This window comes from Pseudomonas sp. Ant30-3, assembly GCF_000690905.1.
Classification (GTDB): domain Bacteria; phylum Pseudomonadota; class Gammaproteobacteria; order Pseudomonadales; family Pseudomonadaceae; genus Aquipseudomonas.
In genome coordinates this window covers 1-57,071 of the sequence record NZ_JMCL01000011.1, presented here as the reverse complement: position 1 = coordinate 57,071, position 57,071 = coordinate 1, and the positions used below count along the sequence as shown (strand labels likewise).

General features: G+C 57.8%; 57 protein-coding genes (1 of these 57 running past the window's edge). 39 read left to right on the top strand and 18 right to left on the bottom strand.

Translation table 11 applies throughout. The features are described 5' to 3' along the window. The 4 genes from DU29_RS0102950 to DU29_RS01000000129420 all read right to left on the bottom strand — a co-directional run. Window positions 1-288, bottom strand: the 5' end (the start) of a protein-coding gene (locus DU29_RS0102950; protein WP_028620360.1) for a Na/Pi cotransporter family protein. Its footprint begins 1,371 nt before the window's first position; only the first 288 of its 1,659 coding nucleotides appear in the window; it begins with the start codon at window positions 286-288; the stop codon falls past the left edge of the window. A gap of 297 nt (window positions 289-585) precedes the next feature. Then, window positions 586-1,353, bottom strand: a complete 768-nt coding sequence (locus tag DU29_RS0102945) for a TerC family protein (RefSeq protein WP_028620359.1) — start codon at window positions 1,351-1,353, stop codon at window positions 586-588. An 86-nt stretch (window positions 1,354-1,439) separates the two neighbouring features. Beyond that, a complete protein-coding gene (locus DU29_RS0102940) occupies window positions 1,440-2,747 on the bottom strand; it encodes a CitMHS family transporter (protein ID WP_028620358.1) in 1,308 nt (435 codons plus the stop codon). Between the two features lie 225 nt (window positions 2,748-2,972). Beyond that, window positions 2,973-3,374, bottom strand: coding sequence for a DOPA 4,5-dioxygenase family protein (locus tag DU29_RS01000000129420; RefSeq protein ID WP_081832424.1), 402 nt, complete (start codon window positions 3,372-3,374; stop codon window positions 2,973-2,975). Between the two features lie 83 nt (window positions 3,375-3,457). On the opposite strand from DU29_RS01000000129420, the gene DU29_RS0102930 reads away from it, so the two are divergent. Next, window positions 3,458-4,117 carry an NAD(P)-dependent oxidoreductase gene (locus DU29_RS0102930; RefSeq protein ID WP_028620357.1) on the top strand — a complete coding sequence of 220 codons (660 nt, stop codon included), beginning with the start codon at window positions 3,458-3,460 and terminating at the stop codon, window positions 4,115-4,117. A 1-nt stretch (window position 4,118) separates the two neighbouring features. On the opposite strand, the gene DU29_RS0102925 is transcribed toward DU29_RS0102930, so the two are convergent. Beyond that, a complete protein-coding gene (locus tag DU29_RS0102925; RefSeq protein ID WP_028620356.1) occupies window positions 4,119-5,069 on the bottom strand; it encodes a choline sulfate utilization transcriptional regulator in 951 nt (316 codons plus the stop codon). A gap of 114 nt (window positions 5,070-5,183) precedes the next feature. Here DU29_RS0102925 and betC point away from each other — a divergent pair, with 114 nt between their 5' ends. The 3 genes from betC to DU29_RS0102910 all read left to right on the top strand — a co-directional run bounded on the left by betC (window position 5,184) and on the right by DU29_RS0102910 (window position 9,380). Beyond that, complete coding sequence (gene betC / locus DU29_RS0102920; protein ID WP_028620355.1) at window positions 5,184-6,698, top strand: choline-sulfatase; 1,515 nt, start codon at window positions 5,184-5,186, stop codon at window positions 6,696-6,698. A gap of 16 nt (window positions 6,699-6,714) precedes the next feature. Beyond that, window positions 6,715-7,635: a choline ABC transporter substrate-binding protein gene (gene choX / locus DU29_RS0102915; protein ID WP_028620354.1), complete on the top strand. Its 921-nt coding sequence runs from the start codon at window positions 6,715-6,717 to the stop codon at window positions 7,633-7,635. 176 nt (window positions 7,636-7,811) lie between these two features. After that, window positions 7,812-9,380, top strand: coding sequence for a SulP family inorganic anion transporter (locus tag DU29_RS0102910; protein WP_028620353.1), 1,569 nt, complete (start codon window positions 7,812-7,814; stop codon window positions 9,378-9,380). A 142-nt stretch (window positions 9,381-9,522) separates the two neighbouring features. Here DU29_RS0102910 and aroE read toward each other — a convergent pair whose 3' ends face one another. Together aroE and hemF are read right to left on the bottom strand one after the other, a co-directional pair. After that, a complete protein-coding gene (aroE, locus tag DU29_RS0102905) occupies window positions 9,523-10,344 on the bottom strand; it encodes a shikimate dehydrogenase (protein WP_028620352.1) in 822 nt (273 codons plus the stop codon). A gap of 13 nt (window positions 10,345-10,357) precedes the next feature. Continuing rightward, on the bottom strand, window positions 10,358-11,272 hold the full coding sequence (hemF, locus tag DU29_RS0102900; protein WP_028620351.1) for an oxygen-dependent coproporphyrinogen oxidase: 915 nt from the start codon (window positions 11,270-11,272) through the stop codon (window positions 10,358-10,360). Window positions 11,273-11,426: 154 nt separating this feature from the next. Between hemF and DU29_RS0102895 the strand changes: the two genes are divergently transcribed. Then, entirely contained in the window at window positions 11,427-12,404 is a 978-nt protein-coding gene (locus DU29_RS0102895; protein WP_028620350.1) for an NADPH:quinone reductase, read from the top strand. A gap of 134 nt (window positions 12,405-12,538) precedes the next feature. Here DU29_RS0102895 and DU29_RS0102890 read toward each other — a convergent pair whose 3' ends face one another. The 3 genes from DU29_RS0102890 to DU29_RS0102880 form a co-directional block, all read right to left on the bottom strand. Continuing rightward, window positions 12,539-13,096: an L-threonylcarbamoyladenylate synthase gene (locus DU29_RS0102890; protein WP_028620349.1), complete on the bottom strand. Its 558-nt coding sequence runs from the start codon at window positions 13,094-13,096 to the stop codon at window positions 12,539-12,541. Between the two features lie 54 nt (window positions 13,097-13,150). After that, the gene (gene dprA / locus DU29_RS0102885) at window positions 13,151-14,251 is read right to left on the bottom strand and encodes a DNA-processing protein DprA (protein WP_028620348.1); all 1,101 of its coding nucleotides are present in this window, start codon (window positions 14,249-14,251) and stop codon (window positions 13,151-13,153) included. Window positions 14,252-14,330: 79 nt separating this feature from the next. Continuing rightward, a complete protein-coding gene (locus DU29_RS0102880; protein WP_028620347.1) occupies window positions 14,331-15,356 on the bottom strand; it encodes a LysM peptidoglycan-binding domain-containing protein in 1,026 nt (341 codons plus the stop codon). A gap of 198 nt (window positions 15,357-15,554) precedes the next feature. On the opposite strand from DU29_RS0102880, the gene def reads away from it, so the two are divergent. From def to DU29_RS0102855, 5 genes are all read left to right on the top strand, one after another. Beyond that, window positions 15,555-16,061 (top strand): peptide deformylase, encoded by a 507-nt coding sequence (gene def / locus DU29_RS0102875; RefSeq protein ID WP_028620346.1) that lies wholly within the window; start codon window positions 15,555-15,557, stop codon window positions 16,059-16,061. 71 nt (window positions 16,062-16,132) lie between these two features. Continuing rightward, window positions 16,133-17,092, top strand: a complete 960-nt coding sequence (fmt, locus tag DU29_RS0102870) for a methionyl-tRNA formyltransferase (protein WP_028620345.1) — start codon at window positions 16,133-16,135, stop codon at window positions 17,090-17,092. Next, on the top strand, window positions 17,089-18,399 hold the full coding sequence (rsmB, locus tag DU29_RS0102865) for a 16S rRNA (cytosine(967)-C(5))-methyltransferase RsmB (RefSeq protein WP_028620344.1): 1,311 nt from the start codon (window positions 17,089-17,091) through the stop codon (window positions 18,397-18,399). The genes fmt and rsmB overlap by 4 nt, the downstream gene beginning before the upstream one ends. 21 nt (window positions 18,400-18,420) lie before the next feature. Further along, the gene (trkA, locus tag DU29_RS0102860; protein ID WP_028620343.1) at window positions 18,421-19,794 is read left to right on the top strand and encodes a Trk system potassium transporter TrkA; all 1,374 of its coding nucleotides are present in this window, start codon (window positions 18,421-18,423) and stop codon (window positions 19,792-19,794) included. A 64-nt stretch (window positions 19,795-19,858) separates the two neighbouring features. After that, on the top strand, window positions 19,859-20,167 hold the full coding sequence (locus DU29_RS0102855; RefSeq protein ID WP_028620342.1) for a tetratricopeptide repeat protein: 309 nt from the start codon (window positions 19,859-19,861) through the stop codon (window positions 20,165-20,167). A 104-nt stretch (window positions 20,168-20,271) separates the two neighbouring features. Here the strand turns inward: DU29_RS0102855 and DU29_RS0102850 are convergent, their stop codons facing one another. Together DU29_RS0102850 and tag are read right to left on the bottom strand one after the other, a co-directional pair. After that, window positions 20,272-21,159 (bottom strand): lysophospholipid acyltransferase, encoded by an 888-nt coding sequence (locus DU29_RS0102850; protein WP_028620341.1) that lies wholly within the window; start codon window positions 21,157-21,159, stop codon window positions 20,272-20,274. A gap of 38 nt (window positions 21,160-21,197) precedes the next feature. Beyond that, a complete protein-coding gene (gene tag, locus DU29_RS0102845; protein ID WP_028620340.1) occupies window positions 21,198-21,755 on the bottom strand; it encodes a DNA-3-methyladenine glycosylase I in 558 nt (185 codons plus the stop codon). A gap of 81 nt (window positions 21,756-21,836) precedes the next feature. On the opposite strand from tag, the gene glyQ reads away from it, so the two are divergent. The 4 genes from glyQ (at window position 21,837) to DU29_RS0102825 (ending at window position 26,244) form a co-directional block, all read left to right on the top strand. After that, a complete protein-coding gene (glyQ, locus tag DU29_RS0102840; protein ID WP_008155694.1) occupies window positions 21,837-22,790 on the top strand; it encodes a glycine--tRNA ligase subunit alpha in 954 nt (317 codons plus the stop codon). After that, a complete protein-coding gene (gene glyS / locus DU29_RS0102835; RefSeq protein WP_028620339.1) occupies window positions 22,787-24,841 on the top strand; it encodes a glycine--tRNA ligase subunit beta in 2,055 nt (684 codons plus the stop codon). The genes glyQ and glyS overlap by 4 nt, the downstream gene beginning before the upstream one ends. A gap of 6 nt (window positions 24,842-24,847) precedes the next feature. Next, on the top strand, window positions 24,848-25,381 hold the full coding sequence (gene gmhB, locus DU29_RS0102830; RefSeq protein ID WP_028620338.1) for a D-glycero-beta-D-manno-heptose 1,7-bisphosphate 7-phosphatase: 534 nt from the start codon (window positions 24,848-24,850) through the stop codon (window positions 25,379-25,381). Between the two features lie 83 nt (window positions 25,382-25,464). Beyond that, window positions 25,465-26,244 (top strand): lysophospholipid acyltransferase family protein, encoded by a 780-nt coding sequence (locus DU29_RS0102825; RefSeq protein WP_028620337.1) that lies wholly within the window; start codon window positions 25,465-25,467, stop codon window positions 26,242-26,244. Between the two features lie 182 nt (window positions 26,245-26,426). Here the strand turns inward: DU29_RS0102825 and DU29_RS0102820 are convergent, their stop codons facing one another. The 5 genes from DU29_RS0102820 to dnaA form a co-directional block, all read right to left on the bottom strand. Next, window positions 26,427-26,945, bottom strand: a complete 519-nt coding sequence (locus DU29_RS0102820; RefSeq protein WP_028620336.1) for an Hcp family type VI secretion system effector — start codon at window positions 26,943-26,945, stop codon at window positions 26,427-26,429. A gap of 247 nt (window positions 26,946-27,192) precedes the next feature. Further along, window positions 27,193-29,610, bottom strand: a complete 2,418-nt coding sequence (gene gyrB / locus DU29_RS0102815; protein WP_028620335.1) for a DNA topoisomerase (ATP-hydrolyzing) subunit B — start codon at window positions 29,608-29,610, stop codon at window positions 27,193-27,195. A gap of 5 nt (window positions 29,611-29,615) precedes the next feature. Then, the gene (recF, locus tag DU29_RS0102810; protein ID WP_028620334.1) at window positions 29,616-30,719 is read right to left on the bottom strand and encodes a DNA replication/repair protein RecF; all 1,104 of its coding nucleotides are present in this window, start codon (window positions 30,717-30,719) and stop codon (window positions 29,616-29,618) included. 20 nt (window positions 30,720-30,739) lie between these two features. Next, window positions 30,740-31,843 (bottom strand): DNA polymerase III subunit beta, encoded by a 1,104-nt coding sequence (gene dnaN / locus DU29_RS0102805; protein ID WP_028620333.1) that lies wholly within the window; start codon window positions 31,841-31,843, stop codon window positions 30,740-30,742. Window positions 31,844-31,882: 39 nt separating this feature from the next. Beyond that, window positions 31,883-33,403: a chromosomal replication initiator protein DnaA gene (gene dnaA, locus DU29_RS0102800; RefSeq protein ID WP_028620332.1), complete on the bottom strand. Its 1,521-nt coding sequence runs from the start codon at window positions 33,401-33,403 to the stop codon at window positions 31,883-31,885. A gap of 566 nt (window positions 33,404-33,969) precedes the next feature. On the opposite strand from dnaA, the gene rpmH reads away from it, so the two are divergent. From rpmH to DU29_RS0102720, 18 genes are all read left to right on the top strand, one after another. Next, window positions 33,970-34,104, top strand: coding sequence for a 50S ribosomal protein L34 (rpmH, locus tag DU29_RS1000000131095; RefSeq protein ID WP_003213577.1), 135 nt, complete (start codon window positions 33,970-33,972; stop codon window positions 34,102-34,104). A gap of 16 nt (window positions 34,105-34,120) precedes the next feature. Beyond that, entirely contained in the window at window positions 34,121-34,522 is a 402-nt protein-coding gene (rnpA, locus tag DU29_RS0102795) for a ribonuclease P protein component (RefSeq protein WP_028620331.1), read from the top strand. Then, window positions 34,515-34,760 (top strand): membrane protein insertion efficiency factor YidD, encoded by a 246-nt coding sequence (gene yidD / locus DU29_RS1000000131090; RefSeq protein WP_081832423.1) that lies wholly within the window; start codon window positions 34,515-34,517, stop codon window positions 34,758-34,760. The genes rnpA and yidD overlap by 8 nt, the downstream gene beginning before the upstream one ends. A 2-nt stretch (window positions 34,761-34,762) precedes the next feature. Next, complete coding sequence (yidC, locus tag DU29_RS0102790) at window positions 34,763-36,451, top strand: membrane protein insertase YidC (protein WP_028620330.1); 1,689 nt, start codon at window positions 34,763-34,765, stop codon at window positions 36,449-36,451. Between the two features lie 80 nt (window positions 36,452-36,531). Continuing rightward, window positions 36,532-37,902 carry a tRNA uridine-5-carboxymethylaminomethyl(34) synthesis GTPase MnmE gene (gene mnmE, locus DU29_RS0102785; protein ID WP_028620329.1) on the top strand — a complete coding sequence of 457 codons (1,371 nt, stop codon included), beginning with the start codon at window positions 36,532-36,534 and terminating at the stop codon, window positions 37,900-37,902. Window positions 37,903-38,455: 553 nt separating this feature from the next. Next, entirely contained in the window at window positions 38,456-40,354 is a 1,899-nt protein-coding gene (mnmG, locus tag DU29_RS0102780; RefSeq protein ID WP_028620328.1) for a tRNA uridine-5-carboxymethylaminomethyl(34) synthesis enzyme MnmG, read from the top strand. Next, complete coding sequence (rsmG, locus tag DU29_RS0102775; protein WP_028620327.1) at window positions 40,351-40,995, top strand: 16S rRNA (guanine(527)-N(7))-methyltransferase RsmG; 645 nt, start codon at window positions 40,351-40,353, stop codon at window positions 40,993-40,995. The genes mnmG and rsmG overlap by 4 nt, the downstream gene beginning before the upstream one ends. Window positions 40,996-41,013: 18 nt before the next feature. Beyond that, window positions 41,014-41,811, top strand: coding sequence for a ParA family protein (locus DU29_RS0102770; RefSeq protein ID WP_028620326.1), 798 nt, complete (start codon window positions 41,014-41,016; stop codon window positions 41,809-41,811). Between the two features lie 9 nt (window positions 41,812-41,820). Further along, window positions 41,821-42,693, top strand: a complete 873-nt coding sequence (locus DU29_RS0102765; RefSeq protein WP_028620325.1) for a ParB/RepB/Spo0J family partition protein — start codon at window positions 41,821-41,823, stop codon at window positions 42,691-42,693. Between the two features lie 148 nt (window positions 42,694-42,841). Continuing rightward, complete coding sequence (locus DU29_RS0102760; RefSeq protein ID WP_028620324.1) at window positions 42,842-43,249, top strand: F0F1 ATP synthase subunit I; 408 nt, start codon at window positions 42,842-42,844, stop codon at window positions 43,247-43,249. A gap of 16 nt (window positions 43,250-43,265) precedes the next feature. Beyond that, on the top strand, window positions 43,266-44,135 hold the full coding sequence (gene atpB, locus DU29_RS0102755; RefSeq protein ID WP_028620323.1) for a F0F1 ATP synthase subunit A: 870 nt from the start codon (window positions 43,266-43,268) through the stop codon (window positions 44,133-44,135). 131 nt (window positions 44,136-44,266) lie between these two features. Next, window positions 44,267-44,524: a F0F1 ATP synthase subunit C gene (gene atpE, locus DU29_RS0102750; RefSeq protein WP_002555987.1), complete on the top strand. Its 258-nt coding sequence runs from the start codon at window positions 44,267-44,269 to the stop codon at window positions 44,522-44,524. 56 nt (window positions 44,525-44,580) lie between these two features. Then, complete coding sequence (locus DU29_RS0102745; protein WP_008027535.1) at window positions 44,581-45,051, top strand: F0F1 ATP synthase subunit B; 471 nt, start codon at window positions 44,581-44,583, stop codon at window positions 45,049-45,051. Between the two features lie 12 nt (window positions 45,052-45,063). Next, window positions 45,064-45,600, top strand: coding sequence for a F0F1 ATP synthase subunit delta (locus tag DU29_RS0102740; RefSeq protein ID WP_008155712.1), 537 nt, complete (start codon window positions 45,064-45,066; stop codon window positions 45,598-45,600). 21 nt (window positions 45,601-45,621) lie between these two features. Then, the gene (gene atpA / locus DU29_RS0102735; protein ID WP_028620322.1) at window positions 45,622-47,166 is read left to right on the top strand and encodes a F0F1 ATP synthase subunit alpha; all 1,545 of its coding nucleotides are present in this window, start codon (window positions 45,622-45,624) and stop codon (window positions 47,164-47,166) included. A 50-nt stretch (window positions 47,167-47,216) separates the two neighbouring features. After that, the gene (gene atpG, locus DU29_RS0102730) at window positions 47,217-48,077 is read left to right on the top strand and encodes a F0F1 ATP synthase subunit gamma (protein WP_028620321.1); all 861 of its coding nucleotides are present in this window, start codon (window positions 47,217-47,219) and stop codon (window positions 48,075-48,077) included. Between the two features lie 27 nt (window positions 48,078-48,104). After that, a complete protein-coding gene (atpD, locus tag DU29_RS0102725) occupies window positions 48,105-49,484 on the top strand; it encodes a F0F1 ATP synthase subunit beta (protein ID WP_028620320.1) in 1,380 nt (459 codons plus the stop codon). A 45-nt stretch (window positions 49,485-49,529) separates the two neighbouring features. Further along, complete coding sequence (locus DU29_RS0102720) at window positions 49,530-49,955, top strand: F0F1 ATP synthase subunit epsilon (protein ID WP_028620319.1); 426 nt, start codon at window positions 49,530-49,532, stop codon at window positions 49,953-49,955. 7 nt (window positions 49,956-49,962) lie between these two features. Here the strand turns inward: DU29_RS0102720 and DU29_RS1000000132960 are convergent, their stop codons facing one another. Then, entirely contained in the window at window positions 49,963-50,103 is a 141-nt protein-coding gene (locus tag DU29_RS1000000132960) for a hypothetical protein (RefSeq protein WP_177326934.1), read from the bottom strand. Here DU29_RS1000000132960 and glmU point away from each other — a divergent pair. From glmU to DU29_RS0102680, 7 genes are all read left to right on the top strand, one after another. Beyond that, a complete protein-coding gene (glmU, locus tag DU29_RS0102710) occupies window positions 50,102-51,469 on the top strand; it encodes a bifunctional UDP-N-acetylglucosamine diphosphorylase/glucosamine-1-phosphate N-acetyltransferase GlmU (RefSeq protein ID WP_028620318.1) in 1,368 nt (455 codons plus the stop codon). The two genes, DU29_RS1000000132960 and glmU, sit on opposite strands and share 2 nt — an antisense overlap. A gap of 188 nt (window positions 51,470-51,657) precedes the next feature. Next, on the top strand, window positions 51,658-52,431 hold the full coding sequence (locus tag DU29_RS0102705; protein ID WP_028620317.1) for a DeoR/GlpR family DNA-binding transcription regulator: 774 nt from the start codon (window positions 51,658-51,660) through the stop codon (window positions 52,429-52,431). A 1-nt stretch (window position 52,432) separates the two neighbouring features. Beyond that, window positions 52,433-54,265, top strand: coding sequence for a glutamine--fructose-6-phosphate transaminase (isomerizing) (gene glmS, locus DU29_RS0102700; RefSeq protein WP_028620316.1), 1,833 nt, complete (start codon window positions 52,433-52,435; stop codon window positions 54,263-54,265). A 189-nt stretch (window positions 54,266-54,454) separates the two neighbouring features. Further along, the gene (locus DU29_RS0102695) at window positions 54,455-54,856 is read left to right on the top strand and encodes an NUDIX hydrolase (RefSeq protein WP_028620315.1); all 402 of its coding nucleotides are present in this window, start codon (window positions 54,455-54,457) and stop codon (window positions 54,854-54,856) included. 47 nt (window positions 54,857-54,903) lie between these two features. After that, window positions 54,904-55,806, top strand: a complete 903-nt coding sequence (locus DU29_RS0102690; protein WP_028620314.1) for a LysR family transcriptional regulator — start codon at window positions 54,904-54,906, stop codon at window positions 55,804-55,806. A gap of 128 nt (window positions 55,807-55,934) precedes the next feature. Next, a complete protein-coding gene (locus tag DU29_RS0102685) occupies window positions 55,935-56,561 on the top strand; it encodes a glutathione S-transferase family protein (RefSeq protein WP_028620313.1) in 627 nt (208 codons plus the stop codon). Window positions 56,562-56,621: 60 nt separating this feature from the next. After that, window positions 56,622-57,071: pyridoxamine 5'-phosphate oxidase family protein (locus DU29_RS0102680; RefSeq protein ID WP_028620312.1), on the top strand; the 450-nt coding region annotated here is incomplete at its 3' end.

Genomic DNA, 57,071 nt, shown 5'->3' with positions numbered 1-57,071 from the left:
CATCAGCGCGGTACCCACGTCGGCCCCCAGCATGGTCGCCAGCGCCGGAGTCAGCGCCATCAGGCCTTGACCGACGAAGGACGTAACGAGCATGGCGGTAGCGTTGCTGCTCTGCACCATCGCGGTCACGATGATTCCGGCAATAAACGCCCAGCCGCGTTTGGACATATTCTGGCCAATCACATGGCGCAAATTGGAACCATAAACCCGCAGGATGCCGGTTCGGACGATGTGCGTGCCCCAGATCAACAGAGCCACGGCAGATAACAGATTGAGCAGGGTGAGCATAAAGGCCCCCTGGGGTGGCAGCGTCCCATAGGGACAAGTTGACGGTGCCGCGCGACGATCTACGTTGGTTTACTTAAGCTGTAGTTGGCTAACGGTCTGCGCGCCAGCATCGCATAGCTAAAGAAGTGATTGAAACAAAAGTGTCATGGAGGCCAAAGCTTTGCGGCGGCACAAAACAATGTGGGAGCGAGCCTGCTCGCGATAGCGACCTGTCAGTCAGCAACAATGCTGAATGTGAAGGCCCTATCGCGAGCAGGCTCGCTCCCACAGATTTTGCGTTACCCGACAGACATCCAGTTACTGCCCAGGAACATCCTTACGCAGTTTCACCGGATCCTGCTGTTTGCGCTTCTTGGCCATTGCGGTGCGCATTTTGATGTTGATGGCTTCCACCGCCAGCGAGAACGCCATGGCGAAATACACGTAGCCTTTTGGCAAGTGAACTTCGAAGGACTCGGCGATCAACACGGTGCCCACCAGCAACAGGAACGACAGTGCCAGCATCTTCAGCGACGGGTGCTTGTCGATGAATGCGCTGATAGTGCCAGCCGCAAGCATCATCACCAGTACCGCGACAACAATCGCAGCGACCATGACCGGTACATGCGACACCATGCCGACAGCGGTAATGACCGAGTCCAGCGAGAACACGATGTCGATGATCGCGATCTGGATGATGGTGTAGAGGAAGTTGCCGCCCTTGACGCTCGGCTCATCGTGAGTCTCATCCTCACCTTCCAGCGCGTGGTACATCTCCTGCGAACTTTTCCAGAGCAGGAACAGGCCACCGAAGAACAGGATCAGGTCTCGCCCGGAAATGCCCTGGCCGAACATTTCGAACAGGTCGGCGGTAAGGCGCATGACCCAGGTGATCGACAGCAGCAACAGAATCCGCGTGATCATGGCCAGGGCCAGGCCAAAAATCCTGGTGCGCTGCTGCATGTGCTTGGGCATGCGGCTGACCAGGATCGAAATCATGATGATGTTATCGATACCCAGGACGATTTCCAGGGCGGTCAGTGTCAAGAAGGCAACCCAGATCTCAGGGTTGGTCAGCCATTCCATGTGTATTCCTTTGAGCGATTGTTAAAACCACGAAGGGTCCCGACTTCAAACCACAAAGCCTGGACCCGACGTGATGAGTCTTGGGCTTATAGAGTGCTGAACAGCGGAAAAATCCCCATCAGCAATGCGGCGACCAGTATGCACAGGCAAACCAGCACTGCCCACTTCAGCGTGAAGCGCTGATGATCGCCGAAGTCGATCCCGGCCAGCGCCACCAACAGATAAGTCGATGGTACCAGCGGGCTCAACAAGTGGACGGGTTGACCGACGATCGAGGCACGTGCCATTTCCACCGCGGTTATACCGTAATGACTGGCTGCTTCGGCAAGCACCGGTAACACGCCGTAATAAAATGCGTCATTCGACATGAAAAACGTGAAGGGCATGCTCACCAGTGCGGTGATCACGGCCAGGTATGGCCCGAGGAAGTCCGGGATCACCGCCAGCAGGCTCTTCGACATCGCGTCGACCATGCCGGTGCCAGAGAGGATACCGGTGAAAATCCCTGCTGCGAAGATCAACCCGACCACTGCCAGCACGCTGCCGGAGTGAGCGGCAATGCGGTCCTTCTGCATCTGCAGGCACGGGTAGTTGACGATCATTGCGATACTGAAGGCCACCATGAACAGCACCGGCAGTGGCAACAGACCGGCAACCAGGGTGCACATCAACACCAACGTGAGGGCGGCGTTGAACCAGATCAGCTTCGGACGGCGGGCATCCGGAAACTGCGAAACGCTGATTTCGCTGTGATCGATCTCATCGCCCACCAGGTGCAGCTCACCCAGACGCGCACGTTCACGCATGCCGTAGAAGTAAGCGATCGCCAGAATGGCAACGACGCCTGCCAGCATGGCCGGCACCATCGGCACGAAAATGTCCGAGGGGTCCACGTGCAGCGCACTGGCGGCACGTGCGGTCGGGCCGCCCCAGGGTGTCATGTTCATCACGCCGCCGGCGAGGATGATCAGGCCGGCCATGATCCGCGGGCTCATGCCGATGCGGCTGTACAGCGGCAGCATGGCGGCGACGCAGATCATATAGGTGGTCGCGCCGTCACCGTCGAGGGAGACAACCAGCGCCAGCACGGCGGTGCCGATCGACACTTTCAGCGGGTCGCCCTTGACCAGTTTGAGGATCTTGCGCACCGCCGGGTCGAACAGGCCGGAATCGATCATCAAGGCAAAGTAGAGGATGGCAAACATCAGCATCACGCCGGTCGGCGCCAGCTTGGTAATGCCTTCGAGCATCATCGGACCGATCTTCGGCGCAAAACCACCGAACAGCGCAAACACAATCGGGATGATGATCAGAGCGATCAGCGCGGACAGGCGCTTGGTCATGATCAGGAACATGAACGTGATGACCATGGCGAAGCCAAGGAAAGTCAGCATGGGAATACTCCAGGCGTAGCGCGGCTAGGGAATGAGCGAACCGGGCGAGGTCAGCGCAGAACGGGAAGCACGAAACGTACGGACGGAGTGAAAGCGAAGCGGCGGGTTGCGAAGGACATCAGGATCACCATTGTTGTTGTTAAATGGGCCGTGCGAGTCAGAAAAACCTGGCATTGGCCACCGGTCTGTTGCCGGCAGTGAGGGCGATCCTAATCGCGCAAGCTTTCACCGACCTTTCGCCGATGAAAGCATTGACCGGAAGTACAACCGGTCGTCGGACGGGCACGTCGGAGTTTGTTGATCAAAAATAGACAGATTCAGCGGGCGCATGGCGCCCATCCAGATCGCATGCTCGGTGTGGTCGAGCAAATCGTTGCCGGTGTCTGGGTGCAGAAATATCACCAGGCCTTTGCGATTGAGCGCCAGCCACGGCAGCACGTCGCCGATTGCATTCGGTTCGAAAGCCAATTGACAGCTCCAGTCGGGATGCGGCCCAACCGGGCGCTCATGCACTCGCCCCATTTTCACCGGGAACAACTGCACCGCCTGCTCACACAAGGCGCGCGCCTGATCGATAGTGCCGGCGTTGAAATAGACGTGAGCGTGATAGCCCTTGATCGCTTGCATCGGGTAACCCTCCAAATCTTCGAACCCTCAACGATGCGCGCAGGTCACACGCCATATACGCATAACAAGAGGGGACCTCAGCCATGAAAAATGCAGAAACCCAGGTGGTGAAAGTGGTGCTCTATGGTGCCATGAGTAGCCTGGGCAGTGCGCTGATGGCTGAAATGCTGCGACGTCAGCATGAAGTGATCGCGATTCTCGATGACCTGACCGCACTCGCGCCGCGTCCCGGCTTGCGCGCCAAGACTGGGGATCTGTTTGACGCCGAGCGGGTCAAGCAAAGCGTCGCGGGTTGCTCGGCAGTGGTGTGCCTGCTGGACGCTCCGGGGCTGCCGTTCAATAGCGAGCATGTGGAGAAAGTCGTTCCAGGCCCGGTAGAGCAAGTCTTGGCCGTGGATGCATTGATCGATGGCATGCAGGCTGCCGGCATCGCCAGATTGTTTGTAGTAGGGGATTTCGAGCTGCTGGACGACCCCGAGATCGAGGACCGGCTGCAGCGTCACGCCGCCGAAGAAATCCGTGAAGCCCTGGAAAGCAGTGGCCTGCAGTGGACCTTGGTGAATGCGCCGCGCGGAGTTGCCGGGCTGACGATTGAGCATTTCAGCCACGTCAGCAGCAGCCTGGAGCCTGGTTTGAAAGAACCGCTCGAGCGCTTGAACCGTGTAGCGGTGGGGATTGCCGATGAGCTGCACCTCAATCTGCATGTAGGTGAGCATGTGAATTTTGTGGCTGCCTCGTCTTGATTCAAACCGCAACCGACGGCAGCGGCAGGCCATTCAACGACTGCGCGCTGCTTGCCTGCTCGGCCATCAACCAATCCAGGAATGTCTGAATTAATTCCCCGCGCCGCTTACGCTGCGGCAGCACCACGTAATAACCCAATCGCGAAATGACCGCGTCAGTAACCGGTCGACACAACAGACCTTGGGCCAATAAGTTATCCACAAGGTGCCGCCAACCGATTGCCACGCCCTGACCGCCGATCGCGGCTTGAATCAGCAAGGTGTAATTGTCGAACCGTAATTGCCCGGGCGCTGGCGCTGAAGTGATGCCCAACTCACGAAACACGCCGCTCCAATCGAACCAGTTGCTGCTGTTTTCCCCGCGCAAGTGCAGCAGCGGCAAATCCAGCAAAGCTTTGGCAGGCAAGGGCAGAGGGCGGTCTTTCACCAGCAGTGGGCTGCACACCGGGAACACTTCCTCGCTGAACAGCCAATGACTCTCGCCCTGCTTGAAGCGCCCATCACCAAACAGCACCGCCACGTCGATATCGGTGCGCAACATGTTATGGCTGCGCTCACTGGTCACCAGGCTGACGTCCACCTGCGGATGTGCGGCATGGAAACGGTGCAAACGAGGCATCAGCCAATAGGCGGCGAAGGCGAAATCGGTGGCGACTTGCAGGACTTCATGCTGTTGCTGCGCGCTGATCGCATTTAAACCTGCGTCGATGTTCTGCAATCCGAGCTGAACCTGCTCGAAAAGGATCGTTCCCGCTTCGGTCAGCTCAATGCCTCGATAGATCCGATCAAACAATCGCGCCCCGAGTTGGTCCTCCAGCCGCTTGATCTGCTGGCTGATCGCCGGTTGCGTAGTGCCAAGCTCGACCGCCGCCGCCGTAAAGCTGCGCTGCCGGGCCGCTGCCTCAAAGGCGCGGAGCAAATCCAGCGACAAATCTCCCAACGCTTCATACATAAGCTGTGCTTATCCTAGTCATTGCCTGACATGGGCTTTACCACAAAGTATATGGACTCCATGCTCGGTCGCAGCACTCTCGCATAAATATTCACTATGGAATGCCGCGATCACATGAAGCGCAAAAATATTCTTTTCATCATGGCCGATCAAATGGCCGCGCCAATGTTGCCGTTCTACGGCCCTTCGCCTATCAAACTGCCTAATCTCAGCCGCCTCGCCGCCGAAGGTGTGGTGTTCGACGCCGCTTATTGCAACAGCCCATTGTGCGCGCCTTCGCGCTTTACCTTGGTCAGCGGCCAGCTGCCGAGCAAAATTGGCGCCTACGACAACGCCGCCGACTTTCCCGCCGACGTGCCGACGTATGCACATTACCTGCGGCGCCTCGGTTACCGCACCGCGCTGTCGGGCAAGATGCACTTCTGCGGTCCGGACCAATTGCACGGTTATGAAGAGCGCCTGACCAGCGATATCTACCCGGCCGACTATGGCTGGTCGGTGAATTGGGACGAGCCCGATGTGCGCCCGACCTGGTTTCACAACATGTCGTCGGTGTTGCAGGCCGGTCCCTGCGTGCGTACCAATCAGCTGGATTTCGATGAAGAAGTGGTGTTCAAGGCCCAGCAATATCTGTTCGACCATATTCGCGAAGACGGCGATCAGCCGTTTTGCCTCACGGTATCGATGACTCACCCGCACGATCCGTACACGATTCCCAAGCCTTTCTGGGATATGTACGACGACGCCGACATTCCGATGCCTGAAACGCCGGCCCAGGCCGACCTCGATCCACACTCGCAGCGTCTGCTCAAAGTTTACGACTTGTGGGACAAGTCGCTGCCTGTGGATAAGATTCGCGATGCGCGCCGCGCCTACTTCGGCGCGTGCAGCTATATCGACAGCAACGTCGGCAAACTCCTGCAAACGCTCGAGGATACCGGTTTAATCGATGACACCATCATCGTCTTCTCTGGTGATCATGGCGATATGCTCGGCGAGCGTGGGCTCTGGTACAAAATGCATTGGTTCGAGATGGCCGCACGGGTGCCGCTGCTTATCAGTGCGCCGGGACAATTTGGCGCCGGCCGAGTGAGTGCTGCCGTCTCGACCGCGGATCTGTTGCCAACGTTCGTCGAACTGGCCGGCGGTTCGCTGGAGCCCGGTCTGCCGCTGGATGGCCGATCGCTGGTCTCGCATCTGCAAGGGCAGGGCGGCCACGATGAGGTGTTTGGCGAGTACATGGCCGAAGGCACCATCAGCCCGCTGATGATGATTCGCCGTGGCGCTTACAAATTCATCTACAGCGAAGACGACCCTTGCCTACTCTTTGATGTGCACAACGACCCGCGCGAACAGGAAGAACTGAGTCAGTCGCCGCAGCATCGGCTGTTGTTCGAAGCGTTTCTGGCCGAAGCACGGGCCAAATGGGATATCCCGACAATTCATCAACAGGTGCTCGCCAGCCAGCGTCGCCGGCGTTTCGTCGCCGAGGCACTGACGGTCGGCAAGCTGAAGAGCTGGGATCACCAGCCGCTGGTGGACGCCAGTCAGCAATACATGCGCAACCACATCGATCTGGATGATCTGGAGCGCAAAGCACGTTATCCACAACCCTGCCAAAACCAATAATGTTAAGGGGAAGTCCATGCAAAAGTTATCCACAGTACTGACGGTCGGGCTACTGGCGCTCGGCAGCGCATCGGCGTTTGCCGAGCAAAGCTGCGAGACGGTGAAGATGGCGGATCCTGGCTGGAGTGACATTGCCGCGACCAACGCCATCACCGGGTTTCTGCTGGACGGCATGGGCTACAAGGCCAAAGTCGACACGCTCGCCGTGCCGATTACCTTTGGCGGGCTCAAGGATGGTCAGGTGGATGTGTTCCTGGGTAACTGGATGCCGGCGCAGCAAGGCTTCTACGACAAGTTTGTCGCCACCGGCGATGTCACGCAGCTGGCGAAGAATCTGGACGGCACCGAATTCACCTTGGCGGTGCCGGATTATGTCTGGGACGCGGGTGTGCATAACTTTGCCGACCTGAACAAATTCGCTGACAAGTTCGACAAGAAGATCTACGGCATCGGCTCTGGCGCACCGGCGAATATCTCGCTGCAGGACATCATCAAGAAGAATGACTTCGACATGGGTCAGTGGAAGCTGGTCGAGTCCAGCGAGCAAGCCATGCTGGCTGAAGTCTCACGTGCAGTGAAGAAGCAGAAATTCGTGACCTTCCTCGGCTGGACGCCGCACCCGATGAACGTGCAGTTGAAAATGCATTATCTGAAGGGCGGGGAGAAGTATTTCGGTGACACCGGCAGCGTCCACACTTTAACCCGCAAAGGTTATGCAGAGGCCTGCCCGAACGTCGGCAAACTGCTCACCAACCTGAGTTTCACTCAGGACATGGAGAACAGCATCATGGCTGAGGTGGTGAACAAGAAAGTCACCAATGCCCAGGCCGCCAAGGCGTGGATCAAGGCGAATCCGGCGGTGCTGGACAAGTGGCTGGATGGCGTGAAGACCATTGACGGGAAAGAGGCTTTGGCGGCGGTGAAAGCCAAACTCTGATTCACCTGAGAATCACCCTGTGATTCCTGTGGGAGCGAGCCTGCTCGCGATGGGCGTTAACGATAACGCCGGAAGCCTGGTGCCCTAAGGCGCCATCAGGTTTTTCGCAAGCAAGCTCGCACCTGCCATTATCTGCTCCTGCTACCCTTGCGCAAAACTCCAGCCTGAGAGGACCCATGGCCTTACCCAGCCGCCATTCACTGTTTCCATTCCTCAGGTGGATGCCACGGCAGACTCGCGCCAGTGTCGGTCGAGACCTGATCGTCGGCCTTAGCGGCGCGATCCTCGCGTTACCGCAATCCATTGCCTACGCCCTGATTGCCGGTCTTCCACCGGAATACGGCCTGTACGCAGCGATTGTTCCGGTATTGATCGCCTGCCTTTGGGGCTCTTCGTGGCATCTGATTTGCGGTCCGACGGCAGCCATTTCGATTGTCCTGTACGCCAGCGTCAGCCCGTTGGCCGTGCCCGCCTCGCAGGACTACGTCACCTTGATACTGCTGCTGACCCTCCTGGCGGGCATTTTCCAGTGGCTACTCGGCCTGTTGCGTTTCGGCGCTCTGGTGAATTTCGTCTCACATTCGGTGGTGCTGGGCTTCACCCTCGGGGCGGCCGTGGTGATAGCTATCGGGCAAATGCCGAATCTGCTGGGGCTGGACGTGCCGAACCAGGCCACCGCGCTGGACAGTTTCATGATGCTCTTTCATCACCTCGGTGAAGCAGACCAGCCCTCGCTGCTACTGGGCGTGGCAACGGTGGTGGTTGGCATGACGTTGAAAATGCTGCTGCCTCGCTGGCCGACCTTGTTGATAACGTTGGTTTTAAGCGGGCTGTTGGTGTGGCTGTGGCCTTCGATGTTCGGCCATGTGCACCTGGTCAGCGCCTTTGTCGGGCGCCTGCCGCCGTTCAGTCCGCTGCCGCTGGACCTTGACCTGATCCTGCGCCTGCTGCCCAGTGCCGTGGCCGTCGGCATGCTCGGGCTGGTGACCAGTCTGTCGATTGCCCGCTCGCTGTCCGCTCGTTCGCAACAGATGCTCGATGCGAATCAGGAAGTCCGCGCGCAGGGTTTATCGAACATCGTCGGCGCATTTTTTTCCGGCTCATTGTCCGCCGGCTCCTTCACGCGTTCGGGGCTGAGCTACGAAGCAGGGGCCTGTTCGCCGTTGGCCGGGGTTTTTTCCGCGTTGTGGGTCGCCCTGTTTGCGATATTCGGGGCGAAGCTGATCGCGCACATTGCGATCCCGGCCATGGCGGGCAGCATTCTGTTGATCGCTTGGGGATTGATTGATCATCGCGGCATCCGCGCCTTATGGCGGGTCAGTCGCGCCGAATTCGTGGTCATGGCACTGACCTGTATAGCCACGCTGCTGCTGGAATTGCAGACAGCGATCTACGCGGGTGTGCTGGCGTCGTTGTTTTTCTATCTGAAACGCACCTCGCAACCCCGGGTACAGCATTGGCGCAATGGTGATGAAGATGTCCTGCGCGTCGGCGGCTCGATCTTCTTCGGCGCCAGCCATTATCTGCAGGTGCGCCTGCAACGGATGCACGCCGAGCGCGTGGTGATCGAGGCGCAGCAGATCAACTTCATCGATTATTCGGGTGTGGAAATGCTGCATCAGGAAGCACGGCGATTGCGCAAGCAGGGTCGCAGCCTGACCTTGCGCGGCGCGCGGCCGCCGGTAATCGAGGAATTAAGAAAGCTGGAAGGCGCGGAGAAATGCCCGATCCGGTTTGAGGATTGAGAGCGACTTTGTAGGAGCCGGCTTGCCGGCGATCAGCGCCAACTCGGTCTGTCTGAATCACCGCGGCGTTTTCATCGCCAGCAAGCCGGCTCCTACGGAACTCATGCAGTTCTTATCGCCAGCAAGCCGGCTCCTACAGGATTTATGCGGCGAGCTGGCGGCGCAGTTCGGCCAGCACCGGCGCCGTGTCCGGGCGCACACCGCGCCACAGGAAGAAGGCTTCTGCCGCTTGCTCAGCGAGCATCCCCAAGCCATCCATCGCCACGGCGGCGCCATGCTGTGCCGCCCAACGGCAGAACGAAGTCGGCTCTTTGCCGTACATCATGTCGTAGCACACCGTCTCACCTGCCTGGATCAGGCTGCTGGCTATCGGCGGCACGTCACCGGTCAGGCTGGCAGAGGTTGCGTTGATGATCAGGTCGACCGGCTCCTGCAACCAATCGAAACCGCTGGCCGACACCGGCCCAAGGTCGGCGAACAACTCGGCCAGCAACTCGGCTTTTTCTACCGTGCGATTAGCGATGATTACCGAGGCAGGGCGCTCGGCCAGTAAAGATTCCAGCGCACCACGCACTGCGCCACCGGCACCCAGCAGCAGAATGCGTTTGCCGGTTAGGCTGAAACCGGCGTTGACCGTAAGGTCGCGCACCAGTCCGGCGCCGTCGGTGTTGTCACCCAGCAATGAGCCATCAGCGAGTTTGCTCAGGGTGTTCACTGCGCCGGCGCGTTGCGCCCGAGCGGTCAGGCTGTGCGCCAGACGATATGCCTGTTCCTTGAACGGCACCGTCACGTTTGCGCCACGACCTTCGCGGAAAAATGCCAAAGCGAAGTCGGAAAAGTCATCGAGAGGCGCCAGGGAGGTGGTGTAATCCAGTTTCTCCCCGGTTTGCTCGGCGAACAAACGGTGGATCAATGGCGACTTGCTGTGGCCAATCGGGTTGCCGAAAACAACGTAACGGTCCATCGGTATTCCTCGTTCAGGCTTCGGCCAACCAGTCGCGGTCTTGCAGGAAATACTCGGTCAGGCGCGCTTCTTCGCTGCCGGGCTCGGCTTTCCAGTCGTAACCCCAGCGAACCTGCGGCGGCAGCGACATCAGGATCGACTCGGTACGCCCGCCCGATTGCAGGCCGAACAACGTGCCGCGGTCATAAACCAGGTTGAATTCGACGTAGCGGCCGCGGCGAAACTCTTGAAACTCGCGCTGTTTGGCGGTGAACGCGTCGTTCTTGCGGCGCTGCACGATCGGCAGATAAGCGTCGATGAAAGCGTCACCGATGGCGCGCATGAAGGCGAAACTGGTGTCGAAGTTCCATTCATTCAGGTCATCGAAAAACAGACCGCCGATGCCGCGCGGTTCGTGGCGATGCTTGATGTGGAAATAGCTGTCGCACCAGGCTTTGTAGCGCGAATACACATCCGGGCCGAACGGCGCGCAGGCCTGCTCGGCGACGCGGTGCCAGTGCACGCAATCTTCTTCAACGCCGTAATAAGGCGTCAGGTCGAAGCCGCCGCCGAACCACCAGACCGGTTCTTCACCCTCTTTCTCGGCGATGAAAAAGCGCACATTCGCGTGGGACGTAGGCACATGCGGGTTGTGCGGATGAATCACCAACGAAACGCCCAGCGCTTCAAAGCCGCGCCCGGCCAGTTCGGGTCGATGGGCGCTGGCGGACGGTGGGAGACCGCTGCCAAACACGTGGGAAAAGTTGACGCCGCCCTTTTCGATCAGCGCGCCGTTTTCCAGCACACGGGTGCGACCGCCACCGCCAGCCGGTCGGGTCCAGGCGTCTTCAACGAACTGCGTGCCGCCGTCTTCGGCTTCCAGCGCAGCGCAAATGCGATCTTGCAGGTCGAGCAGGTAGGCTTTCACGGCCTCGGTGCGGGTCGTCATGTCATCACCTTGAATCGGGCAAAGCTGCGCGACACTACTGCCGGCGGCAAATTGCTGCAGAGGATAACACTGCAGCCTGTTTCACCGCAGTTGACGAAGATCAAGCTTAGGAGTCCGATAGAGCACTTCGCAAAACCACCCAGGGAGAGTGTTGATGGCAAAGCGTATCCAGTTCCGCGCACACGGCGGCCCCGAAGTGCTCGAGTATGTCGATTACCAACCCGCCGAGCCCGGCCCGCAGCAGGTCCGCGTGAGTAACAAGGCCGTTGGCCTGAACTTCATCGACACGTATTACCGCAGCGGTCTCTATCCGCCGCCGGCGCTGCCGTCGGGACTGGGCGCGGAAGGCGCGGGCGTGGTGGACGCAGTGGGCAGCGAAGTGACCCGCTTCAAGGCCGGTGATCGCGTCGCTTATGGGAGCGGTCCGTTGGGCGCCTACAGCGATGTTCACGTTCTGCCGGAAGCCAATCTGGTGCACCTGCCAGACGCGATCAGCTTCGAGCAGGCCGCCGGGGTGATGCTCAAGGGCCTGACCGTGCAGTACCTGCTGCGTCAGACTTATGAACTCAAGGGTGGCGAAACGGTTCTGTTCCACGCCGCCGCTGGGGGTGTCGGTTCGCTGGCGTGCCAATGGGCCAAAGCCTTGGGGGTAAACCTGATCGGTACGGTCAGCTCGGCGGAAAAAGCTGCACTGGCCAAAGCCAACGGTGCCTGGGCGACCATTGATTACAGCCATGAAAACGTTGCACAACGCGTGCTGGAATTGACTGACGGCAAGAAAGTGCCGGTGGTGTACGACGGCGTCGGCAAAGACACCTGGCTGACGTCGCTCGACAGTGTTGCACCGCGTGGTCTGCTGGTGAGTTTCGGCAATGCGTCTGGCGCCGTTGACGGTGTGAACCTGGGGATTCTGGCAGCGAAAGGCTCGCTGTACGTCACTCGGCCGACCTTGGCGACTTACGCCAACAATGCCGAGAATTTGCAGCGCATGGCCGATGAGCTGTTCGAGATGATCAGCAGCGGCAAGTTGAAGGTGGATATCAGCCAGCGATACTCACTGGCGGAAGCGGCGAAGGCGCAGACCGAGTTGTCGGCGCGGCGCACGACGGGCTCGACCATCTTGTTGCCTTGAGATTTGGAGTGTCTACAAGGGCCTCTTCGCGAGCAAGCCCGCTCCCACCCTCGATTATTGTTGAACACAGAATCTGTGCTCACAGAAGATCTACTGTGGGAGCGGGCTTGCTCGCGAATGGGGCCACCTCGGTCTCAATCCGGGCGAATAACGTTCCCTGTCGCCAGATCGCGGATCACACTCGGGTTCTTGCGACCGCCCAGATTGCCGCCGAGCACCAAATCGATCTGCCCACGGAAATACTGCTCCACGCGAATTCGCGTGCGCGCCGCCGGCCGGCCTTGTGGATTTGCCGAGGTCGACACCAACGGCCCAACCACCGCGCACAAATCCCGCACCAACGGATGATCGCTGACCCGTAACGCCACCGTTTCATGCACCCCGGTGATCCACTGCGGCAGCATATTCTGATGCGGCACCAGCCAGGTATTCGGCCCCGGCCAAGTGCTGGCCATGCGGTCCATCCACAACTCAGGGAAGTCGTCGAACAGGAAGTCGAACTGGCGAATGTTGTCGGCCACCAGAATCAGGCCTTTATCCACGGCCCGGCCCTTGATCAGCAACAGACGTTCCACCGCTTCTTCATCCCATGGGTCGCAACCCAGGCCCCACACCGCTTCGGTTGGATAGGCAATCACCGCCCCTGCGCGAATGGCTTGCGCGGCTTGTTGCACACGCCAACTGTTGACCATGAAAAACTCTCCGGAATTAGGCTTTGCGCAGTTTACCGATCTTCCTCGTAAAACCTAGCTCACCCGCGCAAACCAGCGCCCGTTTTCACAGACGGCGCGGCCATCCATCTCCAGCTCGGTCAACGCCGCCAACACTTTTGGCAACGACCAACTGCTGCTGTCTGCCAACGCCTGACTCGTATGGGGTGCGGCATGCAACAGCTCAAGCAAAGGATGGCTGACTGTCGGCGCGTCAAGGCACAGCGGCAACTGCTGCCAGCCGCGCAAGGCCTCGAGGATATGCTCGATGGTTTCGACCAGCACCGCACCGTCGCGAATCAACTGGTGACACCCGCGAGCACCGGGATGATGGATCGATCCCGGAATCGCATACACCTCACGACCCTGTTCCGCCGCCAGCCTCGCCGTGATCAACGAGCCGCTGGCCACACTGGCCTCGACCACCAGTACACCCAGGGACAAACCGCTGATGATGCGGTTGCGCCGGGGAAAGTTGCTGGCGCTCGGCCCGGCGTCCAGAGGGAACTCGGAAAGCACTGCACTACCGGACGCGATCATCGCGTCCGCCAAGCGCCGATTGCGCTGTGGATAAAACTTTTCAAGTCCCGTGCCAAGTACCCCTACCGTTTGCCCGCCAACGTCCAGAGCAGCCTGGTGCGCGGCGGCATCGATCCCCAGCGCGAGGCCGCTGGTAATGACAAAACCGGCGCTGGCAAGGCTGCGCGAAAAAGCCGCCGCCGTGTCCATGCCGGGACGCGAGGCACTGCGGCTGCCTACCATTGCCAGTTGTGGTTTTTCCAGAATTCCGGGGTCACCGGCTACGAATACCAGCGGCGGCGCGTCGCTTGTTTCCGCCAGCAACGCGGGGTAGTCCGGCTGGTCCCACATCAGTAAATGCTGGTCGGGACGCTCTAGCCAGGCCAAAGCGTGACTGGCACCGTCGCGGACTTCACTTGATCGCCTGGCCTCTGAACACGCCAGGGGCAAGCCCAAAGCACGCCAGGCGCTGGCAGGTGCAGCGATGGCGCTGGACGCTGAGCCGAAGGCTTCCAGCAGTTTCTTGAAACGCGCCGGACCCAGTTCCGGCAAACGATGCAGACGTAAACGGGCTTCCAGCTCCGCAGGGGAGACCGGTGCAAAAGCAGTCAGCGACATGGATCATCCTTGATCATTAAAAGCCCCGTTCCAACGGGAACAAGCTGTGGATAACTCTGTTGGTAACTTGTGAAGCTGGCTAAGGATTTCGCACCTTGTCCAGCACTGCCAACGAGCGTGAAGCGTTCAATATCAAACCGTAACTGAGCTTGTCGTAGGTGCGAAAAACCATCAGCAGACCGGCGCGCTCATCGGGAATCTTCACCGGTTGACCGGTGATGCGGTCTCGAACGGTTTCGCCGGTTTTCATCACCACCAGCACATTGCCTTCGGCGAGCCCGTCGCGCTGCCCTTTGTTCAGCGTGACCACGTCCAGCGCCCCGATCTGCGTCACGCCGCGCGGCACGTCAATGATCAGGCCGTCGATCTCAGTCTTGGGCGCGCTGGGCATGAAGGTCGAATTGATCGAGCGTTCTTCACTGCTGAACAAGCGGTCGCCAAGCCGTACTTCCTGTGTGGTGCGCTGCAGTGCCAAGGTCGCGACGTCACCTTCGGTAGCGACGATTTCACCGCCGCCGATGTCGTCAGCGTTGATGCCGAGGAATTCCTTGGTCTGCGGGTCGGTGTAAACCTTGCCCTGGCGGAAGATGCCATAGACCGGTTGAGCCGGATCGAATTGACCGCGCGCAAAAATTCGATCACCGGTACCGCTTAGCACACGTTCGGCATCGCCCGCGACGATGTACGGCGCCTGATCGAAATCTTCGACCTTGTCGACGATGCGGTTGCTCAGCAGGAAGCTGTTGATCGACTTCAGCGGGATGCTCGGGATGGCATCGGCCACCGGCGAACTACGCACCCTCGGCGAAAGCTTGATCGTACCCCTGGAAGCCCCGCGACCCAGCGTCAGACGGGGCTGACCATTGACATAGACCAGCGTCAGCAAGTCGCCAGGGTAGATCAGATTGGGGGTTTCGATCTGTGGATTGACCTGCCACAGCTCCGGCCATTTCCACGGCTCACGGAGGAATTTTCCCGATATGTCCCAGAGTGTGTCGCCGGTAACCACCGTGTATTGCTGTGGAAAACCTTCCCTGAGCTGCACTTGCCCATGCGCAAAACCGGCCGAAGCCAGAAGGAGCAGGGCGAGTAGTGATTTCCTCATGCGGTGAATCCCTTTATTATGTGCGTTCGCGTGAAACGCCAGAGCCTTCGTGGCTCGCTCCTGGCTTTTTCAGAGAAGACTTTGCTGAAAAGGCTTCATGAAAGGAAGGGGGAGATTCGTTTCACAACGGTAGCCGGCATCTTCGGACCCGCCAGGCCATCCACCCGACTTTACCTCACACGTGCAGCAAATACGCTTATGGCCATTTTAGACATCCTCGAATTTCCCGACTCGCGTCTGCGCACTATCGCCAAACCTGTGGCCGTAGTGGACGACGAAGTGCGTCAGTTGGTCGATGATATGTTTGAAACAATGTATGAAGCGCCAGGCATCGGCCTCGCCGCGACCCAGGTCAACGTGCACAAACGTATCGTCGTGATGGACCTCTCCGAAGATCGCAGCGAGCCGCGGGTGTTCATCAACCCCGAGTTCGAAACACTGACCGACGAGATGGAGCAATATCAGGAAGGCTGCCTCTCGGTACCGGGCTTCTACGAAAACGTCGACCGCCCGCAGAAAGTCAGGATCAAGGCGCTGGACCGCGACGGCAAGCCCTATGAAATGATCGCCGAAGGCCTGCTCGCCGTGTGCATTCAGCACGAATGCGATCACCTCAACGGCAAATTGTTCGTCGATTACCTGTCCAATCTCAAACGCGACCGAATCAAGAAAAAACTGGAAAAGCTCCACCGCCAGAACGCTTGATGCCCTCCTTTGCAAAGGCTTGCTGCGGCAAGCCTTTTTCTTTTGCGACTGCTTTGTAATAGAGAGTTTCCATGACTGAGCCACTGCGCATCGTTTTCGCCGGCACCCCGGAGTTCGCCGTCGAACACCTCAAGGCCCTGCTCGCCAGCCCTTACGAGATCGTCGCGGTCTACACCCAGCCGGACCGCCCGGCGGGCCGTGGGCAAAAGCTGATGCCAAGCCCGGTCAAACAACTCGCACTGGAAAACAACCTTGCGGTTATGCAACCGCCCACGCTGCGCAATGAAGAGGCGCAAGCGGAGCTGGCTGCGCTGAAGCCGGATTTGCTGGTGGTGGTCGCCTACGGTCTGATCCTGCCGCAGGTGGTGCTGGATATTCCGCGCCTGGGTTGCATCAACAGTCACGCGTCGTTGTTGCCGCGTTGGCGCGGTGCAGCGCCGATCCAGCGTGCGGTCGAAGCGGGTGACGCTGAAAGTGGTGTCACCGTGATGCGCATGGAACTGGGCCTCGACACCGGGCCAATGCTGCTCAAAGTGGCCTCGCCGATCAGCACTGAAGACACCGGCGGCAGTTTGCATGACCGTTTGGCCGAGATCGGTGCGCCCGCAGTACTTGAAGCCATCGCCGGCCTCGCCGCCGGGACGCTGACAGGCGAAGTGCAGGACGACAGCCTCGCCACCTACGCACATAAATTGAACAAGGACGAAGCGCGCATCGACTGGAGTCGCCCGGCAGTTGAACTGGAGCGTCTGGTCCGCGCCTTTAACCCATGGCCGATCACCCACAGCACGCTCAACGGCGAAGCGTTGAAAGTGCTGGCCGCGAGCCTGGCTGAAGGGCAGGGCGCGCCGGGTGAAATCCTCGGCGCCAGCAAGGACGGCTTGATCGTCGCCTGCGGTGAGCAAGCGCTGTGCCTGACGCGCGTGCAACTGCCCGGTGGCAAGGCGTTGAATTTCAGCGATCTGTTCAACAGCCGTCGTGAGAAATTCGCAGTAGGCACTGTTCTTGGGCAAACGGCGGACGCTCGATGAACCCGCGTCTGGCTGCCGCCAAGGCACTGGCTGCTGTACTTAACGGAAAAGCCTCCCTCAACAGTTCGTTGCCCACGCAAATGGACAAGGTTGAAGACCGCGATCGCGGCTTCACTCAGGATCTGGCCTTCGGCACGGCCCGCTGGCAGCCGCGTTTGTCGGCGCTGGCGGCCAAGTTGCTGCAGAAACCCTTCAAGGCTGCGGACGCCGATGTCGAGGCGCTGCTGCTGGTCGGCCTGTACCAGTTGCTCTACACCCGCGTGCCGGCGCACGCCGCTATCGGCGAAACCGTCGGTTGTGCCGACAAGCTGAAAAAGCCGTGGGCCAAAGCGTTGCTCAACGCCGTGCTGCGTCGCGCCCAGCGTGAAAGCGAAACACTGCTCGCCGAACTGGAACACGACCCGGTGGTACGCACCGCCCACCCGCGCTGGCTGCAAAAATCCCTCAAGGCGTTCTGGCCTGAGCAGTGGGAAGCCATTTGTGCGGCGAACAATGCGCATCCGCCGATGATTCTGCGAGTCAACCGTCGACACCACGGTCGCGATGCCTATCTCGGCCTGCTGACTGACGCCGGCATTGCCGCCACGCCTTGCGTCTACAGTCCGGACGGCATCATTCTCGACGCCGCTGCCGACGTGCGCAGCCTCCCTGGTTTCGCCGAAGGCTGGATCAGCGTGCAGGACGAAGCGGCGCAGCTGGCCGCCGATCTGCTCGACCTCGCGCCGGGCCAGCGCGTCCTGGACGCTTGCTGCGCACCGGGCGGCAAGACCTGTCACATTCTGGAAGCCGAGCCTGCACTGGCCGGCGTCGTCGCCGTGGACCTGGAGGCCAAGCGTCTGGTGCGCGTGCGAGAAAACCTTGCACGGCTGCGCCTGAGCGCCGAACTGATCGCCGCCGACGGTCGCGACACCGCCTCCTGGTGGGACGGCAAGCCATTCCAACGCATCCTGCTCGACGCGCCGTGTTCGGCGACCGGCGTGATCCGCCGCCACCCGGACATCAAGCTGACTCGCCAACCCGAAGACATCGTCGCGCTGGCGGTGTTGCAAGGTGAGTTGCTCGACGCGCTGTGGATAACACTGGAAGTCGGCGGCATCCTGCTCTACGCAACATGCTCCACATTGCCGACGGAAAACACCGAAGTCATCGAAGCCTTCCTGGCTCGCACCCCGGGTGCCCGGGACCTGGATCTCGCAACGACCGCCGGCATCAAGCAGCCGCACGGGCGCCAGTTGCTGGCCCAGGAAGGCGGCCATGACGGGTTTTATTACGCCAAGCTGATCAAGATCGCCGCCGCGCGCGGTTAACCGGTTTAAGGGAGTGAACGGATGAAAATCATCATCCTTGGCGCAGGGCAGGTCGGCGGTTCGCTGGCGGAACACTTGGCCAGCGAAGCCAACGACATCACGGTGGTCGATACGGACGGCGAACGCCTGCGCGACCTCGGCGATCGTCTCGACATCCGCACCGTGCAGGGGCGCGGCTCACTGCCGACGGTGCTGCGCCAGGCCGGCGCGGATGATGCCGACATGCTCGTGGCCGTGACCAACAGTGACGAGACCAACATGGTCGCGTGTCAGGTCGCCCATACCCTGTTTCACACGCCGACCAAGATCGCGCGGGTTCGCGAAGCCGCGTACCTCACGCGCTCCGAGCTGTTCGACAACGAAGCGATACCGGTCGATGTGCTGATCAGCCCGGAACAGGTCGTGACCAATTACATCAAGCGCCTGATTCAGCACCCCGGTGCGCTGCAAGTGATCGATTTCGCCGAAGGCAAAGCGCAACTGGTGGCGGTGAAGGCGTATTACGGTGGACCGCTGGTGGGTCAGCAGTTGCGTCAATTGCGTGAGCACATGCCGAACGTCGAAACCCGCGTCGCCGCGATCTTCCGCCGTGACCGGCCGATTCTGCCCCAAGGCGATACGGTGATCGAAGCGGACGACGAAGTGTTCTTCATCGCCGCCAAAGCGAACATCCGAGCAGTGATGAGCGAAATGCGCCGCCTCGACGAAACCTATAAACGCATCGTCATCGCCGGCGGTGGACAGATTGGCGAGCGTCTTGCCGAGGCCATCGAAAGTCGTTACCAAGTGAAGATCATCGAGATGAACCCGGCACGCTGCCGTCACCTCTCGGACACCCTTGACAGCACCGTGGTGTTGCAGGGCAGTGCTTCTGACCGTGATTTGCTGATGGAAGAGAATATTGCCGACGCCGATATCTTCCTCGCGCTGACCAACGACGACGAAGCCAACATCATGTCGTCGCTGCTGGCCAAGCGCCTGGGCGCGAAGAAGGTGATGACGATCATCAACAACCCGGCGTATGTCGACCTGATTCAGGGCGGCGACATCGACATCGCCATCAGTCCGCAACTGGCGACCATCGGTACGTTGCTCGCACACGTTCGGCGCGGTGACATCGTCAGTGTGCACTCGTTGCGTCGCGGTGCGGCAGAAGCCATCGAGGCCATTGCCCATGGTGACGAAAAATCAAGCAAGGTGATTGGCAAGGCCATCGAGAACATCGGCCTGCCACCGGGCACCACGATTGGTGCAATCATCCGCGATGAAGAAGTGATCATTGCGCACGACAATACGGTGATCGCGGCGGGTGACCATGTGATTCTTTTCCTTGTGGATAAAAAGCATATTCGTGATGTGGAGAAGTTGTTCCACGTGGGTTTGAGCTTTTTCTGATCTCGTAACCAGATCGTTGTCATGCTCAGCGTGGAAACGATCGCTGTCTGAAGAGAGGTGCAAAATGCTCGAATCCCTGGAAAAAATGCTCGCCAAGGGTGTGGATAACTCACTGCTGCGCTTCGGCTTGGGCAAGGGTTATCTCGATCTTGGGGAATATGCCAAGGCAGCCGAGCATTTCCAGCGCGGCGTCGAGTTTGATCCGAAGTATTCAGCAGCGTGGAAGCTGTTGGGCAAAGCTCATCTGGCAATGGCGAATTTTGCGGGAGCACGGGAGGCATGGGAGAAAGGGCTGGAAGCCGCTCGCGCCCATGGCGACAAGCAGGCAGAGAAGGAAATGACAGTCTTTTTGAAGAAGCTCGATCGCCAGTAGAGCTTTTGTAGGAGCTGGCGCAGGCTGCGATCTTTAGTTCTTTTTAAATCAGAATCAAAAGATCGCAGGCTCCACCAGCGCCTACACAGTTATCCACAACCGGATCAGTACCAGCGTTCTTCACCCGGCGGACGTTTCTTGAAGCGCTTCATGCTCCACATGTACTGGCTCGGATAGGCCCGCACATAGCGCTCAACCACTTTGCTCATGGCCGCGCACGACGTTTCGGTATCGGTACTGTACATCGCGTCCGGCGCCGCTTCGAGAATCACTTTGTAGCCTGAACCGTCGGGCAGACGCAGCGCATGCAGAAATACACCCACCGCTTTACCGCCCGCCAGCATGTTCGGGACAAATTTGCTGGTCAGTGCCTGGGTCGCGAAGAACGGCACGAAGATGCCAGCCGATTCGGACGGCTCAGGGTCAGCGGGAATGCCCACCGCCCCCCCTTTGCGCACTTCCTTGATGACGCTGAGAATGCCTTCCTTGGTCGACGCCGCGACTTTGTTGCCTAGCTGCACGCGCTGCTTGCGCAACAAGTCATCTACCGCTTTCAACTTCGGTGGACGGTAAAAGATGATCGGTTTGCACTGACTGCAATAGAAGTGGTTCAACACCTCCCAATTGCCCAAGTGACTGGTGATGCCGACCACGCCTTTGCCGGAGGCGAGGGCCTCCTTCAACACGTCGAGGCCTTCGACTTCGCGCACCAGATCGATGGAACGTTGCGCTGGCCAGATCCACGCGCAGGCGCTCTCGGTCAGGGACTTGCCGATGTCTTTCAGGCTCTGACCGACCAGCCGTTCGCGCTCTGCCGGGTCCATTTCCGGAAAGCATTTGGAGAGATTGATCCGCACGACGTCGCGGGACCGATTCGGGGTTTTCCACATGACCCAGCCAATCGCCGAGCCCACGGCCTGCACTGCGCGCCAAGGCAGCAGGGCAAACAGCCGAAGAGCGCCAACCAGCAAGGCGCCTTTAAACTTTTCCACAGGTCACTCCTGATCTTGTGCTGTGCGAGGCGGCTATTCTAACCACCGTTCGCCAGCGCCGCGTAACGATCGCAATCCTGGGTGTGATCCATGACCATGCCCGATGCCTGCATCAACGCGTAACAAATGGTCGGACCGACGAACGTGAAACCGGCCTTTTTCAGGCCTTTGCTCATCTCCACGGCGACCGGCGTAACGGCCGGCACCTCGCTGCGATCCTTGAAATGGTTGGTCACTGTCTGACCGCCGACGAACGACCAGAGGAATTTCACCGGGTCTTCCAGGGCCAGCCAGGCCTGCGCATTGCGCCGGGCCGCATTGAGTTTGAGCCGATTGCGGATGATTCCCGGATCGAGCATCAATTCTTCTATTTCCGCATCGCTCATCTGCGCCACGCGTTGTACGTCAAAGCCGAACAGCACCTGGCGATAACGCTCACGTTTACGCAGCACGGTGATCCAGGAAAGCCCGGCCTGGAACCCTTCGAGCAAAAGCAACTCGAACAAACCCTGCGCATCGCGTAGCGGCGTGCCCCACTCCTGATCGTGATAAGCCATGTACAGCGGATCTTCAGTGCACCAAAAGCAGCGTGGCATAAGGCTCCAGGGGGCGTGCGCAGGAACGAATCGGGTATACTCCCGCTCTTTAAATCGCAGCCCAAGAAACAGGTGAATTTCGTGAGCCAGCCTACGCCAGCCGTGCGTACCTTCCAAGACTTGATCCTCGCCCTCCAGCAATACTGGGCCGAGCAAGGTTGCGTGGTACTTCAGCCCTACGATATGGAAGTAGGCGCCGGCACTTTCCACACTGCCACGTTTCTGCGCGCCATTGGCCCGGAAACCTGGAACGCCGCTTATGTGCAGCCCAGTCGTCGCCCGACTGACGGCCGCTACGGCGAAAACCCGAACCGTCTGCAGCACTACTATCAGTTCCAGGTAGTCCTGAAGCCGAACCCGGACAACTTTCAGGAACTGTACCTGGGCTCGCTCAAACACGTCGGCCTTGACCCATTGGTCCACGACATCCGCTTCGTCGAAGACAACTGGGAATCGCCGACACTGGGCGCCTGGGGTCTGGGCTGGGAAGTCTGGCTCAACGGCATGGAAGTGACGCAGTTCACCTACTTCCAGCAAGCAGGCGGCATCGAATGCTATCCGGTAACGGGCGAGATCACTTACGGTCTCGAGCGTCTGGCCATGTACCTGCAAGGTGTGGATTCGGTCTACGACCTGGTCTGGGCTGACGGCCCGATGGGCAAAGTGACCTACGGCGATGTGTTCCACCAGAACGAAGTGGAGCAGTCGACCTACAACTTCGAGCACGCCAACGTCGAGAAGCTGTTCGAACTGTTCGACTTCTACGAAAGCGAAGCCAAGCGCCTGATCGAACTCGACCAGCCATTGCCGCTGCCGAGCTACGAAATGGTCCTGAAGGCGTCCCATACCTTCAACCTGCTGGATGCGCGCCGGGCCATTTCCGTGACTGCGCGTCAGCAATACATCCTGCGCGTGCGCACCCTGGCGCGTTCCGTTGCGCAAGCCTACCTGCTGGCGCGCGCCAAGCTGGGCTTCCCGATGGCGACCCCGGACCTGCGTGATGAAGTACTGGCCAAGCTGGAGGCTGCACAATGAGTGCTCAAGATTTTCTGGTTGAACTGGGCACCGAAGAACTGCCACCCAAAGCCCTCAACACCCTGGCCGATGCGTTCCTTGCCGGGATCGACAAAGGCCTGCAGGCTGCCGGCCTGAACTACGAGACCAAAACCGTCTACGCCGCGCCGCGTCGTCTGGCGGTGCTGATCACGGCGTTGGCCACTCAGCAGCCGGATCGCAGCATCAATCTCGATGGCCCGCCCCGTCAGGCCGCGTTTGATGCCGATGGCAATCCAACGCAAGCAGCGTTGGGCTTCGCCAAGAAGTGCGGCGTCGACCTGAGCGAAATCGATCAGAGCGGCCCGAAACTGCGTTACAGCCAGAGCATTGCCGGCAAGCCGACAGCGAGCCTGCTGCCGACCATCGTCGAAGATTCCCTGAACGACCTGCCGATTCCCAAGCGCATGCGCTGGGGCGCGCGCAAGGAAGAGTTCGTCCGCCCGACTCAGTGGCTGGTCATGCTGCTGGGTGACCAGGTCATCGATTGCACAATCCTGGCGCAGAAGTCTGGTCGCGACTCCCGTGGTCACCGCTTCCATCATCCTGAAAGCGTGCGCATTACTTCGCCGGCCAATTACCTCAGCGACCTGCGTGCCGCCTACGTGCTGGCCGATGCCAGCGAGCGTCGCGCACTGATCAGCAAGCGCACTGAAGAACTGGCAACCCTGCAGGAAGGGACCGCGATCGTTCCGCCTGCGTTGCTGGATGAAGTGACCGCGCTGGTCGAATGGCCGGTGCCACTGGTGTGCTCGTTCGAGGAACGTTTTCTCGATGTGCCGCAAGAAGCGCTGATCACCACCATGCAGGACAATCAGAAGTATTTCTGCCTGCTGGATGCGGACGGCAAGTTGCTGCCGCGTTTCATTACTGTGGCCAACATCGAAAGCAAAGACCCGCAACAGATCATCGCGGGTAATGAGAAAGTGGTTCGCCCACGCCTCACCGATGCCGAGTTCTTCTTCAAGCAAGACAAGAAGCAGAAACTCGAAACCTTCAACCTGCGCCTGCAGAACGTGGTGTTCCAGGAAAAACTCGGCAGCGTCTACGACAAAGCCGAGCGCGTTTCCAGACTGGCCGCGTTCATCGCTCAGCGCATTGGCGGCAACGCCGCGTGGGCAACCCGCGCCGGCCTGCTCTCCAAGTGCGACCTGTCGACCGAAATGGTCGGCGAGTTCCCGGAGATGCAAGGCGTCGCCGGTTACTACTACGCCCTTAACGACGGCGAGCCGCAAGAAGTCGCGCTGGCGCTGAATGAGCAATACATGCCGCGCGGCGCCGGTGCCGAGCTGCCGACGACCTTGACCGGTGCCGCCGTGGCCATCGCCGACAAGCTCGACACGTTGGTGGGCATTTTCGGTATCGGCATGTTGCCTACCGGCAGCAAAGACCCGTATGCCCTGCGTCGTGCAGCGCTGGGGGTGTTGCGCATCCTGATCGACAAGAAGCTCGACCTCGACCTGAACGACGCCGTGGCATTTGCGGTGCAGGCGTTCGGTACCAAGGTGAAGTCGGCCGGCCTCAACGAGGCGGTGCTGGAATTCATCTTCGATCGTCTGCGTGCGCGCTACGAAGACGAAGGCGTCGATGTCGGCACTTATCTCTCGGTGCGTGCCCTCAAGCCAGGCTCGGCGCTGGACTTCGATCAGCGTGTGCAAGCGGTCGAAGCGTTCCGCAAGTTGCCGGAAGCCGCTGCGCTCGCCGCAGTCAACAAACGCGTTTCGAACTTGTTGAGCAAGGTTGAGGGCAACGTTCCCGCCGTCGTGGAAGCCAAGTACTTCGACAACGCCAACGAGTTCTCCCTGTATTCGGCGATTCAACAGGCCGATCAAGCCGTGCAACCGATGGCGGCTGCGCGTCAGTACAGCGAGTCGTTAGCGCGCCTGGCTGCATTGCGCGAGCCGGTCGACGCATTCTTCGAAGCGGTGATGGTCAACGCCGAAGATGCCAACGTCCGCGCCAATCGCTACGCGCTGCTGGCGCGTCTACGTGGCTTGTTCCTCGGCGTCGCCGATATTTCGCTGCTGGGGTGAGACTGTTTGAAACTGCTGATTCTCGATCGGGATGGAGTAATCAATTACGACTCCGACGCTTACATCAAGTCGGTGGAGGAGTGGAATCCGCTCCCCGGCTCGATCGAGGCCATCGCGCAGTTGAGCAAGGCCGGCTGGACGGTGGCTGTGGCGACCAACCAGTCGGGCATTGCGCGCGGTTACTACAATCTCGCGACCCTGGATGCCATGCACCAGCGTTTGCGTGCGCTGGTGGCGGAGCAGGGCGGTGAAGTCGGGCTGATCGTCTACTGTCCGCATGGGCCGGACGACGGTTGCGATTGCCGCAAACCAAAACCGGGGATGCTGAAAACCATCGCCGCGCATTATGAAGTGCCGCTGAACGGTATCTGGTTCGTCGGGGATAGCCTTGGTGACCTGGAGGCTGCCAAAGCCGTCGATTCACAGCCAGTTTTAGTGAAGACCGGAAAAGGCGAAAATACCATGGGCAAGACCCTTCCGGAAGGCACACTGATTTTTGATGATCTAGCGGCGATTGCCGCAGAACTTATCCACAATTAGAGCGTTTTCGAGATTCCTGACCAAGGATTGATCGGGATTGCGCTTTATATAGACGGGCAGAGCCCGCAACGGTAAACGTCACCATGTCGATACTGCAGGCCATCAGAACCTTCCTCTTTTACCTGCTGCTGGGCACCAGCTCTTTGCTCTGGTGCAGCCTGAGCTTTTTTATCGCGCCTTTTCTGCCATTCAAGGCGCGCTACCGTTTTATCAATGTTTACTGGTGCCGCTGTGCGCTGTGGCTGAGCAAGGTTTTCCTGGGCATCAGCTATGAGATCAAAGGCGCCGAAAATGTGCCTGACCGACCGTGCGTGATTCAGTCTAATCACCAGAGCACTTGGGAAACGTTTTTTCTTTCAGCTTACTTTCAGCCATTAAGCCAGGTGCTGAAGCGCTCGTTACTGTTTGTGCCGTTTTTCGGCTGGGCCATGGCGATGCTGCGGCCGATTGCTATTGATCGCGATAACCCGAAATCGGCGCTCAAGCATGTGGCGAAGAAGGGCGATGAATTGCTCAAGGACGGCGTCTGGGTGCTGATCTTTCCTGAGGGTACGCGTGTCCCGTACGGCACTGTTGGCAAGTTCTCTCGTGGTGGAACAGCGTTGGCCGTGAATGCCGACCTTCCCGTGCTGCCGATTGCGCACAATGCTGGTAAGTTTTGGCCTAAGAGTGGTTGGGCGAAGAAGCAGGGCGTTATCACTGTCATTATTGGCGAACCGATGTATGCCGAGGGTAGCGGGCCGCGGGCCATTGCTGCACTTAATGATCGGGTTCAGGCGTGGAATGAACAAATGCAGCGGGAGATGGGGTCGATACCGCCAATGCCTCAGGCTCCGGTATCGTCTGATCAAATCGCTGTCTGAAATTTGTGGATAACCTGTGTACTGTTCTGCCATAAAGCTGGATTAAATCACTGTAACTGCATGATATTAATACATATTTAAAGAGATCATAAAAAACCTGAAAAGGTGCATAAGTTTTTTTTAGACGTAAAAAAACCGGCTGATATAGCCGGTTTTTTTGTGTTTGCGATTGAGCTCTGGATTCAGGTTTTAATCGGAGCGCGCCAGTCATCAGATCCAGACGTACCGCAGACTTCGTGAGTCCAAGTGATTTTTCGGTACGTGAAATATACGTCTTCGAGATGCGTGAAATGACCCATGTTCGGGTCCTGGCAATGCGGCATTCTGCTTTGTACATCTACAATAACTGCGTCTTCGAGCTCAATGCTGTAGTAAAGCTCCTGGTTGCCTGTTGTAGCCGTTCGATACCAATCTATACGACAGATTTCCAACACTTCTCCACTTGTTAACGCATTCAAAATTAACGGAGAAGCTTTATCGAAGACCTTAGAAATCATTAAGGGCTTATGCACACGTTGGCCGGTGGCTTGGCCGGATTGGGGGTCCCTGGGAATGATGATTTGATGGCTGAATGCCTGAACCATCACTTCATCTTCGTGGCCTTCCTGATAGATGTTCCCAATCGATTCGGCCGTAGATGCCCCTGCGGTGATCAATCCCTGCTTATAGCCACTGATTTGTATATAGGCCGGTGTTGGCATATCTCACTCCCTGTTCCATTTCCATTAAGACGACTCCCCACAGTCATGCGCGTGGGAGAAGGCTGTAGGATAAATAGCACCGGATATGCGGTATGTAGGTCCTTTCTGCCAAGCATGAGGGACACATCCCTTTCTGATACGGAACAAGCGGAAGCAGTCGTCCGCGATGAACATGAAATGCACTAATAGCGCTAAAAAAAAGGCCAGCGCATATGCGCTGGCCTTTTTGTATTGCAGGTCCGCCGAATCAGAAATCCAGGTTAGACACCGCCAGAGCATTGCTCTCGATAAAGTCACGACGAGGCTCGACCGCATCACCCATCAGGGTATTGAAGATCTGGTCCGCGCCAATGGCGTCTTCGATAGTCACCTTGAGCATCCGGCGCTGGCTTGGGTCCATGGTGGTTTCCCACAGCTGATCCGGGTTCATTTCCCCCAGACCTTTGTAGCGCTGGATGGTGTGACGCTTGGTGCTTTCAGCCATCAGCCATTCAAGGGCTTCCTTGAACTCGGTGACCGGCTTCTTGCGCTCGCCACGCTGGATGTACGCGCCGTCGTCCAGCAAGGTGCTCAATTGAGCGCCCAGCGAGACTACGGTTTTGTAATCGTTGCTGCCGAAGAAATCGCGGTTGAAGGTGACGTAGTTGGACAGGCCGTGGGAGATCAGTTCGACCTCTGGCAGCCAGACGTTACGTTCACGGTCTTCGCGCAGGCTGGCTTTGTAAACCAGGCCGGACTTCTCGCCAGTGCGCAGACGCACTTCATATTTGGCCAGCCAATCCTGCATCGCTGCATGATCGGACAGTTGTTCCATGCTGACCGCTGGCAGGTAGATGAAATGCTCGGTCAGTTCCTGTGGATACAGACGCGACAGACGCTTGAGGGTCTTCATCACCAGACGGAAATCATTCACCAGGCGCTCGAGCGCTTCGCCGGAAATACCAGGCGCGTCTTCGTTCAGGTGCAGGCTCGCATCCTCCAAAGCCGACTGCGTCATGTACTCTTCCATGGCGTCGTCGTCTTTGATGTATTGCTCTTGCTTGCCTTTCTTGACCTTGTACAGCGGCGGTTGAGCGATGTAGATGTAACCGCGCTCGATCAGCTCCGGTAGCTGACGGAAGAAGAAGGTCAGCAACAAGGTGCGGATGTGCGAACCGTCGACGTCAGCATCGGTCATGATGATGATGTTGTGGTAACGCAACTTGTCGATGTTGTATTCGTCACGACCAATGCCACAGCCCAGCGCGGTGATCAAGGTGCCCACTTCCTGCGAAGAGATCATCTTGTCGAAACGCGCTTTCTCGACGTTGAGGATCTTGCCCTTCAGCGGCAGGATGGCTTGGGTGCGACGGTTACGTCCCTGCTTGGCGGAGCCGCCAGCAGAGTCACCTTCCACGAGGTAGAGTTCGGAGAGGGCAGGGTCCTTTTCCTGGCAGTCCGCCAGTTTGCCCGGCAGGCCGGCGATATCCAGCGCGCCTTTACGGCGAGTCATCTCACGGGCTTTACGCGCTGCTTCACGCGCACGTGCCGCATCAATCATCTTACCGACGACCAGTTTGGCTTCGTTCGGGTTCTCCAGCAGGAAGTCGGAGAAGTACTTGCCCATCTCCTGTTCCACCGCGGTCTTCACTTCGGAAGACACTAACTTGTCTTTGGTCTGGGAGCTGAACTTCGGATCCGGCACCTTCACCGAGATAATCGCGGTCAAACCTTCCCGTGCATCGTCACCGGTGGTCGCGACTTTGTGCTTCTTCGCCAGGCCTTCAGCTTCGATGTAGGTATTGAGGTTACGCGTCAGTGCCGAACGGAATCCCACTAAATGGGTGCCGCCGTCGCGCTGCGGGATGTTGTTGGTGAAGCACAACAGGTTCTCGTTGAAGCTGTCGTTCCACTGCAGAGCGATTTCTACGCCGATGCCGTCTTCACGTTGGATATTGAAGTGGAACACCTGGTTCACAGCAGTCTTGTTGGTGTTCAGGTACTCAACAAACGCACGCAGACCGCCTTCGTACTTGAACAGCTCTTCCTTGCCGCTGCGCTCGTCCTTGAGGACGATGCCGACACCGGAGTTGAGGAAGGACAGTTCACGGATCCGCTTCGCCAGGATGTCCCAGCTGAAATGGATGTTTTTGAAGGTTTGATCGGACGGCTTGAAGTGGATCTGGGTACCAGTGGTTTCGCTCTCGCCAACGATTTTCATTGGCTCTTGTGGAACACCGTGGACGTAAGTCTGCTCCCAGATTTTGCCGCTGCGGCGGACAGTCAGGATCAGCTCTTCGGACAGCGCGTTAACTACAGAAACACCTACACCGTGCAGACCGCCGGATACTTTGTAGGAGTTGTCATCGAACTTACCGCCGGCGTGCAGCACGGTCATGATGACCTCGGCTGCAGAAACGCCTTCTTCTTTGTGCACGTCTACCGGGATGCCACGACCGTTGTCGCGAACGGTGATGGACTCGTCAGGGTGGATGATGATGCTGATGTCGTCGCAATGGCCAGCCAATGCTTCGTCAATCGAGTTATCAACCACCTCGAATACCATGTGGTGGAGACCGCTGCCATCGTCGGTGTCACCAATGTACATACCGGGACGTTTGCGTACGGCATCCAGGCCTTTCAGCACTTTAATGCTCGTTGAGTCGTACGTATTTTCTTCGCTCAATGCCTTCACTCCCGATGGTCGTGGGTCTGGGTGATACGGCCCTGTTCCACGTGGAACAAAGCGACTGGCGTTTCCGTCTGCCAGCCTTCCCTCAATAATTCATGATCTACACAGGTGATAAACACCTGGCAGCGTAAGTCTTCCAACAAGCGACAAAGTGCGCGACGGTGGTGCTCGTCCAATTCGGAAGGCAAGTCATCCACCAGATAAATACACTGCCCGCGACGGGCTTGACTGACCAGATGCCCTTGGGCGATCCGCAAAGCACAAACCACCAGCTTCTGCTGACCGCGGGACAATATGTCCGCTGCGTTATGTGCACCCAATCGAAGGCGCAAATCGGCTCGTTGCGGTCCTGCCTGGGTATGACCCATTTGCTGATCCCGTTGAAGAGACCCGGCAAGTACTGCACTCAACTCACGGTCTTTGTCCCAACCTCGGTAATAGCTGAGCGTCAAACCTTGAAGCTCAACCAGTTCGCTCAAGGTCTGTTCAAAGACTGGTTTCAAGGCTTTGATATAGGCGCGGCGATATTCATCAATTTCAGCGCTGGCCTGGCACAGTTCTCTGTCCCAAACCGCTTGCGAAACGGCGTCAAGTGTACCATGCCGCAGCCAAGAGTTTCTCTGGCGCAGGGCCTTCTGCAAGCGTTGCCAAGTCGACATGAAACGCGGTTCCACGTGGAACACACCCCAGTCGAGAAACTGTCGGCGAATCTTCGGTGCACCTTCAAGCAGGCGGAAGCTGTCAGGGTTGATCAACTGCAGCGGAAGAATCTCAGCCAGTTGTGCCGCGCTGCGTGCGTTCTGCCCATCAATGCGAATCTGAAATTCACCTTGGCGATCGCGTGAGATCCCCAACGCACTGTGCCCACCCTCGGCCAGCTCTACCTGGCCAAACACCGTGCACGCCAACTGCTCGTACTGAATGACTGGCAACAAACGGCTGCTACGAAACGAACGGGCAAGCCCCAACAGGTGAATGGCTTCCAACACACTGGTTTTACCGCTGCCGTTAGCGCCGTAAAGAATATTGATTCGGGGGGAGGGGGAGAAGGTCACCGGGTGCAGATTGCGCACCGCGGTGACCGAGACGCGACTTAAGGACATCTAGCTTCTGCTGAGCATGATTACAGACGCATCGGCATGACAACGTATGCCGAGTCGTCATTATCCGACTCTTGCACCAGCGCACTGCTGTTGGAGTCGGACAGAATCAGGCGCACCTGTTCAGTAGTCATCACACCCAGCACGTCGAGCAGGTAGCTCACGTTAAAACCGATTTCGAGGTTTCCGCCGTTGTACTCAACGCCGACTTCTTCTTCCGCTTCTTCCTGCTCCGGGTTGTTGGCCTGAATCTTCAACTGACCATTGGCCAGCTGCAGACGGATACCGCGGTACTTCTCGTTGGACAGAATAGCGGTACGACTAAACGCTTCGCGCAATGCCTGACGGTCGCCCAATACCAGCTTGTCGCCACCTTTGGGCAGCACGCGCTCGTAATCCGGGAATTTACCGTCGACCAGTTTCGAGGTGAAGGTGAACTCGCCAGTAGTCGCACGGATGTGGTGTTGACCAAGGACGATGCTGACAATGCCGTCCGGTTCGGTCAGCAGACGCGCCAACTCAAGAATACCCTTGCGCGGCACGATCACCTGATGGCGATCCGGTTGACCAATGTCTGCCTGCATCGAGCACATCGCCAGACGGTGACCGTCGGTTGCCACAGCGCGGATGATGCCCGCCGAGACTTCCAGCAACATGCCGTTCAGGTAATAACGAACGTCCTGTTGGGCCATGGCGAAGCTGGTGCGCTCGATCAGACGGCGTAGCTTGCTCTGCTCCAGGCTGCAGGTCAGAGAGCCCGGGCCTTCTTCTACCGTCGGGAAATCGTCGGCCGGCAAGGTCGAAAGGGTAAAGCGGCTGCGGCCGGCCTTCACCACGAGTTTTTGCTCGTCGACCTTGATGTCGATCAGTGCATCGTTCGGCAAGCTTTTGCAGATATCCATCAGCTTGCGCGCGGGTACAGTAATCGAACCTGGATCGGCAGGCTCGTCGAGCTGCACACGACCCACCAGCTCGACTTCCAGGTCGGTACCGGTCAGCGACAGTTGCTGGCCTTCGACAACCAGCAGCACGTTGGAGAGCACCGGCAAGGTCTGTCGGCGTTCGACAACGCCTGCGACCAGTTGCAGAGGTTTCAACAGGGCTTCGCGTTGAATGGTGAAATGCATGGTCTAGTCCCTTGCCTTAATAAGCTGCGCTGGTGTTCATCAAGTAGTCAGTGTACGCAGCAGGTTCTTGTAGTCCTCGCGGATGTCCGCGTCGGATTCCTTGAGTTCGTTGATCTTGCGGCAGGCGTGCAAAACGGTCGTGTGGTCGCGGCCGCCAAACACATCGCCGATTTCCGGCAGGCTGTGGTTAGTCAACTCCTTGGACAACGCCATGGCAACCTGACGCGGACGAGCGACCGAGCGTGAACGACGCTTGGATAGCAAATCCGAAATCTTGATTTTGTAGTACTCGGCGACCGTGCGCTGAATGTTATCCACAGAGACCAGTTTGTCTTGAAGTGCCAAAAGGTCCTTAAGGGATTCACGAATCAGCTCGATGGTGATGTCGCGGCCCATGAAGTGCGAATGGGCGATCACGCGTTTCAGCGCGCCTTCCAGCTCGCGGACGTTGGAGCGAATGCGCTGGGCAATGAAGAACGCAGCATCGTGCGGCAGATCGACTTTGGCCTGATCGGCCTTTTTCATCAGGATCGCTACACGTGTCTCCAGCTCCGGCGGCTCGACTGCAACGGTCAGGCCCCAGCCAAAGCGAGATTTCAAGCGCTCTTCCAGGCCTTCGATTTCTTTTGGATAGCGGTCACTGGTGAGAATGACCTGCTGACCACCTTCAAGCAACGCGTTGAAGGTGTGGAAGAATTCTTCCTGCGAGCGCTCCTTGCGGGCGAAAAACTGAATGTCATCGATCAGCAGTGCATCTACCGAACGATAGAAACGCTTGAATTCGTTGATCGCGTTCAGTTGCAGCGCCTTGACCATGTCGGCCACGAAACGCTCGGAATGCAGGTACACGACCTTGGCGTTCGGATTCTTCTTTAACAGATGGTTACCCACAGCATGCATCAAGTGCGTCTTACCCAAACCAACACCGCCATAAAGGAAGAGCGGGTTGTAACCGTGCTTGGGATTGTCTGCGACCTGCCAGGCAGCTGCGCGTGCCAGCTGGTTGGACTTACCCTCAACGAAGTTTTCGAAGGTGAAGGTACGGTTCAGGTAACTGGTGTGCTTGAGCGCACCTTCGACCTGGACCGTGCGCTGCTCGGAACGAATCGGAGCTTGCTGCGAACTGGCGCCTGCCATCGGGTCGAAGCTGTCGCGAGACGGCTCCTCGCTCATGTCGGCGAGTTTTTGCGTGGAGCGCTTGGTCGGTGCGGCTACAGGTGAGACTTGCGGCGCATTGACCGGGGCATGAGTTATCTGAGCCTGCGAGGCCGCAGCGGCCAGCGGCGCATTCGGTGCAGCACGTGGTACTGAGCTGCGTTTGCTGCCTATTAACAAGGAGAGCGCAGGCGCGAAGCCATTGCCATGCTCGTCGAGCAATTCCATGACCCGGCCCAGATACTTTTCGTTAACCCAGTCGAGGACAAAACGATTCGGCGCGTAAACACGCAGTTCGTCGCCTTCGGCTTCGACCTGTAGTGGACGGATCCAAGTGTTGAATTGTTGGGCCGGCAGCTCATCGCGCAAAAGCTCTACGCACTGCTGCCAAAGTTCCACTGACACGGATATCCCCTAAGTCGAAAGCCGGTGAGGCAAAAACAAGCAGCCATTGTAGCGATGAGGCGCCGACTTATCCACACGAAGGTTGCCTTGAAACCATGATGACCCACTGCAGCGAACAGTAAAAAGACGACCAATGGTCTGTGAATAAGCTCTGTGGATAACCGCACTTAAGGTCGTTGCACAAGTGGGGGCAAAACCCGGTGGATAACCAGCCTGTGGATAAACCACTGATTCACCCACAGGTTATCCGATAGCGCAGCACAGCCTGGACACCGTTTTCCATTGTAGTTGTCATTCTCTGTACAGCGCGTTTTTAAAGGCGTTGACTAAGTTATCCACAGAAAATCGTGCCCTTAGCTTTTATAAGCTTTACAGAAAAGCTTTAAATACTTTCTTTCTTAATTTTTATATTGAGTGACGGCCTGAAGCGAGAAAATCCTCCGCGGATCTATTTATAAGGAAACGCTGGTTGGAAATTGACCTGAAGCCTTGCTTTCTCTAGAATCCCCGGTCTCTTAAAACGGGGGCCATTCCGGCCCGTTGTGGACGAACCAGGTAACACGACAATGAAACGTACTTTCCAACCAAGCACTATCAAACGCGCTCGTACCCACGGTTTCCGTGCTCGCATGGCAACCAAGAACGGTCGTGCCGTCCTGTCGCGTCGTCGCGCCAAAGGTCGTGCGCGTCTGGCAGTTTGATAATCCGGCACTGGAGGTGAGTCAGGACTTCAGTCGGGAAAAGCGTCTGCTTACTCCCCGGCATTTCAAGGCAGTCTTTGACTCCCCTACCGGCAAGGTTCCGGGGAAAAATCTCCTGCTCCTTGCGCGCAACAACGATCTTGATCACCCCCGCCTTGGGCTGGTTATCGGGAAAAAGAGCGTCAAGCTCTCCGTCGAGCGCAATCGCCTCAAACGTCTGATGCGCGAATCGTTTCGTCTGAACCAGGATTCTCTGGTCGGCTGGGACATTGTTATCGTCGCGCGCAAAGGTTTGGGCGACGTAGAAAACCCCGAATTGATTCAGCATTTCGGCAAACTCTGGAAGCGTCTGGCACGCAGCACGCCAGTACCGGCAGTCAAAACCGAAACTGTAGGGGTAGACAGTCCCGATGCGTAAACTGGCACTCGTTCCGATCCAGTTTTATCGCTATGCCATTAGTCCTCTGATGGCCAGTCACTGTCGTTTCTACCCCAGCTGTTCCTGCTACGCGTTAGAGGCCATAGAAAATTATGGCCTTCTGCGCGGTGGCTGGCTGACCTTTCGTCGTTTAGGTCGCTGTCATCCGTGGAATCCCGGTGGTTATGACCCGGTTCCGCCTATCCCTACCTCCCGTTCTTCTTCGATGGCCGAGTAATCATGGATATCAAACGCACGATCCTGATCGTCGCCCTGGCAATCGTGTCCTACGTTATGGTTCTTAAATGGAACCAGGACTATGGCCAGACTGCCCTGCCGACTCAGAATGTTGCTTCCAGTACTACCGCACCGGGCCTACCGGACACGGCGACTGGCAATAATGCTTCTGTCAGTGACGACATTCCCCGCGCCGCAAGCGATACCAGCGCTACTGCACCTACTGAAACTCCGGTAGCTGCGAGCAAAGACCTCATCCAGATCAAAACGGATGTGCTCGATCTGGCAGTCGATCCACAAGGTGGCGATGTCGCTCAGCTGAAATTGCCGCTGTATCCACGTCGTCAGGATCATCCGGAAATTCCGTTCCAGCTGTTTGATAACGGCGGTGAACTGACTTACCTGGCGCAAAGCGGTCTGATTGGCACCAATGGTCCGGACGCAAGCCCGGCCGGTCGTCCGGTTTACGCTTCGGAGAAGAAGGTTTATCAACTGGCTGACGGTCAGGACCAATTGGTCGTAGACCTGAAGTTCAGCAAGGACGGCGTCAATTACATCAAGCGTTTCACGCTTAAACGTGGCCTGTATGACGTTACCGTTTCCTATCTGATCGATAACCAGAGCGCACAGCCCTGGTCCGGTGCGATGTTTGCGCAGTTGAAGCGCGACGCCAGTTCCGATCCATCTTCGACTACCGCTACCGGTACCGCGACTTACCTGGGCGCAGCCCTGTGGACAAGTGGCGAGCCGTACAAGAAAGTGTCCATGAAGGACATGGACAAGGCGCAGTTGAAGGAAACCGTCAGCGGTGGTTGGGTTGCCTGGTTGCAGCACTACTTCGTGACTGCGTGGATTCCGGCCAAGGGCGAAAACAACGTCGTCCAGACCCGTAAAGACAGCAAAGGCAACTACATCATTGGTTACACCGGCCCGGCAATGTCCGTCGCGCCAGGTGCCAAAGCCGAAACCAGTGCCGTTCTGTACGCCGGCCCGAAAAGCCAGGCTGTGCTGAAAGAGTTATCCCCAGGTCTGGAGCTGACTGTCGATTACGGCATTCTGTGGTTCATTGCCCAGCCAATCTTCTGGCTGCTGCAACACATCCACGCGCTCGTTGGTAACTGGGGCTGGTCGATTATTTTCCTGACCATGCTGATCAAAGGGATCTTCTTCCCGCTGTCGGCCGCCAGCTACAAATCCATGGCGCGCATGCGTGCAGTGGCGCCGAAACTCGCTGCCTTGAAAGAGCAACATGGCGATGACCGGCAGAAAATGTCGCAAGCCATGATGGAGCTGTACAAGAAAGAGAAAATCAATCCGCTGGGTGGTTGCTTGCCAATCCTCGTGCAGATGCCGGTTTTCCTGTCGCTGTACTGGGTTCTGCTCGAAAGCGTCGAAATGCGCCAAGCGCCGTTCATGCTGTGGATTACTGACCTGTCGATCAAGGATCCGTTCTTCATTCTGCCGATCATCATGGGTGCCACCATGTTCATCCAGCAGCAGTTGAACCCGACTCCTCCGGATCCAATGCAGGCGAAGGTCATGAAAATGATGCCAATCATCTTCACCTTCTTCTTCCTGTGGTTCCCGGCTGGTCTGGTGCTGTACTGGGTAGTCAACAACTGCCTGTCCATCGCCCAACAGTGGTACATCACGCGTAAAGTCGAATTGGCTGCGAAAAAAGCCGAGGCGTAACTTACTCTGTGGACAACACCACTCAAAACGCCCCCTAGTGGGGCGTTTTGCTATCTGTCACTTTATCGGGAAACCGGTTTATGAGCGTACCTCGTGAAACCATTGCTGCCGTCGCCACCGCCCAAGGTCGCGGCGGCGTGGGCATTGTCCGTATTTCCGGGCCGCTGGCGAGCGCCGCGGCCAAGGCTTTCAGCGGTCGTGAGTTAAAACCGCGCTTTGCCCACTATGGCGCATTCCTCGGTGAAGACGATGAGGTACTGGATCAGGGCATCGCCCTGTATTTCCCCGGTCCGAACTCATTTACCGGTGAGGATGTGCTGGAGCTTCAAGGTCATGGTGGTCCGGTTGTGCTGGACATGCTGCTCAAGCGTTGCCTTGAACTGGGCTGCCGTCTTGCTCGCCCGGGGGAATTCAGCGAGCGGGCCTTCCTCAATGACAAGCTCGACTTGGCACAGGCTGAAGCTATCGCAGACCTGATCGAGGCGAGTTCAGCACAGGCTGCGCGCAATGCATTGCGATCGTTGCAGGGCGCCTTTTCCGAGCGTGTGCATAGCCTGACCGAGCAATTGATCGGACTGCGCATCTATGTCGAGGCCGCAATCGACTTTCCGGAAGAAGAAATCGACTTTCTCGCGGACGGCCACGTCCTGAGCATGCTCGACAAAGTTCGCGAGGAGTTATCCACCGTGCTGCGTGAAGCCGGGCAGGGGGCATTGCTGCGTGACGGCATGACGGTGGTGATTGCCGGACGACCGAATGCCGGCAAATCCAGCCTGTTAAATGCTTTGGCCGGCCGCGAGGCTGCGATCGTCACTGAGATTGCCGGCACTACCCGTGACATTCTCCGCGAACATATCCACATCGATGGTATGCCGCTGCATGTGGTCGACACTGCAGGCCTGCGCGCTACCGATGACCAGGTTGAGAAGATCGGCGTCGAGCGGGCGCTGAAAGCCATTGGAGAAGCCGACCGGGTGTTATTGGTCGTCGACGCCACTGCCCCTGAAGCGCTGGATCCTTTTGCGTTGTGGCCTGAGTTTCTCGAGGTCCGCCCCGACCCGGCGAAGGTTACGCTAATTCGAAACAAGGCAGATCTGACCGGTGAAGCCATTGCGATGGAGGTCAGTGACGATGGCCACGTCACTTTAAGCTTGAGCGCCAGGTCGGCCGGTGAAGGACTGGAGTTACTGCGCGAACACCTCAAGGCCTGCATGGGCTATGAGCAGACGTCAGAGAGCAGCTTCAGTGCTCGCAGGCGTCACCTAGACGCGCTACGCCATGCCAGCGCTTCCCTTGAGCATGGTCGTGCACAACTGACCTTGGCTGGAGCCGGAGAACTGCTGGCCGAAGATCTTCGACAAGCGCAGCATTCTTTAAGTGAAATCACCGGCGCCTTCAGCTCCGATGATCTGCTGGGCAGGATATTTTCCAGCTTCTGCATCGGTAAATAGACCTTCCTCCGATCCCCAGACAGGTGTAACGCGCCTGTCTGTCTTGTCTTTTCATGAAAACATTTCCCTCCCTGCCGAGCAGATTCTTCAGCTCATGCGGATTTTTCGCGCCTGCAATTCTCCGTTCTACACATTTTCCGGGTTTAAGCCCTGTGAATAACTGCCCCTAAGATCAGTTGATAACAGGGCGTGAAAACTGCAGATAACTGCCCCTGTGGATAAGCACCCCATTCATCCACAGGCTTAAACCGGTTATCCAACGCGCTTATGGCCATATGGGCACAGGGTTTTGAATCTCTGTACACAGCGTGAATAAAGGGATACAGAGATCTATCCACAGAAAACATGCTCAGTAGAAATAAACATAAAAACAAAGATTTAATAAATTTCTTTCTTTTTAATTTCTATAACCGCGGGTTTTCCACAGCTGGTCGAATTTTGTGCAAAGGGTTCTTTAGGGAGGGCGAAGTCCCTATACTTGCCGACCAGGTTCGAAAACCTGTGCTCTTACTATTTTCTGATTACCTGATTTGAAGCAGGCACGAGGTGCGTGGTGGATTTCCCTTCCCGTTTTGAAGTGATCGTCATCGGTGGCGGTCATGCCGGTACCGAGGCAGCACTGGCGTCTGCACGCATGGGGGCAAAAACCCTGTTGCTGACGCATAACGTGGAAACCCTCGGTGCCATGAGCTGCAACCCGGCCATTGGCGGGATTGGCAAAAGCCATCTGGTCAAGGAAATCGATGCCCTCGGCGGCGCGATGGCCATGGCTACCGACAAAGGTGGTATTCAATTTCGCGTGCTGAACAGCCGTAAAGGCCCGGCCGTCCGTGCAACTCGCGCACAGGCTGACCGGGTTCTGTACAAGGCTGCCGTTCGCGAAACACTGGAAAACCAGCCGAACCTGTGGATATTTCAACAAGCCGCTGATGACTTGATCGTCGAGCAGGAGCAGGTCCGTGGTGTCGTCACCCAAATGGGCCTGCGTTTCCTCGCCGATTCCGTGGTTTTGACCACCGGCACGTTCCTTGGCGGACTTATCCACATCGGCATGCACAATTATTCCGGCGGTCGTGCTGGTGATCCTCCGTCGATTGCCCTGGCTCATCGTTTGCGCGAATTGCCTCTGCGCGTCGGACGCCTGAAAACCGGGACACCGCCGCGTATCGACGGCCGTTCTGTGGATTTCTCGGTGATGACCGAGCAGGCAGGCGATACGCCGATCCCGGTGATGTCGTTCATGGGCTCCAGGGAACAGCATCCTAAGCAGGTGAGCTGCTGGATTACCCACACGAATGCGCGGACACACGAAATCATCGCGGCCAACCTCGACCGTTCGCCGATGTATTCCGATGCCGGTTTGATCGAAGGCATTGGCCCGCGTTATTGCCCGTCGATCGAAGACAAGATTCATCGCTTTGCCGACAAGGAAAGCCATCAGGTCTTCATCGAACCGGAAGGCCTGACCACTCACGAGCTGTACCCGAACGGGATTTCCACATCCTTGCCGTTCGACGTGCAATTGCAGATCGTGCAATCGATTCGCGGCATGGAAAATGCGCACATCGTTCGCCCTGGCTACGCCATCGAGTACGACTATTTCGACCCGCGTGATCTGAAATACAACCTGGAAACCAAAGTTATCGCAGGTCTGTTTTTCGCCGGGCAAATCAACGGCACCACCGGTTACGAAGAGGCCGGTGCCCAAGGTTTGCTCGCCGGTGCCAACGCAGCGCTGCGCGCCCAGGGCAAAGACGCCTGGTGTCCGCGTCGCGACGAAGCGTACATCGGGGTGTTGGTTGATGACCTGATTACCCTCGGTACTCAAGAGCCTTACCGGATGTTCACCTCCCGTGCCGAGTACCGCCTGATCTTGCGCGAAGACAACGCCGACCTTCGTCTGACCGAAAAGGGTCGCGAGCTGGGTCTTGTCGACGACGCCCGCTGGGCTGCGTTCTGCACCAAGCGCGAAAGCATTACGGTGGAAGAACAGCGCTTGAAAAGCACCTGGGTTCGCCCCGGCACGCAGCAGGGCAATGCGATATCCGAAAAGTTTGGCACCCCGCTGACCCATGAATACAACTTGCTCAATTTGCTCAGCCGTCCTGAAATCGACTATGCGGGCCTGATTTCCGTGACTGGCGACGGGGCGGAAGATCCACAAGTTGCCGAGCAGGTCGAGATCAAGACGAAATACGCCGGTTACATCGACCGTCAACAGGATGAGATCGCCCGGCTGCGCGCCAGCGAAAATACCAAACTGCCTGTGGATATCGATTACACGAATATTTCCGGTCTCTCCAAAGAGATCCAGGGCAAGCTCGGTGCGACCCGTCCAGAGACACTGGGCCAGGCGTCGCGCATTCCGGGCGTCACTCCGGCAGCGATTTCGCTGTTGATGATCCATTTGAAAAAACGCGGCGCGGGCCGTCAGCTGGAGCAAAGCGCTTGAGTTCGTTGGTCACCTCGCAACACGCCGAAGAGTTATCCACAGGTGCCCGCCAGCTCGGCGTCACGTTGAGTGAAGCCCAGCACGAGCAATTGCTGGGTTACCTGGCCCTGTTGATCAAATGGAACAAGGCTTACAACCTGACTGCCGTGCGCGATCCGGATGAAATGGTCTCGCGTCACTTGCTGGATAGTCTGAGCGTGATGTCGTTCATCGAAAACGGTCGTTGGCTGGACGTCGGCAGCGGCGGCGGTATGCCGGGTATCCCGTTGGCGATCCTGTTTCCGCAGTCGCAGGTCACGTGCCTGGACAGTAACGGCAAGAAAACCCGCTTTTTGACTCAGGTCAAACTCGAATTGAAACTGGATAATCTGCAAGTTATCCACAGTCGCGTTGAAGCTTTCCAGCCTGCACAGCCGTTCAACGGGATCATTTCCCGGGCGTTCAGCAGCATGGAAAACTTCAGCAACTGGACGCGCCACCTTGGCGATGCAGATACGCGCTGGTTGGCAATGAAGGGCGTTCATCCGGCCGATGAGCTGGTAGCATTGCCGGCAGATTTTTACCTCGATAGCGAACACGCCTTGGCCGTACCTGGTTGCCAAGGCCAACGCCATCTGCTGATACTGCGCCGCACGGCATGATTGGGAACACACGCAAGAATGGCTAAGGTATTCGCGATAGCGAACCAAAAGGGTGGTGTGGGCAAAACCACCACCTGTATCAACCTCGCAGCTTCGCTTGTCGCTACCAAGCGACGGGTGCTGTTGATCGATCTCGATCCACAAGGCAACGCCACCATGGGTAGCGGTGTGGATAAACACGGGCTGGAAAATTCGATTTACGATGTGCTCATTGGCGAGTGCGATCTGGGCCAGGCCATGCACTATTCCGAGCATGGTGGTTACCAGCTGTTACCAGCCAACCGCGACCTCACCGCCGCGGAAGTTGTGCTGCTGGAAATGCAGATGAAGGAAAGTCGTCTGCGCAGCGCTTTGGCACCGATTCGTGAAAACTACGATTACATTTTGATCGACTGCCCGCCGTCGTTGTCGATGCTCACGCTCAATGCGCTGGTCGCCGCCGATGGGGTCATCATCCCCATGCAGTGCGAGTACTTCGCGCTGGAAGGCTTGAGTGACCTTGTGGATAACATCAAGCGCATCGCTGAATTGCTCAACCCGAACCTGAAAGTCGAAGGCCTGTTGCGGACGATGTACGACCCGCGGCTGAGCCTGATGAATGACGTCTCGGCACAGCTCAAGGAACACTTCGGCGATCAGCTCTACGACACCGTGATTCCGCGCAACATCCGTCTGGCCGAAGCACCGAGCTACGGCATGCCTGCATTGGCGTACGACAAGTCGTCGCGGGGCGCCATCGCTTATCTGGCATTGGCGGGCGAGATGGTTCGTCGTCAGCGCAAAAACTCACGCACCGCCGCTGCTCAGCCAACTTAAGGAATCCCCATGGCCGTCAAGAAACGAGGTCTCGGACGTGGACTGGATGCACTGCTGAGCGGTCCGACTGTCAGCTCGCTGGAAGAACAAGCGGTGCAAGCCGATCAACGTGAGTTGCAGCATTTGCCGCTTGACCTGATCCAGCGCGGCAAATACCAGCCACGCCGGGACATGGACCCACAGGCGCTCGAAGAGCTGGCGCATTCGATCAAGGCCCAAGGTGTGATGCAGCCGATCGTGGTGCGTCCGATTGGTGGCGGTCGTTTCGAGATCATTGCCGGCGAACGTCGCTGGCGTGCCAGCCAGCAGGCAGGCCAGGAAACCATTCCGGCGATGGTGCGCGATGTGCCGGATGAAACCGCGATCGCGATGGCGCTGATCGAGAACATCCAGCGTGAAGACCTCAATCCGATCGAAGAAGCGGTCGCGTTGCAGCGTTTGCAGCAGGAATTCCAGCTGACGCAGCAACAAGTCGCCGAGGCGGTGGGCAAGTCGCGAGTGACTGTTGCCAACCTGCTGCGTTTGATTGCGTTGCCGGAAGTGATCAAAACCATGCTGTCGCACGGCGACCTGGAAATGGGTCATGCACGTGCCTTGCTCGGTTTGCCGGAGAATCAACAGGTTGAAGGGGCGCGACACGTTGTCGCACGAGGCCTGACTGTGCGCCAAACCGAGGCACTGGTTCGTCAGTGGCTGAGTGGCAAACCGGAGCCGCTGGAACCTTCCAAACCGGACCCGGATATCGCGCGACTCGAGCAGCGCTTGGCCGAGCGCCTAGGCTCTGCGGTGCAGATTCGTCACGGGAAGAAAGGCAAAGGGCAGTTGGTGATCGGTTATAACTCCCTGGATGAACTTCAGGGTGTGCTCGCACACATCCGCTGAAACATTTACTCATGTAGCGTGCAGTCGGAAATCACTACCTGACAGTTGAATAGGGGCAGAACCGCCCCTATACTCTGCGCGCATTTTGTCGGCACAAATTATGCCAAGTTATTGAATTCTGGCAGCCGGCCATTGGGGAGTAATTGTGATGGAAAGCCGCACGCCAAACCGCTTGCCGTTCCATCGCCTGGCAGTATTTCCGGTGTTAATGGCTCAATTCGTGGTTTTGCTGATTGCCACTTTGGCGCTCTGGCAATGGCACGGAGTCGTTGCCGGGTACTCGGGACTTTGCGGAGGCCTGATAGCCTTGCTGCCCAATGTTTATTTCGCTCACAGGGCATTTCGGTTTTCCGGCGCCCGAGCAGCTCAAGCCATCGTCCGGTCTTTTTATGCCGGCGAGGCGGGCAAACTGATTTTGACGGCAGTGCTTTTTGCATTGACGTTCGCAGGTGTGAAGCCATTGGCGCCGATAGCTGTATTCGGTGTCTTCGTGTTGACCCAACTGGTCAGCTGGTTCGCGCCCCTGCTGATGAGAACAAGACTTTCGAGACCTTAGGGCGTTTGAGGCAACCATGGCAGAGACAACCGCTTCGGGCTATATCCAGCACCACTTGCAGAACCTGACCTTCGGTCAGCACCCAACTGGCGGGTGGGGTTTTGCCCACACCGCAGCAGAAGCCAAGGAAATGGGCTTCTGGGCTTTCCACGTCGATACTCTCGGCTGGTCGGTCGCGTTGGGTCTGATTTTCGTTCTTCTTTTTCGCATGGCGGCGAAGAAGGCGACTTCGGGTCAGCCTGGTGCTTTGCAGAACTTCGTTGAAGTATTGGTCGAATTCGTCGATGGCAGCGTGAAGGACAGCTTCCATGGCCGTAGCCCGGTGATTGCACCGTTGGCACTGACCATCTTCGTCTGGGTCTTCCTGATGAACGCCGTCGACCTTATCCCGGTTGACTGGATTCCTCAGCTGGCCATCCTGATCACTGGCGATCCACACATTCCGTTCCGTGCGGTATCGACCACTGACCCGAACGCTACCCTGGGCATGGCCCTGTCGGTGTTCGCGTTGATCATTTTCTACAGCATCAAGGTCAAGGGCATCGGCGGCTTCATCGGCGAACTGACCCTGCACCCGTTTGGCAGCAAGAACATTTTCCTGCAAGCGCTGTTGATTCCGGTCAACTTCCTGCTGGAGTTCGTGACGCTGATCGCCAAGCCGATTTCGCTGGCACTGCGACTGTTCGGCAACATGTATGCCGGCGAGCTGGTCTTCATTCTGATTGCTGTTATGTTCGGCAGCGGTCTGCTCTGGCTTAGCGGCCTGGGCGTAGTTCTGCAGTGGGCGTGGGCTGTGTTCCACATCCTGATCATCACCCTGCAGGCGTTTATCTTCATGATGCTGACCATCGTTTACCTGTCGATGGCGCACGAAGAGAACCATTAAGACCAGTCTCGACTAGTCTGATGTCCCACCTGGTGAAACGGGTGGGTGCCCACCAGGGCATGAAACGATTTGTTTTACCGCTTTAAAATCTAAAAAACCTAAACCATACGACGTAAAAGTCGGGAGGAAAGATGGAAACTGTAGTTGGTCTAACCGCTATCGCTGTTGCACTGTTGATCGGCCTGGGCGCACTGGGTACCGCAATTGGTTTCGGCCTGTTGGGCGGCAAGTTCCTGGAAGGCGCAGCGCGTCAGCCAGAAATGGTTCCAATGCTGCAAGTCAAAATGTTCATCGTTGCCGGCCTGCTCGACGCCGTAACCATGATCGGTGTTGGTATCGCTCTGTTCTTCACCTTCGCGAACCCATTCGTTGGTCAACTCGCTGGCTAATTACTCGAACCTTCGAGTGATTGGTTTGATGTGCAACGAACGAGCGAGGTGTTGGCGTGAACATTAATGCAACCCTGATTGGCCAGTCCGTTGCGTTCTTCATTTTTGTACTGTTTTGCATGAAGTTCGTGTGGCCTCCGGTCATCGCGGCTTTGCACGAACGTCAGAAGAAGATCGCGGATGGACTGGACGCTGCCGCCCGAGCAGCTCGCGACCTGGAGTTGGCCCAAGATAAAGCGGGTCAACAACTGCGCGAAGCTAAGGCTCAAGCAGCTGAAATCATTGAGCAGGCCAAGAAACGCGGTAACCAGATCGTCGAAGAGGCTGTTGAAAAAGCCCGTATCGACGCTGACCGTGTGAAGGTTCAGGCTCAGGCCGAGATCGAGCAGGAACTGAACAGTGTCAAAGATGCGCTGCGTGCCCAATTGGGTGCTCTGGCCGTCGGCGGCGCCGAGAAGATCCTGGGTGCCACAATCGATCAAAACGCGCACGCGGAGCTGGTAAACAAACTGGCTGCTGAAATTTAAGCGAGGGCGATCATGGCAGAATTGACCACGTTGGCCCGACCTTACGCTAAGGCAGCCTTCGAGCACGCCCAGGCCCACCAGCAACTGGCCTCTTGGTCAGCCATGCTCGGCCTGGCTGCAGCAGTGTCGCAAGACGACACCATGCAGCGCGTGCTCAAGGCCCCGCGACTGACGAGCGCAGACAAGGCCGCCACGTTTATTGACGTGTGCGGCGACAAGTTTGATGTGAAGGCACAGAACTTCATCAACGTCGTTGCCGAAAACGACCGTCTCCCGCTTTTGCCGGAGATTGCCGCTCTGTTTGACCTGTACAAGGCCGAACAAGAGAAATCGGTAGACGTTGAAGTGACCAGTGCTTTCGCATTGAACCAAGAACAGCAAGACAAACTCGCCAAGGTTCTCAGTGCACGACTCAACCGGGAAGTGCGCCTGCAAGTCGAGGAAGACAAATCCCTTATCGGGGGCATTGTCATCCGCGCCGGCGACCTGGTTATCGATGGCTCGGTTCGCGGCAAACTCGCAAACCTTGCCGAAGCATTGAAATCTTGAGTTTGAAGGGGCAGCAGAGCAATGCAGCAACTCAATCCTTCCGAAATAAGTGAAATTATCAAGGGCCGCATCGACAAGCTCGATGTGACCTCCCAAGCCCGTAACGAAGGCACAGTCGTCAGCGTGTCTGACGGTATCGTGCGGATTCACGGTCTGGCCGACGTAATGTACGGCGAGATGATCGAGTTTCCGGGCGGCGTCTTCGGTATGGCTCTCAACCTCGAGCAAGACTCCGTAGGTGCAGTTGTATTGGGCTCCTACCAGTCTCTGGCTGAAGGCATGAGCGCCAAGTGCACTGGCCGCATCCTCGAAGTTCCGGTTGGTAAGGAACTGCTGGGTCGCGTAGTCGACGCACTGGGTAACCCTGTTGACGGCAAAGGTCCACTGGGCAACACCGAGACCGATGCGGTCGAGAAAGTTGCTCCAGGCGTGATCTGGCGTAAGTCGGTAGACCAGCCTGTACAGACAGGCTACAAGGCTGTCGATGCCATGATTCCTGTCGGCCGTGGCCAGCGTGAGCTGATCATCGGTGACCGTCAGATCGGTAAAACCGCTCTGGCGATCGACGCGATCATCAACCAGAAAAACAGCGGTATTTTCTGCGTCTACGTAGCGATCGGTCAGAAGCAATCGACCATCGCCAACGTGGTTCGCAAGCTGGAAGAAAACGGCGCGCTGGCTAACACCATCGTTGTCGCAGCGAGCGCTTCGGAATCTGCAGCACTGCAGTTCCTGGCTCCGTACTCCGGTTGCACCATGGGTGAATTCTTCCGCGACCGCGGTGAAGACGCGCTGATCGTTTATGACGATCTGTCCAAGCAAGCAGTGGCTTACCGCCAGATTTCCCTGCTGCTGCGCCGTCCACCAGGCCGTGAAGCTTACCCAGGCGACGTGTTCTATCTCCACTCCCGTCTGCTGGAGCGCGCATCCCGCGTTTCGGAAGAATACGTAGAGAAGTTCACCAACGGCGCAGTGACCGGCAAAACCGGTTCCCTGACCGCACTGCCGATCATCGAAACCCAGGCTGGCGACGTTTCCGCGTTCGTTCCGACCAACGTGATTTCGATCACCGACGGTCAGATCTTCCTGGAATCGGCCATGTTCAACTCCGGGATCCGTCCTGCAGTGAACGCCGGTGTTTCGGTATCCCGTGTGGGTGGTGCCGCTCAGACCAAGATCATCAAGAAGCTCTCCGGTGGTATCCGTACCGCTCTGGCTCAGTACCGTGAACTGGCGGCATTCGCCCAGTTCGCTTCTGACCTGGACGAAGCGACCCGTAAGCAACTTGAGCATGGTCAGCGCGTTACCGAGCTGATGAAGCAGAAGCAATACGCACCAATGTCGATTGCTGACATGGCGCTGTCGCTGTATGCCGCTGAGCGTGGGTTCCTGACTGACGTTGAAATCGCCAAGATCGGCAGCTTCGAACAAGCGCTGATTGCTTTCTTCAACCGCGATCACGCCGATTTGATGGCGAAGATCAACGTGAAGGGTGACTTCAATGACGAAATCGACGCTGGCATGAAAGCCGGTATCGAGAAGTTCAAGGCCACCCAAACCTGGTAAGCCGCAGCGGGAGCCGCAAGGCTCCCGCTTGCTAACCTGATAGGTGTTACATGGCAGGCGCAAAAGAGATTCGCAGTAAGATTGCGAGCATCAAAAGCACGCAAAAGATTACCAGCGCCATGGAAAAAGTGGCGGTCAGTAAAATGCGCAAGGCACAAATGCGCATGGCTGCTAGCCGTCCTTACGCGGAGCGCATCCGCCAGGTTATTGGTCATCTGGCCAACGCCAACCCGGAATATCGCCACCCGTTCATGCTCGACCGTGAAGTAAAGCGCGTCGGTTATGTCGTGGTGAGCAGTGACCGTGGTCTGTGTGGTGGCTTGAACACCAACCTGTTCAAGGCTTTGGTCAAGGACATGGCGTTAAACCGCGAAAACGGCGTCGAGATCGATCTGTGTGTTGTTGGTAGCAAGGGTGCGGCTTTCTTCCGCAACTTCGGCGGTAACGTCGTAGCAGCTATCAGCCACCTGGGTGAAGAGCCGTCGATCAATGATTTGATCGGCAGCGTCAAGGTGATGCTGGATGCCTACCTGGACGGCCGTATTGATCGCCTGTCCGTGGTATCCAACAAGTTCATCAACACCATGACGCAACAGCCTACCGTGGAGCAGTTGATTCCGCTGGTGGCAACCCCGGAACAGGAACTCAAGCACCACTGGGATTATCTGTACGAACCGGACGCCAAAGAGCTGCTTGACGGCTTGATGGTCCGCTACGTGGAGTCGCAGGTCTACCAGGCGGTGGTCGAGAACAACGCGGCTGAACAAGCTGCGCGGATGATCGCGATGAAGAACGCTACCGACAACGCCGGTGATTTGATCAGCGATTTGCAGCTGGTCTACAACAAGGCGCGTCAGGCTGCGATCACCCAAGAGATCTCGGAAATCGTCGGCGGCGCTGCCGCGGTTTAACGGTTCAAATATTCAGAGGATCCAGCTATGAGTAGCGGACGTATCGTTCAAATCATCGGCGCCGTTATCGACGTGGAATTTCCACGCGACAGCGTACCGAGCATCTACAACGCGCTGAAAGTACTGAGCGCGGCCGAAACCACCCTGGAAGTTCAGCAGCAGCTGGGCGACGGCGTGGTTCGTACCATTGCGATGGGTTCCACCGAGGGCTTGAAGCGCGGTCTGGAAGTCACCGACTCCGGCGCAGCCATCTCCGTACCGGTCGGTAAAGCGACGCTGGGCCGGATCATGGACGTTCTGGGTAACCCGATCGACGAAGCGGGTCCAATCGACACCGAAGAGCGCTGGGGCATTCACCGTCCTGCGCCAACCTTCGCTGAACAAGCGGGCGGCAACGACCTGCTGGAAACCGGCATCAAGGTTATCGACCTGGTTTGCCCGTTCGCCAAGGGCGGTAAAGTCGGTCTGTTCGGTGGTGCCGGTGTAGGCAAAACCGTAAACATGATGGAACTGATCCGTAACATCGCCATCGAGCACAGCGGTTATTCCGTGTTCGCCGGTGTGGGTGAGCGTACTCGTGAGGGTAACGACTTCTACCACGAGATGAAGGATTCCAACGTTCTGGACAAAGTGGCACTGGTTTACGGTCAGATGAACGAGCCGCCGGGTAACCGTCTGCGCGTAGCACTGACTGGCCTGACCATGGCCGAGAAGTTCCGTGACGAAGGTAACGACGTTCTGCTGTTCGTCGACAACATCTATCGTTACACCCTGGCCGGTACTGAAGTATCCGCACTGCTGGGCCGTATGCCTTCCGCAGTAGGTTACCAGCCGACCCTGGCCGAAGAGATGGGTACTCTGCAAGAGCGTATCACTTCGACCAAAAACGGTTCGATCACCTCGATCCAGGCGGTATACGTACCGGCGGATGACTTGACTGACCCGTCGCCAGCGACCACTTTCGCCCACTTGGACGCCACCGTCGTTCTGTCCCGTGACATCGCCTCCCTGGGTATCTACCCGGCGGTCGATCCACTCGACTCGACTTCGCGTCAGCTGGACCCGAACGTGATCGGCCAGGAACACTACGACACCGCTCGCGGCGTTCAGTATGTTCTGCAGCGTTACAAAGAACTGAAGGACATCATTGCGATCCTGGGTATGGACGAGCTGTCGGAAGCCGACAAGCAGTTGGTAAACCGTGCTCGTAAGATCCAGCGTTTCTTGTCGCAGCCGTTCTTCGTGGCTGAAGTCTTCACCGGTGCTTCGGGTAAGTACGTTTCCCTGAAAGACACCATTGCTGGCTTCAAAGGCATCCTCAACGGTGACTACGACCACCTGCCAGAACAAGCGTTCTACATGGTAGGCGGCATCGAAGAAGCGATCGAGAAAGCCAAGAAACTGTAATCCCGGTGCCCGGTAACGGGCGCTAATTTAGTTTGAGGCAATCAGATGGCTATGACAGTCCATTGCGATATCGTCAGCGCGGAAGGGGAAATCTTCTCCGGCCTGGTCGAGATGGTGATTGCGCACGGTGCACTCGGTGATCTTGGTATCGCCCTGGGCCACGCGCCGCTGATCACTAATCTCAAACCGGGTCCGATCCGCCTGGTCAAGCAGGGCGGGGAAGAGGAGGTGTATTACATCTCCGGCGGTTTCCTCGAGGTTCAGCCGAACATGGTCAAGGTTCTTGCCGACACCGTGCAGCGTGCTGCCGACCTGGACGAAGCCTCCGCTCAGGAAGCCGTTAAGGCTGCCGAGAAGGCCTTGCATGAGCGGGGCGCGGAATTCGATTACGGTTCTGCTGCCGCACGTCTGGCCGAGGCAACAGCTCAGCTGCGCACCGTCCAGCAGATCCGCAAGAAGTTTGGCCACTAACAGGCCATCACTTGTTGCGCGATTGATAAAAAAGGGTAGCCTCGGCTACCCTTTTTTCTTTTTTCTTTTTTCTTTTTTCTTTTTTCTTTTTTCGATTTTCATAAACCCGGTCACAGCCGCTGACCACCCAGGATTGGTAGCCAGTCATGTCTCTCGAAATTGTTATTCTCGCTGCTGGTCAGGGCACTCGCATGCGTTCGGCTCTGCCGAAAGTTTTGCATCCGATAGCCGGCAACTCGATGCTTGGCCATGTTATCCACAGCGCACGTCAACTTGATCCGCAGCGCATCCACGTGGTGATCGGCCACGGTGCCGATGCTGTACGTGATCGTCTGGCCGCCGATGATCTGAATTTCGTCCTGCAGGACAAACAGCTGGGCACTGGCCACGCCGTGGCTCAAGCGGTGCCGTTCATTAAAGCCGACACTGTGTTGATTCTTTACGGTGACGTGCCGCTGATCGAAGTCGAGACATTGCAGCGCCTGCTCAAGCAGGTTGCCCCGCAGCAACTCGGTTTGCTCACAGTTGAACTGGACGATCCGACGGGCTACGGCCGCATTGTCCGAAACGCCGATGGCAGAGTAACTGCCATCGTCGAGCAGAAAGATGCCAACGAAACCGAGCTCGCGATCAGCGAAGGCAACACAGGTATTCTGGCGCTGCCTTTTGCGCAACTGGGTGGCTGGATGAGTCGTCTGTCCAACAACAACGCCCAAGGCGAGTATTACCTGACCGACGTCATTGCGATGGCGGTCAGCGACGGCTTGGTGGTGGCGACCGAACAGCCACACGACGCGATGGAAGTGCAGGGCGCCAATGATCGCAAGCAGCTTTCCGAGCTGGAGCGTCACTATCAATTGCGCGCCGGCCGCCGCTTGATGGCTCAAGGTGTCACCTTGCGCGATCCGGCACGTTTCGATGTTCGTGGTGAAGTCACTGTCGGGCGTGACGTGCTGATCGACATCAACGTGATTCTTGAGGGCAAGGTCGTTATTGAAGACGACGTTATCATCGGCCCGAATTGCGTGATCAAGGACAGCACCCTGCGCAAAGGCGCAGTGATCAAAGCCAACAGTCACATCGACGGCGCGATTCTCGGTGAAGGCAGTGATGCTGGCCCGTTTGCACGCCTGCGTCCGGGTACGGTGCTGGATGCGCGCGCGCATGTGGGTAACTTTGTCGAGCTGAAAAATGCTCACTTGGGCGAAGGCGCCAAAGCCGGTCATCTGACTTACCTGGGCGATGCCGAGGTCGGCGCTCGCACCAACGTTGGCGCGGGTACGATCACTTGCAACTACGACGGTGCCAACAAGTGGAAGACCGTTTTGGGCGAGGACGTGTTCATCGGTTCCAACAATTCGTTGGTAGCCCCTGTGGAAATCGCCAACGGTGCGACTACTGCAGCCGGGTCGACCATCACTCAGAATGTGGATAACTCACAGTTGGCGGTGGGCCGTGCACGTCAGCGCAACATCGACGGCTGGAAACGTCCGGAGAAAATCAAAAAGCCGTAAGTTATCCACAACCCTGTAGGAGCTGGCTTGCCAGCGCTCAGATCGATGCGATACGTCAGATGAGACGCATCGCCAGGAAGCCGGCTTCTACAGGTCTCACAAAAGCCATTTCATCGTTCTCGCTTGACGAAGTTTCGCTAATAGGTTTTGATTGCTTACGTTATCTTTCGAATCGAAACTTACTTGTCATGTCGAAACGCAATACACCACAACGTCGCCACAACATAATTGCCTTGCTCAACGCGCAGGGTGAAGTGAGTGTGGACGAACTGGCCAAGCGGTTCGAAACTTCGGAAGTTACGATTCGAAAGGATCTCGCAGCGCTGGAAACTCATGGTTTGCTGATGCGTCGTTACGGCGGTGCGATCACCATGCCTCAGGAATTGGTGGCCGATGTCGGGCAGCCAGTGTCCCGGCACAAACAGGCAATCGCCCGCGCAGCAGTTAAGGGGATCCGCGAGCACGCCCGAATCATCATCGACAGCGGCAGTACGACCGCTGCGATGATCCCGGAGCTGGGCCAGCAGCCAGGCCTGGTGGTCATGACCAACTCCCTGCACGTTGCCAAAGCCTTGAGCGAACTCGAACACGAGCCGGTACTGTTGATGACCGGTGGCACCTGGGACCCGCATTCCGAGTCTTTCCAGGGTCAGGTCGCCGAGCAAGTTCTACGCTCCTATGACTTTGATCAGCTGTTCATCGGTGCCGATGGCATCGATCTATTGCGCGGTACCACGACTTTCAACGAATTACTCGGGCTGAGCCGTGTCATGGCTGAAGTCGCTCGGGAAGTCGTGGTGATGGTCGAGGCCGACAAGATCGGCCGCAAAATCCCCAACCTGGAACTGCCCTGGGGCAGCGTCCATACCCTTATTACAGATGATCGGCTGCCGCCCGAGGCACGCGATCAAATACAGGCTCGCGGCATCAATTTGATTTGCGCGCCGGTCCAGGAGAAATAGCATGTGTGGAATTGTTGGCGCAGTCGCAGAACGTAACATCACTGCCATCTTGCTCGAAGGCCTCAAGCGCCTGGAATACCGTGGTTACGACAGCGCCGGCGTGGCGGTCTATACCAACGATGAAAAGATCGAGCGCACCCGTCGTCCGGGCAAAGTCAGCGAGCTGGAAATTGCACTGGAAGCCGAGCCGCTTCTTGGTCGCCTGGGTATCGCGCACACTCGCTGGGCCACTCATGGCGCGCCTTGCGAACGCAATGCTCACCCGCATTTCTCCGGCGATCTGGCGGTGGTGCATAACGGCATCATTGAAAACCATGAAGCCCTGCGTGAACAACTCAAAGCCTTGGGTTACGTGTTCACCTCGGACACTGACACCGAGGTGATTGCACACCTGTTGAACCATAAACTCAAGGAACTGCCAGACCTGACCGTGGCCCTCAAAGCGACTGTCAAAGAGCTGCACGGTGCCTATGGCCTGGCCGTGATAAGCGCGAAGCAGCCGGACCGTCTGGTCGCGGCCCGTAGCGGCAGCCCGCTGGTCATCGGTTTGGGTATGGGCGAAAACTTCCTTGCTTCCGATCAATTGGCCCTGCGTCAGGTCACTGACCGTTTCATGTACCTGGAAGAAGGCGATATCGCTGAAATCCGTCGCGATGAGGTGCAAATCTGGGACGTCAGCGGTGCAGCCGTCCAGCGTGAGACCGTGCAATACCGCGACGGTGCGGAAGCTGCTGACAAGGGCGAGTTCCGTCATTTCATGCTCAAGGAAATCCACGAGCAACCGGCCGTTGTGCAACGCACCCTCGAAGGCCGCTTGAGTCCGAATGGCGTGCTGGTACAGGCATTTGGTCCACAAGCTGCCGAGCTGTTTGCGAAAGTGCGCAACGTGCAAATCGTCGCCTGCGGCACCAGTTACCACGCGGGCATGGTTGCCCGTTACTGGCTGGAAGAACTGGCCGGCATCCCGTGCCAGGTGGAAGTGGCCAGTGAGTTCCGCTACCGCAAAGTTGTGGTGCAGCCTGATACATTGTTCGTGACCATTTCGCAGTCGGGTGAAACCGCTGACACTTTGGCCGCCCTGCGCAATGCCAAGGAGCTGGGTTTCCTCGCCAGCCTGGCCATCTGCAACGTCGGCATCAGCTCGCTGGTGCGCGAATCCGACCTGACACTGCTGACTCAAGCGGGTCGCGAAATTGGCGTAGCTTCCACCAAAGCGTTCACCACTCAACTGGTCGGTCTGTTGCTGTTGACCCTGTCCCTTGGCCAGGTTCGCGGCACCTTGGCCGAAGGCGTTGAAGCCACTCTGGTCGAAGAATTGCGCCGGCTGCCAACTCGTCTGGGTGAAGCCTTGGCCATGGACAGCACCGTCGAGAAAATCGCCGAGCTGTTTGCGGAGAAGAACCACACATTGTTCCTGGGTCGCGGTGCACAATTCCCGGTAGCGATGGAAGGCGCTCTCAAGCTCAAGGAAATCTCCTACATCCACGCTGAGGCTTATCCGGCCGGTGAACTAAAACACGGTCCGTTGGCGCTTGTGGATAACGACATGCCGGTGGTTACCGTCGCGCCGAACAACGAGCTGCTTGAGAAGCTCAAATCCAACCTTCAGGAAGTCCGCGCCCGCGGCGGCGAGCTGATCGTGTTTGCTGACGAGCAGGCTGGCATGACCAATGGCGAAGGCACGCACGTTGTGCACATGCCGCACATCCACGACATCCTCTCGCCAATCCTCTACACCATCCCGCTGCAGTTGCTGTCGTACTACGTTGCTGTGCTCAAAGGCACTGACGTTGATCAGCCACGCAACCTGGCGAAGTCGGTGACTGTGGAATAAGTTATCCACAGCCCGGTCGATGTTACATCGCCGCTACACAGCTGCAGTATGGAGGCCATCGATTGGCCTCCAGTAGCCTGGACGATCTACTAACGCAGCCAGGAAACCCCACGGGTTTCCTGGCTTCGCGTTTCAGCCAAGCCAAGCAGCCGCTATCCACATCCCTCCACGGCTATCAAAGGCCAGTCCATGACCCAAACTATCCACATCGCAGCCGCTCTTTTGATGGGCTCCGACGGCAGGACCCTCTTGGTACGCAAACGCAACACGGCTTTTTTCATGCAGCCCGGGGGCAAGATCGAACCCGGCGAACTGGCTGTGCAGGCCTTGGCCCGTGAGCTGGATGAAGAACTCGGCATTCAGATCGATACGGCTCAAGCGAAATTTTTAGGCGCTTTCAGTGCGCCCGCCGCTAACGAACCCGGCTTCGAGGTACGCTGCGAATTGTTCCGGGTTAACGTGAGCGCTCCGGTCCAGGCTGCCGCGGAGATTGAGTCGGCAATATGGGTCGACCGTGATAACTACGCACACTTACAGTTGGCACCCTTGACGCTTGATCATGTGATGCCGATTTATCTGAACCTGCGCTAGATCACCGCCAACGCAAACCCGGCAGCTGCAAACCGAGGACATGTCCAGTGGATCGATTTCAGGAAATGCAGGTGTTCGCCGCTGTTGCTCAGGATCAGGGGTTTTCTGCGGCGGCTCGGCGGCTAGGCATGTCGGCTGCCAGTGTCACTCGCGCTGTGGCAGCGTTGGAGAAACGCATCGGCACGCCGTTGCTGACGCGCACCACTCGCAGCGTGCACCTGAGCGAGGCGGGTCAGCGCTACCTTGAGGATTGTCGAAGAATTCTCGCCGAAGTGCAGGAAGCCGAGGATTCGGCAGCAGGCAGTCACGCCCAACCGCGTGGGCAGTTGTCGATCACGGCATCGGTATTGTTTGGTGAATTGTTCGTGACGCCGGTTATGGTGGATTACCTGACTCGATTCCCCGACGTCACCATTAACGCATTGCTCCTTGATCGTGTGGTGAGCATGGCGGAGGAGGGCATCGATGTCGCCGTGCGCATTGCCGAATTGCCGGACAGCAACCAGCACGCGATCCGCGTCGGTGAAGTCCGGCGAGTGATTTGTGCGTCACCGCAATGTCTCGAGGCTTATGGCCGACCGCAGCATCCTCAAGGGCTGGCTGACGTGCCGATCGTTGCGACCTCGGCCATTGGTCAACAGCGCAGCTGGCCTTTTCAGGAAGCTGGAATGCCGCTGACGTTGCGCCCTGAACCTCGCCTGGTGGTGACGTCGAATCAGGCGGCCATTAACGCCGCCTGTCTGGGTCTGGGTTTCACTCGGGTGCTGTCTTATCAGGTCGCCAGCCGAGTGGCGGCGGGGAATCTGGAAATTGTTCTTGCCGATTTCGAGTTGCCGCCACAGCCCGTTCATGTGATCTACCAAGGCGGGCGTAAGGCTCCGGCGCGGATTCGCAGCTTTGTCGATCTGATGGTGGCAGCGTTGCGCGATCACCCCGCCTTGCACGTCTGAGGTTTATTGCACTGGCTGAAATAACGGATTGCAGCGAATGGTGATTCTGTTGGCGGGACGGCGAGAGGAAGATTGGCGGCCATTGGCGTTGATCTTCCTGAGTGGCGCCACCAACAGCGGAGTCGATCATGCAAGCCATCAAACTCTACAATTTCCCGCGTTCAGGCCACGCTCACCGTGTGGAGCTGATGCTTTCCCTGATGCAATTGCCGACCGAGCTGGTATTTGTCGACCTGGCGAAGGGCGAGCACAAGCAACCCGATTTTCTTGCGATCAACCCGCTGGGTCAGGTGCCGGCCATTGATGACCAAGGTGTGGTGCTCGCCGACTCCAATGCGATTCTGGTGTATCTGGCGCAGAAATATGGCGAAGGTCGGTGGCTGCCAGCTGATCCGGTTGGCGCGGCGCACGTGCAGCGTTGGCTCTCGATGGCAGCCGGCCCCATTGCTTTTGGTCCCGCCAGAGCGCGGCTGATCACGGTATTCGGCGCCGCTTATAACGCTGAAGAAGTCATCGCTTACGCCCACACCTGGCTGAAGATGATTGATCAAGAACTGGCTGGCGCTACGTTCCTGGTCGGCGACGAACCCACCATCGCAGATGTCGCGGCGTACAGTTACATCGCCCATGCACCTGAAGGCAACGTCTCGCTGGATGCCTACCCGAGTATCCGGGCGTGGCTGGCTCGAGTTGAAGCTTTGCCCGGATTTGTCGGCATGCCGCGCACGGCGGTCGGTTTGCAAGCAAGCGCTTGAATTTGTAGCCGACACGTTAGGTCAGTCACGCTGCGCCAAGGGCGCAGGGGAGAAGCCGTTATGGATCGTTCACCGTGGCACGCAGGCGAAAAGCAATTGCAGCAACACGTGGGTGTCGCCGATCGGATGGAAGCATTCGGGCGCAAGGTCATTCGCAGCGAAATGCCTGATCAGCACCGCAAGTTTTATCAGCAATTGCCGTTCATGGTGTACGGAGCGGTCGATCCACAAGGCAACCCATGGGCCAGCATTCTCGAAGGCGAACCTGGCTTCGCGGATTCGCCGGCACCGGGCACGTTGCATTTCAACAGCTTGCCGGCCGCTGATGACCCGGCGCAACTGAGTGGCGGTGCGGCGATCGGCTTGCTGGGAATCGAGCTGCACTCCCGCCGCCGCAATCGCCTCAACGGGCGCATTGATGCGCTGTCCGCAAGCGGCTTCGACGTGTCGGTCGAACAGTCTTTCGGCAACTGCCCGCAGTACATTCAGTTGCGCCAGTTTCATTCCGTA

Bases quoted from the DNA above. Each gene is read 5' to 3' on its own strand.
- atpD (WP_028620320.1), top strand. From the start codon at position 48,105: ATGAGTAGCGGACGTATCGTTCAAATCATCGGCGCCGTTATCGACGTG.
- fmt (WP_028620345.1), top strand. From the start codon at position 16,133: ATGACTGAGCCACTGCGCATCGTTTTCGCCGGCACCCCGGAGTTCGCC.
- trkA (WP_028620343.1), top strand. From the start codon at position 18,421: ATGAAAATCATCATCCTTGGCGCAGGGCAGGTCGGCGGTTCGCTGGCG.
- yidC (WP_028620330.1), top strand. From the start codon at position 34,763: ATGGATATCAAACGCACGATCCTGATCGTCGCCCTGGCAATCGTGTCC.
- DU29_RS0102770 (WP_028620326.1), top strand. From the start codon at position 41,014: ATGGCTAAGGTATTCGCGATAGCGAACCAAAAGGGTGGTGTGGGCAAA.
- choX (WP_028620354.1), top strand. From the start codon at position 6,715: ATGCAAAAGTTATCCACAGTACTGACGGTCGGGCTACTGGCGCTCGGC.
- DU29_RS0102895 (WP_028620350.1), top strand. From the start codon at position 11,427: ATGGCAAAGCGTATCCAGTTCCGCGCACACGGCGGCCCCGAAGTGCTC.
- DU29_RS0102740 (WP_008155712.1), top strand. From the start codon at position 45,064: ATGGCAGAATTGACCACGTTGGCCCGACCTTACGCTAAGGCAGCCTTC.
- glmS (WP_028620316.1), top strand. From the start codon at position 52,433: ATGTGTGGAATTGTTGGCGCAGTCGCAGAACGTAACATCACTGCCATC.
- DU29_RS0102855 (WP_028620342.1), top strand. From the start codon at position 19,859: ATGCTCGAATCCCTGGAAAAAATGCTCGCCAAGGGTGTGGATAACTCA.
- atpB (WP_028620323.1), top strand. From the start codon at position 43,266: ATGGCAGAGACAACCGCTTCGGGCTATATCCAGCACCACTTGCAGAAC.
- yidD (WP_081832423.1), top strand. From the start codon at position 34,515: ATGCGTAAACTGGCACTCGTTCCGATCCAGTTTTATCGCTATGCCATT.
- DU29_RS1000000132960 (WP_177326934.1), bottom strand. From the start codon at position 50,103: ATGACTGGCTACCAATCCTGGGTGGTCAGCGGCTGTGACCGGGTTTAT.
- atpE (WP_002555987.1), top strand. From the start codon at position 44,267: ATGGAAACTGTAGTTGGTCTAACCGCTATCGCTGTTGCACTGTTGATC.
- dprA (WP_028620348.1), bottom strand. From the start codon at position 14,251: ATGTCGCTGACTGCTTTTGCACCGGTCTCCCCTGCGGAGCTGGAAGCC.
- def (WP_028620346.1), top strand. From the start codon at position 15,555: ATGGCCATTTTAGACATCCTCGAATTTCCCGACTCGCGTCTGCGCACT.
- atpG (WP_028620321.1), top strand. From the start codon at position 47,217: ATGGCAGGCGCAAAAGAGATTCGCAGTAAGATTGCGAGCATCAAAAGC.
- DU29_RS0102720 (WP_028620319.1), top strand. From the start codon at position 49,530: ATGGCTATGACAGTCCATTGCGATATCGTCAGCGCGGAAGGGGAAATC.
- recF (WP_028620334.1), bottom strand. From the start codon at position 30,719: ATGTCCTTAAGTCGCGTCTCGGTCACCGCGGTGCGCAATCTGCACCCG.
- mnmE (WP_028620329.1), top strand. From the start codon at position 36,532: ATGAGCGTACCTCGTGAAACCATTGCTGCCGTCGCCACCGCCCAAGGT.
- DU29_RS0102940 (WP_028620358.1), bottom strand. From the start codon at position 2,747: ATGCTGACTTTCCTTGGCTTCGCCATGGTCATCACGTTCATGTTCCTG.
- hemF (WP_028620351.1), bottom strand. From the start codon at position 11,272: ATGACGACCCGCACCGAGGCCGTGAAAGCCTACCTGCTCGACCTGCAA.
- DU29_RS0102880 (WP_028620347.1), bottom strand. From the start codon at position 15,356: ATGAGGAAATCACTACTCGCCCTGCTCCTTCTGGCTTCGGCCGGTTTT.
- DU29_RS0102765 (WP_028620325.1), top strand. From the start codon at position 41,821: ATGGCCGTCAAGAAACGAGGTCTCGGACGTGGACTGGATGCACTGCTG.
- DU29_RS0102945 (WP_028620359.1), bottom strand. From the start codon at position 1,353: ATGGAATGGCTGACCAACCCTGAGATCTGGGTTGCCTTCTTGACACTG.
- DU29_RS0102760 (WP_028620324.1), top strand. From the start codon at position 42,842: ATGGAAAGCCGCACGCCAAACCGCTTGCCGTTCCATCGCCTGGCAGTA.
- DU29_RS01000000129420 (WP_081832424.1), bottom strand. From the start codon at position 3,374: ATGCAAGCGATCAAGGGCTATCACGCTCACGTCTATTTCAACGCCGGC.
- rpmH (WP_003213577.1), top strand. From the start codon at position 33,970: ATGAAACGTACTTTCCAACCAAGCACTATCAAACGCGCTCGTACCCAC.
- aroE (WP_028620352.1), bottom strand. From the start codon at position 10,344: ATGGACCGTTACGTTGTTTTCGGCAACCCGATTGGCCACAGCAAGTCG.
- DU29_RS0102705 (WP_028620317.1), top strand. From the start codon at position 51,658: ATGTCGAAACGCAATACACCACAACGTCGCCACAACATAATTGCCTTG.
- rsmB (WP_028620344.1), top strand. From the start codon at position 17,089: ATGAACCCGCGTCTGGCTGCCGCCAAGGCACTGGCTGCTGTACTTAAC.
- DU29_RS0102825 (WP_028620337.1), top strand. From the start codon at position 25,465: ATGTCGATACTGCAGGCCATCAGAACCTTCCTCTTTTACCTGCTGCTG.
- dnaN (WP_028620333.1), bottom strand. From the start codon at position 31,843: ATGCATTTCACCATTCAACGCGAAGCCCTGTTGAAACCTCTGCAACTG.
- DU29_RS0102820 (WP_028620336.1), bottom strand. From the start codon at position 26,945: ATGCCAACACCGGCCTATATACAAATCAGTGGCTATAAGCAGGGATTG.
- atpA (WP_028620322.1), top strand. From the start codon at position 45,622: ATGCAGCAACTCAATCCTTCCGAAATAAGTGAAATTATCAAGGGCCGC.
- DU29_RS0102930 (WP_028620357.1), top strand. From the start codon at position 3,458: ATGAAAAATGCAGAAACCCAGGTGGTGAAAGTGGTGCTCTATGGTGCC.
- DU29_RS0102925 (WP_028620356.1), bottom strand. From the start codon at position 5,069: ATGTATGAAGCGTTGGGAGATTTGTCGCTGGATTTGCTCCGCGCCTTT.
- tag (WP_028620340.1), bottom strand. From the start codon at position 21,755: ATGCCACGCTGCTTTTGGTGCACTGAAGATCCGCTGTACATGGCTTAT.
- DU29_RS0102685 (WP_028620313.1), top strand. From the start codon at position 55,935: ATGCAAGCCATCAAACTCTACAATTTCCCGCGTTCAGGCCACGCTCAC.
- glyS (WP_028620339.1), top strand. From the start codon at position 22,787: ATGAGTGCTCAAGATTTTCTGGTTGAACTGGGCACCGAAGAACTGCCA.
- DU29_RS0102695 (WP_028620315.1), top strand. From the start codon at position 54,455: ATGACCCAAACTATCCACATCGCAGCCGCTCTTTTGATGGGCTCCGAC.
- betC (WP_028620355.1), top strand. From the start codon at position 5,184: ATGAAGCGCAAAAATATTCTTTTCATCATGGCCGATCAAATGGCCGCG.
- glmU (WP_028620318.1), top strand. From the start codon at position 50,102: ATGTCTCTCGAAATTGTTATTCTCGCTGCTGGTCAGGGCACTCGCATG.
- DU29_RS0102890 (WP_028620349.1), bottom strand. From the start codon at position 13,096: ATGGTCAACAGTTGGCGTGTGCAACAAGCCGCGCAAGCCATTCGCGCA.
- DU29_RS0102910 (WP_028620353.1), top strand. From the start codon at position 7,812: ATGGCCTTACCCAGCCGCCATTCACTGTTTCCATTCCTCAGGTGGATG.